The sequence below is a fragment of the Bacillus sp. TH30 genome, assembly GCF_016650875.1.
GTDB classification, from domain to species: Bacteria; Bacillota; Bacilli; order Bacillales; family Bacillaceae_G; genus Bacillus_A; species Bacillus_A mycoides.
This window is the reverse complement of the sequence record NZ_JAEKEY010000006.1, coordinates 1-55,674: the sequence shown is the minus strand read 5'-3', so window position 1 is coordinate 55,674 and position 55,674 is coordinate 1. Positions and strand designations below refer to the sequence as shown.

Below are 55,674 nucleotides of genomic sequence, written 5' to 3'. Positions count from 1 at the left end.
GATCGCAAAGCAAGAGGGGTCAAAATTGTAAAAGATCGATTTGAAACAACAGGGGCACCTGGATATGAATTAAGTGTACTGTTTTGTGTATATGCCGAAGATGACAAAACCTTAAGATCACGCGTCAATACGCTGATTACAGAATATCGAAAAATGAAGATTGAGTTAGTTAATCCATATGGAGAACAGCTTGCATACTTCTACGAGTTCTTACCAGGTTCTAAACGTTATAATACGGATTTCAAATTGTTTGTGGAGCCAGGTGTGCTTGCGCAAGGAATGTTCGGGGCTACAACACAAATTGGTGACAATCAAGGGTTTTACATTGGAAAGACCAAGAAATTGAATCGTCCTGTTTTTGTCCGCCCAGAACTTGCGGCGAAAGCATTAGATAACATTGTGACAGCTTTTGAAAGTTTATCGGTTATGTTTGCGGGGCAAACAGGGAAAGGAAAATCTTTCTTAATGAACTTACTCGCCTTTTGGATTGTTATGAGTGGCGGAAGGGCATTTATAATCGATCCAAAAGGGGACCGCACAAGGTGGCCAGAATTATTGCCAGGGTTCAATGAGGATACCTTGCAAGTATGGACGCTTGGGAAGAATAAAGAGGATGCGGGCTGTTTAGACCCATTCCGAATAAGCGCAACGATAGAAGATGCGAAGAGTTTAGCACTTGAAATTTTAACGTTTTTATCAGATGTAGGCTTAGAGGATATCAGATATGACTATTTATATAAAGCCATTGAACGAGTGGCGAAAAAAGAAGACGCATGTTTAACTTTGGTTCGTGTAGAACTAGAGGATATGAAGAAAGAACCTAACTTATTGCCAACTGAATTAGAACGGTTAAACGCCCTTACAAATCGTTTAGCAACCTTAGAAGGCATCCAGCTAGGAGATTTATTGTTTGGTAGACAAGGTCAAGATTATCGCGTATTAAGCCTAGAACGTCCGTTACAAGTATTACAAATTCAACATTTACGCATTCCAAAATCAGAGGACAAGAATGAGAGTGTTACAGACAAATTATCTCGTAGTATCTTAATTGCTTTAGCGGCATTTGGTAAATCCTTAATGCATTCTGACCGTAGTATTTTCAAAGTATACCTACAGGATGAGGCGTCAAGTATTTTGAAAAACAAAGAGGGTGCGGCTTCCTCTGACAAAATCATTCGCGAAGGACGATTCCATAATATTGGCTTGTATTTAGGAACACAAAACGCATCCGATTATCAATCTGAAAACAAAGAGGTTGCAAATGTGGGTATGAAGTTCTGTTTTGCGCTGAAATACGATAAGGAAGCGGAAGAAATGTTGCGTTACTATAACTTACCGGTCACAGAAGAAAATATCTTAATGTTACGCCAGCTTAGACGCGGAGAAGCCTTGTTCCAGGATATTTTCGGGCGAACCGCTGTTGTAGAAATTGATCCTGTTTTCCAAGAATTAAAGACTGCATTTGATTCCTCTACAAAAACTGACGAAGAACGAGCGCAACAATTAGCGTAATTCGTATTACAATACAGATAAGAGTATTCTAAATTATCTGTATATGGAGGATGGAACGATGAAAAAATTACGTATGTTATCTGGATTATGTGTAGCAGGAATGTTAATGGTAACGGGTGTTGCGGGTTGCTCAAATGAAACAAAAAGTAATGCGAACCAACAAGAGAGTCAGAAAGAACGTGATATGAAAGAAGCGGATAAAGCCGCGATGGAGTATGTAAGAGCTTATATTGAAATGGATTCAAATAAAATTAATGATTTGCTATATAAGAAATACGACTTAGGTAAAGATGAGGTGATGCACCCTGGTGCTAGTAAGGGAATGAAGGAACGATATGACTTATATCGATATGACTTAAAAGAAGGAGAAAACGAGTATTACTATCGTGTGAAATACTTTGATCCTGTAGAAAATGCTCAAATGGGAAGAAAATTAAGAATGGTAAAAGATAAAAAAGATGGAAAGTGGAAAAATTATGAATGGGCATGGGACTCAAATAATAGTTTAGATTCTATTGCGGGAAGTATAGAACCAGTTCATGTTCATAAATGGGGGCAAAAGGAATGAAAAAACTTTTCTCTATTTGTATGATTCTTGTATTCTTCTTACTACCGTTAGGGCCTCATGTGGCCCTAGCGGAAGAAGATAAGCAGGAACAAAAAGGGGCGCGTATCTCTGAAAATCTGTTTAGTGGGTATACAGATGGCATTTACAAAGATAAATATTATGAGATTGATACGTACCAGCCAAAAGAAGATGAACAAAACGTATTTCAAAAAGTTGGCGGTTACTTGTTTGGTGATGACAGTGTAGGAAAAGACTTACAAAGAATGTTGTATACAACTTGTCAATGGTTTGGAAATATGGCTTTTCAACTAAGTGTGATTCTTAGTCAATTAACCATTTTCTTAGTCGATCAAGCGTTGAACCTGGATATTGTAGATGCTGTAGCGGATAAATTAGGTGCGGCTATGCAAAGCATTGCTGGTATCGAAAAAGGTGGCTTTTTATCTTCTGGTTTATTCCCAGCCATTATTGGCATTGCATGTGTGTTATCAGCGTGTTATGCGGGTTATATCTTCTTTATTAAGCGCCAGCCATCAAAAGGTTTGAGTGAGTTAGTGAAAATGGTACTTGTGATTGCTTTTATTGTTACGTACATTGGAAACGCAAGTACGATTTTAAGGAGTGCAAATACGATTAGTTCTGAAATTAGTGTAACGGTTTTAGCGAAAGCAACAGGAACGGTTGCGGGTGATCCAGGACGTTCCAAAGCGGATGCAATCTTTTCGGTGAAAAAACAGATTTGGGATTTGTTAGTTGAAAGGCCATATTTATTTTTACAGTATGGGGAAGATTCAAAAGAGAAATTGGGTGCTCAACGGGTAGATGAATTGTTGGCAAAATCACCAGGGAAAGAACGAAACGAAGTAGTTGAAAAAGAAGTGAAAAAAGGAAATCAAATGATGGTTATTTCCTCTGTAGGGGAGCGGCTGGTATTTACGATTATGTACTATGTCGTGAATACATTCGCAGGTATTCCAGTAATCGCGTTTTGTTTACTGATTGTTGCATTTCAATTATGGTTCCTTGTCATGAGTATTATCTCACCAATTGTTATGGCAGTTGCTCTATTGCCAGGACACCGCGGAGTCATTGAGAGCTGGGCTTCACAATGGATTCGCCCATTAGCATTAAAAATCTTTATGTCTGTTATGCTTGTCATCATCTTTACGATAGCAGAACTACTATACGTATTACCAGAAGCGGGCGTTGCAGGGTATGTGTCTACAATGATTTTTCAAATTCTTGTTTTTGTTCTTTGCTATCTGTTTAGAGGAAATATTATTGCGGCCTTTAGTCGAGTACGTGGCGTGTATGAAACAGTCACAAATATATCCCTTATGACTGAAAACTTTGTAGATAAAGGAAAAGAGTACGCTGGAAATACAATGTCTTATATTGGAGACAAAATGGGAGCACATTTTAACAACGCGGCTGAATTGGCGGCGGCAGGTAGTCAGATAGAAAATGCAGGAACAGACGATGAAAAGAAAAAGGCCAATCCATTAATACAAGCTGATATACCGAAAAATTTACCAGACAATCAAACAGAACAAGAAAAAGAAGAGAATAAAAAGAAAGGAAAGCTTATTTCCCTACAGGATCGTGATAAAGAAGGGAATTTACCACAGCAGGAAGAGGAAGGGAAAGAACAAGCGACACCAGGTGAAGAAGAGGCATCAATGCAACAAGGCCTTATCAGCTTAGATAAGGAAGCGTTAGAGCAAGAAATGGAAGGAAAACAAGAAGGAACAGAGGTAGAAGAATCAGAAATGGAGGTTCAACCAGAGCTTGTATCTTTAGAAGATGAGGAAATCCCAACAGGAGAAGAAACACAAGCTGGTATGGAGGCATATGAAGAAATTCAAACAGAAGTACCAGAACAAGAGGTACCACTAGAAGAAATTCCGACTGATATAGAGGTACATGAAGATGTAAAACAAGAAGTACCAGAACAAGAAATGCCATTAGAAGAGGTTCCAACTGATATGGAAGCATATGAAGAAATCAAAACAGAGGTACCAGAACAAGAAATACCACTAGAAGAAGTTCCAAGCGATATGGGAGCATATGAAGAAATCCAGACAGAAGTACCGACACAAGAAATACCATTAGAGGAAGTATCAGCAGATCATGAAGCATTTGAAAAAATCCCATCCGATATCCCACAACAAGACATTCCAACAGAAGAAATCCCGATGGATATTTCAAGAGAAGAAATACAACCAGAACAGGAAACTTCAACAAATATTCCACAACAAGAAATCTCAACACCAATTGAAACAGATGCAAATGAACCTTTAATACCAGATACAATTCGTGCAGATGTAAATGAAGAAGGTGTCATTGTCCCACGCACACCAGAAACAAGTTCTTCTATATCAAATGCAGATATTCCAGATGCTATTCCTGCCGAAGTGAATAAAGCGGGGCAAATTGTCGCTAAAAAACCTAATATAGATGTCGAGTCAACTGTACAAGTGTCGAACTCTCCTGACTCATTTATCCCAACGGAATCCGTTTCCACTTCTGATTTGGTACAAGTAAATGAGAAAGAAGTAAGCAAAAATGAGCAGATTCAAGAAAAAGCGTTAACGATCGATACGCCAGATATACAATATGGAGCTGTAGCGGCTGGAAGTGAAAATTGGATGCCTTCTACTGATCCACAGAACTTAGATAACTTAGACGATTTGGACCCACCAAAAAAAGATGAGTAGAGTCCTAGTTTATAGGACTTTACTATCTTTTTATAAAAAGGAGCGATGTAGATATGAACCAATGGAAATTAACTTGTATGAAAATGGTCAGTATCAGTATTTTTCTTTGCATCGGGTGTTTGGGATGGATGAACATAGTCATTCTTTTCATACAGAGAGAATGGCCGACAGATTTATTAGGATGGATTGGTTTAGGATTACTTATCTGGTATACGCTCATTCTTCTAACTCTACAAATTATCCATAATGAGTTGCGTTGTCGTATTGATGATCGAGTCAAACTAGCCTTTTTCATTTGGTTTGTCGGAACAGGCCATTTTGGATTATTAGATTTTATACAAAAACAGCAATCTACTGTTTTAACGGTACTATTTCCTGTTTTTGCGATTATCCCCATTCTTTTGGCACTTGTATATAGGCTGATTATTAGAAAACATTTCAATCAATCTTGAATCATTTTATAAAGGGGGAGGGATGAGATGATACCAGAAATAAAGGAAGTCGTAGACAAAACGATACAAGAAGACATTGTGCAAGAACAAAAAAAGAAGAAAAAGAAAAAATCATGGATACTGACATTACTCTTTGGGAGTTCTGCTTTTACTATAGGATTGTTTGTCTGTATTGGGTTTATTTTATTTATCATTTTGGGGCAAGGGATAGGGAAAAAAGAAGAAGGAGGACATAATACAGGTGGTGCCATTGGAACAACAACTGTACCAGCTGATGTTTTAAAATGGGAACCCCTTGTACGAAAATATGCGCAAGAATTTGGTGTAGAGCCTTATGTACCTTTAATGCTTAGCTTAATTATGCAGGAGAGCGGCGGTCAGTTGCTCGATGTTATGCAGTCCGCAGAGGGGGCTTTTAACACCAGGTATCCTAAAATTCAGAATGGTATATCTGATCCAGATTATTCTATCTGGTGTGGGGTACAAGAGTTTAAGCATGCTATTACTATAGCAAATGTACAAAGTCCTTCTGACATAAATAGGATCAAGTTAGCTTTGCAAACATATAATTTTGGTCCTGGGTTTTTAAATTATATAAACAGTCATGGTGGAGAATATACGCTTGACTTGGCCAAACAATTTGCCTTAGAACACAATGGCGGAAGAACACAATGTGGTTTCCGATCTCCTTATTGTTATGGCGATTTTAGCTATGTCGAAAAAGTATTGAAATACTATCAAGTTGGTACTGGTGGTGCTAATCCTGGGGATGGAACAGGAGATGGGCCAGCTAATGCGAAATTCAATGAAATTATGGCCTTAGTAACACCGTACGACGGTTATCCTTACGTATGGGCGGGGCGGGCACCGCCGAACTTTGATTGTTCGGGACTAATTGAATGGAGCTATAACAAAGTTGGAATTAGGATTAGTGGAACCGCTGAATCTATGTATAATGCTACAGTTCCAGTAGATAATCCAGCGCCAGGGGATCTTGTTTTCTTCCAGGGAACATATAAGGCAGGGATTTCGCATATCGGCATCTACATTGGTAATAACAAAATGTTTAACGCGGGTGGAACGCATTTACACTATGCAGATTTAAGTCAAAAATATTGGGCGGATCATTTCGTTGGAATTAGACGTGTAAGATAGGGGAGGAATAGCGATGAATAAAGGGTTTATAGGTATTTTACTATTGTTAGTTGTAGGGGTTGGCATATATGCAACCTCTACAGCCTCTAAAGTAAATGAATATCAAAAAAAATATGAAGATACAAAGAAAGAATTACAAGCGGTACAAATCCAAAATAAAAAACTAGATCAGATATTGAAAGGAAAAGAACAAAATACAGAAACACAGGTCAAAAAAGATACAGAAGGATTTTTAAAAGCCTTTTTCGTCTATGATACAGCGAAAGGAGAACGGGCATGGACGAAAATTGAGCCATTTGTGACAGATAATGCTTTAAAAATGCTTGTTCCAGCAGGAACAGACATCAATCAGCCTATTGAAAAGACGGAACCTAATAAAACAATCGTGTCTGATATTGATAAAGTCTTGTTGTACTATACAGCAGTAGATACAACACATGCCAATGTATTTGCCCGTATATGGCAAAAAATAACGGTGAATGGTGTTTCTAGTGTGACTCAAATGCCATTAGATATTTCTTTACTTTATGATAATCAAAAAAACAAGTGGGTTGTTGATGAAGCGAAGATTCAACAGCCTCTACAAGAAAAAGGCTATATCAACTAGTGGATTGAATCCATATATTGGCTCATCTAATTAGGAAAAATACGCAAAATGTTGGCGATATCTAGCGAATCAATCCAACACTATATTTGCCGAAATAAGCGGAAAGAGAGGGAGGCATAAGGAAGAATAGGGAGAGATAGGGAAGAAAGAATTGCAGGGAAGGGAATGAGGGCGGATTTGATAAATCAAAATGTATTACATCATATCGGATATGAAGTTTTGCAAGAAACGTTTGCATTAATTCGAAATGTATTTTCCTATTCAAACGAAGATGAATACAGTGTGACATATGTACGAGAAATTGCGGATGCCTTGCATAATATCCCGCATTCGATTCATAAACAGCATGATACATTTTTAGACTTTGAGTTCAAACTGTTAGAAGAAACATTAATGCAAATGGATTTTGGAAAGGTTGCCGCACAAAATGTTCCCTATTTTAAAATGTATGCGGCACGTATACAACAATTGTTACAGAAACGTTATGAAGGGGTTTAATCAAGGGGAAATGGGGCGATAAAGAATGATCGTATTTGGAATTGGGCTGTCAGTTTTGCTGATAGCCTTTTTGTTTATCCAGGTGTATCCGTTTCATGAACAAAAATTAGAACAAAGAAAATATGATGAATATGGAATTTGGATCATTATTTGTACAGGGGTATGCCTCTATGTTTCACATCATTTTTCACAAGAAAACATGTGGCAATGGGGATTGAAAATTGCTGGTGCAACTTTTTTTACAGGATTTTCAATTGGATGTGTTGGAAAACAATGCATATATGATTTTCAACACAAAAAGTTTCCATTTCAGAAAAAATGACGTTTCAGATTCGCTTGTAATCGATTTTAAATAATTCGTTAATACATTTGATATTGAATAAGGTTACGTCTTTTATTCGGTCTTTTAGGTAGGTTAAATAAGCTTTTATAGGAAAAGGGGTGTGAGAATGATTTTTTTTAAGTTTATTGCATATATTTTGCTAAGTATAGGAGTTTGTACGCTTGTTTTGGCAGGAATAGCCGCGATTGTAAAGAAACAAATCATAATCGCGAATATAAATTTGTTATTGGCCATGTATTATGTTTGTTCTGGAAGTCTTCTTTATTTGTGTACGTTGTGGGAAACACAAGATATTTTACTACAAGCCTTTTTGATTTTAATTGTAGGAATTACGATCATCCGATTAAGAAAAAGTTGGTATGTACCGCAAATGCGTATCCGTCTTCAAAAACTACAGGAGCAAGCGACAAATAAGAATGATCTGTGAGGAAATCTAGGGAAAAAAGGAGTGGAGAAATCTTGATACATCAATATGAATTGAATTTTTCAGTGATGTATAGTGGCAAGGTAACAGACTCACAATCTACGATTATTCCAGCACGTTCTTTAGAGGAAGCAAATGAAAAATTACAATCAGAAGTAAAGCGGCGATTAGGAAAATGTAGTATAAAAGTTAACGCGGCAAGTTTATGTGTTTCAGAGGATAGTCGGTATGCAATCGAACAAAAATAAAAGGGGAAAAGTCTTGTTTCTACAGCAAGGCTTTTTTATTATTTTATGAGCTGACATTGACGTGAAATTTCTTATTGTAAAAGGGGATTAAGTTGCGGTTTTGAAAGCTGTATAATCTTTTGTTTTTTTGAGAGGAAAAGTTTAAAAAACGTTGAAATGACAAAGATTTTTCATGATCCAGGTATATGTACTTAAGTTATGCACTTTAAAATAGACTTAAGCACACATATCTAGGTATATGTGCTTAAAGGTATGTGCCTATTAGGGGTACGGAAACGATTCAGGGAATGAGGGGCCACTCTGGAAGTTTATTCCTCTAATTGTTTCCGTACCCAGCCGACCTAAAAAGTAAAACTAAGTTCATGTTTTTTTATAATTAGTAAAATAGACAGTTAAATATTCATATAAAAAAACCTTTGTATCAGTACATACACATGATACAAAGGTTTTTTATGGGTTTAACATTTTCTTAGTTTTGTAAAACTCATTTTATCGTCTTCACATATATGACTTTCTAAAAATCCTAAAATAAAAACAAGACTAAAACGAATACCCAAATAATTTATTTCAGCCAATTTTTAAGCATTCGCAAAAGTATACTTTTACAGACGTTTTGTATTTCCATTTTTCATTTGCAAAATGGATTGTAAGATTGGGTCTTTCAATCCATAGATTCCTATTAAATTTCTCAATACATATTAGCAAACCAAAAAATCTAAATACTGTAAAAAATAGTATGATATGTATGAAATTTATTTTTATTAAAAGGGGATGTTAGAGTAATGGAAAATGACGCGAAGAGTATAAATCAAACGGGTAATCGGGCTGAGAACAGAGAAGTTTCAATAAAAGCAGAAGAACTTAACTTAGAACAGATTTTACACAAAATCGGAAATGCACCAATAGGTCAACTTATTAACTATGATTATACTTTATATTCACACTATAACACTACAATTTGGAAAGAAGATCGATTTCATCCTTTCCCAGTTTCGCCTAAATTAGCTCCTACATCAGGGAATTTACCATCTCCCGCAAAATATGCTAAATTAGATGGTTTGCAGTTAAAAGACGTAAAGTTGGTAGCAAACCCAGCCGATTTATTTACGACATTCAAGCCGTTTTACATGGCTGTTGGTAATTTCGAGAACAAAACATCTAATCAACAAACTTATCAAACCATAGAGTTTTCTGAAACGATAACGGATTCGACAACCATTACTAAAACTAAGACGCTAAAAACAGGAACCGAAGTTTCAACGAAAGCTGAGTTGGATGTATTCGGTTTAGGTGGTGTAGAAGTCACAGCCAAAGTAACAGTAGAAGGAACGTGGTCAGATTCGAATGCAGAGACAAAAACAACTACAAGAACTTTAAGAATTCCTCCTATGTCTGTACTCGTGGACCCTGGAAAAGGGGTAAGAGTACAGGCTGAAGTACTAAAAGGTGAATTGAAAAATATAAACTTAAAAGCAAATGCATTGTTGCAAGGTCCCTATATCTGGAATAATTATTACCATGATTATAAAGGCGATATATACGGATTCTTAAAAACAATACAAATAACTTATAATAAGCAATTTAATGAAATTACTGGTGGTGGAATTTTGTTTGATGACGCATCAAAAAGCACAATTGCTCAAGGATTGAGTTTATTAAGTGCCGATGTAACATCAAGCTCGTATCGGGTTGTTTTAGAAGAATACGATTTAAAAACAGGGAACACAACAAAAACCACGCCAATAAAAACGTATCAATTGAAATGATTCTAGGTAATTACTCAGTAACTAAATATTAGATACGAGGAATAAATCACCACAGCTGAATAATTTTTCAATTTTGCAAAGGAAGAATCCAAAATGGACTCGATTTTAATTTTGTACTTTCGTCTTTAAATAACTAATAATTTCTCAATATGGATATTATGGTTATTTTTATCAGTAATGTTCTCAACTGGAATTCATTTATCTATACTTATGGAGTACTACAGGATTGGAAAAATAAATAGAGGACGGTTGTTTTAAACTTATTCAAAGGAGTGATTTAATAGTGACGAATGGAAAAAAGCAGTATTCTGATGCAGTAAGTAATCCCCCATCACCAAAATGGAGCAAAAGCGAATATAACAACTATCGTAACGGCTATGCGTATGATGCGAATATTGGATATGAAAACAAAAATTGGATGAATGAACTTCGAGGTGAAACAAAAATTAGTCAGTTATCTATTCCTGGTACACATGGATCGATTGCTTTGCATGGCGTCACCGGTGCTGATCGTTGGGTGATAAACCAAAGAATGTCCATTACAACACAATTGAATTCTGGTATTCGCTATTTAGATATACGTGCTAGAAGGACTGGAACTGCCTTTGCCATGCATCATGGCGCGGCGTATCAAAAGAAAATGTTTGGTGATATTTTAAACGAAGTCACTGCATTTTTACGTCAACATCCAAGGGAAACAGTTTTGATGCGTTTAAAAGAAGAGCATACACCGGAAGATGGTTCTCGCTCATTTGAAGAAATATTAAAAGGGTATTGGGATAATCCTAGTTATAAAAATTATTTTTGGCAACCAGCTGGCTCGGGAAATGGCTCTGGCGTTAACGCTAATCCAGAATTAACGGACGTAAGAGGAAAAATTGTACTTTTACAACAGTTCGCAGTTTCTAAGGCATACGGTATTAACTATTCAAACCTTGAAAAACAAGACCACGATAACGTTAGATTTAGCATGGATGGTATGTATGCAAAGTGGACTGCGGTAAAGAATCATTTAATCAAGGCTAACAGTGATCAAAACAAAATCTACCTCAACCATCTCAGTGGAAATGGTGGTCCCAGTGGTGGAGCCGCTCCTCAGTTCGTTGCCAGCGCATATGGAGGTGATGGCGAACCACTAATGGGAACGGGCAGTCCTAGTCAGTATCCCGATTTTCCAACAGAAAATTATAGGCTTTATTATGGTGGAATGAATATAATGACTAACCAATACATCCCAAGATCAGGACTTCATCATACTGGTATCGTTGCAGCTGACTTCCCAGGCAAAGGGCTAGTTGAACGTATTATTAGACTGAATGATAAACATATTGCTGATATTAGACATATTTCAATAAGCGTTGAAATACCTGCAAATTCCGCAGCAAAACTTACAGTGTATTCAACTACAGGTGCTACCATAGGACAACAGTTTATGGGGAATCCAAATCCAGTAGAAATAAATGTATCTTTCTCTTTTAGCATTCCAGATGAAGTGATATACGATAAATATACCTTAGAGATATCCCCTTTAAATACTAGAAAAAGAGAATTATTAGCTGAATTATTCTAAAAACTGACTTATCAACATTTATTAGTCACTAAGTTAGGTAAATATTAGAATTTGTCAGCATATATGGTCATCCTTACTAAAAAACATACTGTCGTGTTTAGAGCACCTTGGAACAGGTGCTCCTTTTCAATTGTAACTTTGTTGAAAAAATTATTCGGTTATATGGTGACCCCTATTGGGGCATTCCATAGATTGTTTTGTAAGTACATAACAGATCGGCACCTCATTCCTTGAATCGTTTCCCTATCCTGAAAAATAATAAAATCAATGCTATGAAAGTAAACCTTTGGGTAAAAGTTTACATTCGGGTTTTGAATCATTTATAGCTAATTTTGTAATAAATTTCTCAATATAGATATAGATGTTAAATATGGGTTTCATATCGAAAATTAACAAAAAATATAATATTATAAATATTAAGATGGTTTTTGCCTTTGTTTTTCCCTTATGCTTAAAGATAAGATCGTACTCTCCGATCTTATCTTTTTTATTTGTGGATTATAAAAACAAGGTTACAACCATTCTTGTTCGTAAAACACTATTTGAGGAAAACAGACGTATCAAGGATTCTTATTATCTTTAGATGTACCAAAATAAAAAAATTCGTAAAGTTATAATTTTACAGATATCTTCTTGTTAGTTTGCACTCTAAATTTTTTATTCGAGTTTCATATTTGAAAAGAATTTCTCAATATGGATAGAATGGTTATTCGTATTGTGAATATTCTAAATAAAAAGTTATTAATCTATGATTATTGTGTATCATCAGTATTAGGGAAATGAATAATAATTAAGTAGAGGAAGGTAATATAATATGGAATCAAATGTAAACGATATTGAAATTGCGAATAATGAAAAAGGGTATTCTCATGATTCTAATATTGGTTATTCGAATCCAAATTGGATGAATAAAATTAGTGGGAATGTAAAAATAAGTGAACTGTCTATACCTGGAACCCATAATTCCATGTCACGATATGGTGGTGGAGGACTATATCCCGATGACTATATTAAAACGCAAACAATGGATTTGAACACACAATTAAATTCTGGTATTCGATATTTGGATATTCGTTTACGAAAAGAATCGAATACTCTCTTTAGGGCTTATCATGGATCTGTTAATCAAAATGCAAGTTTTAGTGGCGATATTTTAGATAAAATCACTGCATTTTTAAGAACAAATCCAGGAGAGACAGTATTTATGCGAGTGAAAAATGAGTGTGATGGACCTGGTACAGGAAAATGTACAGACGTAAGCACGACAAAAACGTGGGCTCAAATTTTTGAAGATAGCTATTATAACAACGCTAGCTATAGTAATTATTTTTGGAAAGGTATATCGGATAATCCGACGCTAAATGAAGTGAGAGGAAAAATCATAGTATTTTCAAATTTTCCAACAGACGGAAAAAGATTGGGTATTCCGTATAGTAGTATACAAAGGCAAGACCAGTTTGATGTAGATTATGACGCTGATGCGATGTATGCGAAATGGACTGCAGTAAAACAACATTTACAAAGTGCAAATGCAAATAATGGGCAAGCAAAGTATTTAAATTATTTAAGCGGTAACGGAACTTGGAAATTTTTCACAAAGGGAGCTGCGCCTTATTTTGTAGCAAGTGGATATGAGAGTCCTACTGCTGGAGTGGGTAAAGTAATTACCACACACCCCACTGATAAGTGGCCCGATTATCCAAAGGATTTCTATGGTTACGCAAAACTTTATGGGGGAACCAATATTTTAACAACTGAGTGGATTTCTAAACTCGGGTTGAATCATACGGGAATCATCGCCGCAGATTTCCCTGGTAAAGGGTTAATTGATCGTGTCATTCGGTTGAATGAAAGACACAATACTGGAGATATTCGCTACATAACGCCAAAAGGGTCTACAGGCTTACGTGTTGGATTCGGTGGGGATGCATATTTACGTAATCATTATGTAGTATATCGAAACGGCGAATATATCGGTGAAGTCGTTAACGGAAATCCTTATTATAGTTATTGGGATAAAACGGATGTGGGACACGATCTTAGATTTGAAAATTTAATCCTATTTACGGGTGATAAGATTGATGTTTTTGTAAAGAATGGAAGCAATCTAACGCTACTTAAAAGTCAAACGCTAACTGTAGATGAACAGGAAGGCGAAGAAGTAAGAATACCTGATGGCAAATATAGAATTATTTCCGCTTTAAACAATAGCAGTGAAGTGGCTATGCAGACATCACTTTCAAATAATAGGTACAATGTAGTTCTATGGGGGCATACGAACAGGGAACTGAATGGACAATGGAATTTGGTATATGATTCCAATAAAAAAGCATATCAACTTAAAAGTGCATGGAAAATAGATGAAGCATTAACTTGGACTCGGGATTCAATCAACGTGTATACTTCACCTTCTATGGGGACGTATGATGAAGCTTATTGGATTTTAAAACGAGCTGGGAATGGATACCTGTATTTAGAAAACAAAGCCAGTAAAACGGTATTAGACGTAACTGGTGGAGGAACTGCAAATGGCACGAACATCAATGTATGGGGACAGGTACAAGGGGCACAAAACCAAATATTCAAGTTGATTCAACGAAACGAAAAATTAGAAGGACAAATTGATTCTTTGTACAGACCACAACCTGGTCAAAATAATAGATCCAGTGGTAATTTCTCATTGGGGCATCTTGCTGACGGCACAAGAGTTCAAGTTTCGATAGAAGGGGCTGGTGCAATAGCACTTACATTCAGAGTGATGGAGGATAGACCAGCTGATACAGATCCTACAATTTGGTCAAATGTTAAACATGGTTCTATCGTAACAGTTCCTTCAGGTGCAGCTAAAAGTAGGCTGTATATTGCTAATCCAGGTGGATATTCAGGGAATGGGACTTTTAAAGTGAAATTCCAAACTTTACAAAATTAACAAAACAAGAACTGAGCAAACACTGCTCAGTTCTTGTTTAGGTTCTGGTGAGTGACCGCCAAGCCTTGAACATATTCACTTGTTTCTACAGCAACACTTTGAGGTTTTTTGAATGATACCCCACTTTTAATCCATACATAATCACTGAATGATGCACTACCAAAAGAAGTTGTTTTTAATGCTAAAGGATTAATTGTATTATTTTGAGACCCAATTAGAGGCGTAGACGAAAGCTGTGGATTGAATTGAGCCAGTTCTTCTTTATTATAGACTTTAACTAAATTTTGATCTTTATCATAAATTTCAATTTTAAAATCTTCGCTGACTTGTGTGTGTGATAAATTTGTCTGTTCATAATTTACACCATTAGCAGGAAGTGTTTTGGTTCTTCTGCAAAAGCGGAAGTTGAAGGGATTAAAACACCCAATGCTAAAGCTCCTACACCTAATTTACCTAGTTTCTTTTTCAACATACTATCATTCTCTCATTCATATTTTTTTATAATATAAAAAGTCGAGATATTATGTATTTCATAGCTAGTCTTGTATCCCTTATATTCATCATACATTAGTTGGTATAGTTTAGGGATTATTTTTTGCAAAATATTCAATAATTTGATAAATTTGTCTAATATCCGAAAATATTTGTTGAATTAATTGTATTGTATAATAAATTCAAGTTTTTCTTACAATCAAAAATTGTTCATTCTATGCAACAAACGCTATAAACAAGCTCTTATGTATATTTACGTAAGAGCTTGTTTGCATGCGTATCACTCTTTTATGTACAATGAAAGAAAAACATCTTATGAGATGGGGAGAGGAAAACCCATGTCCAACCAACAATTAGTGAATTTACGCATTGATTTTGCTTTTAAACAATTATTTGGCACAAGTGGAAATGAAGATATTCTAATTGCTTTTTTAAATGCCATGTTACAAGGTTCTTTAGAATCCCCTATTGTTTCCTTGCAATTAGAAGACCCACACTTGCATCGAGAACATGAAGAGGATAAATTATCGATTTTAGATATTTCCGCAACATTAGATATGGGAACAAAGGTAAATGTAGAAATACAGCTAAATAATAATCATGATATGATTAAACGAAGTTTATATTACTGGGGAAGACTATACACATCCCAACTTCAAAAAGGAATGCCATATAGTTCTCTTCATAAAACAATTACGATTAATTTGTTGAATTTCGTTATGTTTCCTGAATACGAGGCATTCCATACAACAGGAATCCTATGGAATCAACAACAGCAAAAGATATTGAGTAGTGATATCGAAGTTCACATTGTGGAGATTCCAAAACTCATGCAACAGTGGCGGAATGAACAAGTAAATCCCTGGGAAGATTCATTTGTTCGTTGGTTGTTATTACTTCCAGCGAATGAGGATGAAAAATTAACCCAAACATTGGAGGATATTGCGATGAACCAAGACCCGATTTTACAAAAAGCAATAAATAAATGGGAACGTATGAGTCAAGATTCTTCTTTCCGACAAGCATATGAAGCAAGGGAAAAAGTTCTGATGGATGAGGCCGCAAAATTTGCTCATGCAGAACAAAAAGGGATTGAAAAAGGGAAAATGCAACTGATACGTGGTATGCACAAAAACGGAATGCCAATAGAAGATATTGCAAAGTTTACGAATTTAAGGATAGAAGAAATACGAAACATTTTACAAGTCTAAATGATTAAAAAATAACACCTACAATGTAGGTGTTATTTTTTAGTGGCCACCGCTACCAGGAGTATAATTAATGTTCGAAGGAATATAAATTCCTGTTCCTGGATCAAGAAATCGACTGTTTTCTTAGTTACTTGTTTTAGAATTCAATTAATATTTCACATTCATTTTATCTCCATTGAATAATTAACGATTACTCCTTTATCAGTATGCCATATATCTTTGACTGTTTTTTTCTTAATATCATAATAAGAAAGCACACTTTCCTTTGGGGACCCCAATGTATTATAATCTTTTTTACTATCATAAAGACTTGATAAAAAAAGAAACCTTCACTTTTTTCACTATACTTTAACGCTCTTATTTTAAAGTGTTTTTCCGTATCGTCAAATAGTGGCTTTATTTTTTTGGAATTCAAATTTATTTCTGCAACATGGGAAGTAGGGTTGGTCAAATTTTCATCATAACTGAATATCACTGAACTTTCATCATCGGCAAATGAAGCCCCGCTAATAAATTTTTCCACTAAGCTAACATGTTTTTCTTTATTTCCATCCACATTATAAATATCTAAACTGTATTTAGCTGGACGCATTGTGATTTGCTTTTCATTTGCTTCTTCAAGCTTCTTTTTATCTTCAGCCTCAGAAAAGGAAACTATAACTAATTTATTATTATTGGGATTGTAATCAAAATCCAAAATACTTTTATCCTTATCGTCTTTTTCCCATATTTCTAACTTATCCTTTTCAATATTATAAGTGGCAATATGAAAATTACGATACTCATCTTTTAATAAAACTCTCATGAAAACCGTTGTTTGTTTGTTATCTATTTGTATAAGATCTACATTACCTAATTCCTTAGTCAATTGCCTTATTTGATTTTTTTGTAAGTCCTTAACAAACAATTGCATTGTACCGTCTTCAGCTTTATCAGCAAAGTACAATTTGTTATGGAGTTTTGAATAAGAAAAAGTAGTATAATCTGGTATCTTTTTCCTTAATAATACTGTGTTTTCTTGTAACGTTGGATCATATTCATAAAATGTATTTGTAAGAAGCTTAGGTTCAAATAGGTTTATGTATAATTTTTGAGAAGGTGTATCATTTTTATTAACAACAACACTCCCAGATGTAAGGAATTTGTAACTAAGTATGACACACAAAGATACAGCTATTAATGAAAAAACTATGGTTTTCTTCATTATATCCCCCCTAAAAAAATCCAGATATAAAGTATTATATCCGGATTTTTTCGAAAATTATTCGGTTATTGCTATTCCACCGGATCTTTCAGTTCGACCATTCTTAATCTGACCATCACTTAGTTTTCCCCCTAATGCCACAAATGTATTAGGAAGTACATCCACTATAACACCAAATTTTTTAAACTCGCCATAATCCCATTTCTCAAGAACTCTAGATTTCCCTTTATCTAAGTTCGTTACTACAATTTTGGTGCCCTTTCTAATATATGCCTCACTCGAGTCAACAGCGCAATCATTATCCGTCATCCACTTTCCGTCAGCCCCTGGTTTGTAAGGCGTATAATTACTTATCTTACCGTAACGGGTTATCGTATCCGCTTTAGCTGTTTGTCCTCCAAATACATTGACTGTTGTTAATAAAAACGTAGCAATAATAAAAATGAAACTGAATTTCTTCTTCATAATATTTTTTCTCCTTTTCATTTTTTTGAACTAGTTCTTTTTAATTTTATAACATAGAAAGAATTATTCAACATTATTGTTAAATAATTCCAATCAATATTCATATATAGATTTATAGAGAAAAAGCCAATAGCCTGAATACAATTAAGTAAGTTTTACTACAATTTATAATTTTTTTCTTGGGTTTAATATAAGAGAAGTAAAAAAATCTAAGTTAATGTACAAATAGGCATACCAATTTAAAAAATATGAGTTTTACAAAAGATACAAAATGTTAAACTCATAAAAACCAGTGATATCATGCGTTTTTCTATGGTATTACTGGTTTTTTCGCTATAAAATGAAAAGAAAAAGATTGTCAGTTTAACAAATTATAGTTATAGTTAAACTAAGTTTTACATATTATAGCTTACAACATAGGTTTAGGAGGTCATGTTTTATGACGAAAGGGGGACGAAAACCTGGGGCAAAAGAACCAATTCGTTCAATAGAAAAAATTGAAGAAATGAAAGATTGGCTTTTGCAAAATTCCTCATATCGAAATTACTTTTTATTTTATTTTGGAATTAATACAGGTTTACGCATTAGTGACATTTTACGATTACGTGTAAAAGATGTTCGAGGGAAGCATGTTATAAAAATTAAAATGGAAAAAACAGATACAACCGTAGAAGTATATTTCAATACGGTTTTACAACAAGAGATTGCCAAGTACACAAGTAATCGAGCTGATTCTGATTGGCTATTTCCAAGTCGTCAAGGAGATAAGCCAATCACAAGACAAATGGCTCATACGTTTTTGCATAAAGCGGCACAGGCTTGTGGGATTGATTCGGATCATTGGGGAACACATAGTATGCGGAAAACGTTTGGCTATCAGTATTATAAAAAAATGAAAGATGTGTATTATTTGATGAAGTTATTTGGTCATGCGACGCAAAGACAAACACTACAATACATCGGTGTAGAAGCTGATGAAATCCGTAAAACAATGGAGGATTTCACTTTATAAGAATCCAAAGGAGGAAACCAGAGTATGAAAGAAGGAAAATTAGAACAGGAAAGTAAATCTCGAAAGTACGAACGTATTTTTATTATCTCAATTCTTACCACGATAGTTCTTATTATTGGAAGTATAGTTGTTGTAGAGCATACAGGTTTTAAATATATAATGTACTTGGTGGTAGCAATTATAGTAAGTATAGGTATTACCAATGATATACAAAAAAGATATAAGAAATATTCTAATTCAAGCAATAACGAATAGGAGGGTTATAGATGAGATGTGTAGAGTTTGAAGTTCTAAAAAGTTATGGATCACCAAATGTCTATTTTTTTGGACATGAGATGAAACATAGTTGTTTGATTGCAATTCCAGCATGGAATTGGATTTTTTTAATGGATTATACGATTAATTTTGAAGATGAAAAGCCTATGTTAATGAAAGCATTGGAGAAGTATGTTTCTTATGATTTGGTGGAAAATGCTGCAGATGCATTGTATGACTTTGCTCTTAGTGAAATTTAGGTAAAGCGTTATTTTAAGTAATTGAAGAGTTTCGAAGGAAAGTGAATGGATTGTAAAATAGGTTTATGTGAAATTTATAAATAAAAAGGGAGTCAATTTATATTTATAATGTTTCCAGCATGTCTGTCTATTTAGACTAACATCATAAATGATTTTGAAAGTTAGGAAGGGAGATAGTTAATTGTTCGAATCAATTATTAATCTATTTAAAGCAGACAATAACAAAAGAAGACAGTTTAGAAAACATGTGTATGTTGAAAGATTAGAGCGGATGAATGACAGCGTATATAAATATCCAATCATTGGTGGGGAATACTGGTTAGAAGGTATAAATGAAGATGGTTATTGGAAAGGGGAAGTTCTTATAAGAACTCACTATGGAGGGGAGTTTTATCGAGGGGAGACATATAACGCTGGTGATTTAACAAAAGGTTCATATATAGGTGATTGGAAGTACGGAGTTCCTCATGGAAATGGAAGGTTAGTTACAGATGGGCTTTCTTCTCCGACTTCTATCTTTAGGGCATTTCATTATGAATCTAAAGGTTATAGTAAAATGGAGTATTGGGATAAGTCTTTCCCAGTCAATTTCACCAGATTTTGGGGTTCTATAAAAGTTTATGAGGGGGAGTTTGAAAATGGCATTCCTAATGGTTATGGTAGAGCTTACGCGAGTCCTTGGCTAAATGGTCAACAAAGCCCAATTGTATATGAAGGACATTTTAATGATGGATATCCTATAAATTTAGATTCTGATTATTTTGATATACCGTTAAGAGAACGTTGTAAGTAAGGAATTATTTAATTCAATGATAATTTGAATTTTTTACAAAAAAGGGGGAGTACAATGAAACTCAAAGGGGTTATAAGTAGTTTTTTAACGGTAGGGTTGTTATTTACAGGATGTTCAGCAATTCAAAATTCCAATCATGCAAAGCAAACAAGTGGATCACAAGATATTGCACAAGTTATAGAGTTTTCGTCAAATAAGTATCCAGAAACCGCAGCACATATTAAAGATGCGATTGCAAGTGGCAAGACAGATATTTGTACAATAGATCGAGATGGAGCCGCAGAAAGAAGAAAACAATCTTTAGCAAATGTTCCAACGAAAAAAGGATATGATCGGGATGAATACCCTATGGCTATGTGTAGGGAAGGCGGTAAAGGTGCTGATATAAGGCATATAAAACCAGCTGATAATCGTGGTGCTGGTTCGTACATTGGGAATAAAGTGGAGAAATTACCGGACGGTGCAAAAGTGAAAATCGTTGTGAAATAAAGGAGATAGAGCTATGACAATTATAAAACTGTCTTGTATTTTCGTTATAGTTATATTCCTGGTATGGCACTTTATAAGACTTTTATACCGTTTTTTAGAAAAGAATGCTCAACAGATCGAGGAAAGACAGGAAAGTAAAAAGGTGCAACTTAGAGAATTACGAAAAGATGCGTTTGAAAATCGATATGATGAAGTTTATTACAATGATTCACCACCATTTAAGAGTAAACAACGCAAGAAATCCGCAAAATTTTCTACTTATACAGATGAAAATTCAGACTATATATCACCTGTTGTAACTACATTTACATTTCACTCAAATAATGATAATTCATCAAGTAATTGTGGCGATTCTTCTTCTAGTGATGCTGGAAGTTCAAGCTGTGATTAACTAATAAAGAGCTATGTATATACATAACTCTTTATTTTTTTGAAAATAAGAAAAATCAAATAGTAAAATAAAGGGGAATTTATCCAGTTAGTAATCTACTATGATTTTAATTAGCCATACTGTCACGATTGTTTAATCGTTCAAGTAGATAGTCAAATATCAATATACACTTCAAAGAGTTAACTTTAGTACCATAGAGACTATCCCCTCCATGTAATATCGCATGACGACTTAGGCTAGAGTTTATCTCTTTTCCATGCTCAAAACCAGCTAATATTTTACTTGTATAAAAGGTTTTAACCTGGTTATCAAATGAATAAGTACTATCATCTGATAGCAAATCAGATAAAAATTCTTTTAATTTACGCCCGTTCATGTTTCCTACGTGTTCAAAACCTTGTGCCACAATACCTTCTGTTTGTGCCAATAATGCAGGCACCGTCAAATTATAGTAACCAGCTAAATGTCCCTCAATAGCTTGCTCTAAGATAGAAATTCGGTTATTTAACCATTCAAATCCATTCCATTTAGATTTCATATTAATCAAAGCTGATTCGTCAAATTTATTTAAAAATAGCTCTTCGACATATGTTTGAACTACATTTAAATCATTTGTACGATATCGTTTTATTATTTCCTTTGCTTCATTTGGAAATAAATCGTCATGTGGTGGGAAATCTAGCTCTAGAAAAATGACTTTAACTTCTAAAGCAATATTTCTTTCACTTTGAGCAATTTCTTGTAATGCATTTAAACGTTTGGTAAAATCCCAATTTTTGAATGCTCCGTTTAAATTTTCTAATATTTTTTCTGTTTGCTGTAAATATATTTGGTCCTTTTTTCTTATTTCATTAAGCGCATTTTGTACGATATTACTATCTAATATGAATTGATTTAATCGATAAATAAGTGAATTTTGTGCGCTTGACGTCAAGATTTCAATAAGAGTTTGCCTATTTTTTGATCCTGATTGAATATTGCCATCAATACTCTTTATAGAGTTTGCTACAGAATTAGCTTTGTCATCAATACTCTTTATGGTGTTTGCTACAGAATTAGCTTTGTCATCAATATTCTTTATGGTGTTTGCTACAGAATTAGCTTTGTCATCAATATTCTTTATGGTGTTTGCTATTGAATTAGCTTTGTCATCAATATTCTTTATGGTGTTTGCTATTGAATTAGCTTTTTCAATTCTTTGGCTGGATTTTGCTATAGATTTAGGCATTGCCTCACTTTTTTGAATAGATTCTAATAATGGATTTCTAGGATGATTCATCACGCCCCAACCTTTCATTAGTTTTGTAATCAACAATTTATAAGATAATTATAAGTCTATACGATGAAATTTACTGTAATAATTCACTAAGTAATTGTGACGATTCTCCTTTAAGTGATGCTGGAAGCTCAAATTGTAATTAAATAAAAGGAGTGTAAACACCCTGTTATTTTTTAAAAAAAAGAAAATCAGATGGTAAAATAAAGAAAAACATAAGTAATACTAAGGGGGAAGAGTAATGGGGTATCATGTTATTGATCCAGAAACAAATGAGAAAATTCATGTGAAAGATTGGGAAGTGAAATACCCTGGTCTAGATGCCACTTGTGATGTATGTAATACAGAAATGTATATAAGAGCAGAAGCTACATCAGATAAAAAACCACATTTCGCACATTATCCTAAACGATCTAATTGTCCCACCATCTTAAAGAATCGTAAAAGATATGAGGATTTTGCACCAAATGAAATAGACAGAGTGAACGCAGAGAATATAAAGAAGACAGTATTAGCTAACTTATGGGGTACTTTTTTAAAATGCCAAGAAATCATGGAAACAAAACTATATGAAAGCGAGTTTAAATCCATGATAAAAAAAGCAAATGAACGAAACATTTGGCTATATAAAGGATTAACGATGAAATATGTCCCATACATATTGTTAGTGAATTATGGTGTGTTCCCAAAAGCGGATAAAAGGTCGAAAAAAGTACATTTTGTATTTGATGCTGTAATAAGTAATTTTGATGACTTGTGGGTTGAATCTAAAGTGAAACAGAAAATATGGCGGGTATACCCAGATTATGAAAATACAATTGAAACAGTCGATATAGAATGGGATGATTGCCAATACGTAAAACCTTATTTTATAAATTACATTACAGGGATTAAAGAAGAGGCAATTCAATGGTAAGTAGCTAGGTATTATATATCTAAAAAGCGGGCTTTTAAGAGTTTTAAGGGAATAGGGTGGGGATAAAATGAATTTAGATGAAAGAATTTATATTAAAAATAAACATCTAGATTACTTAATGTTTGGTAATTGGCCCGAACTAAAGGAGTTGTTCGAAAATATACCTTCATGGGTTAGTGGTAGTAATGATAAACAGGAAGCAAAATTCTTACTAACGGAAATGGTTTGTTCGACTTTTAATGTTTCCTGTAACGTAACATTTGGTTACCGAGAAAAAATTATTAATAAAATTAAACATAAACTAGGTTATGAAATGATTGAACAAGCTATGAAAACAGAAATTGTTCGTTTGTATAATCTAACACAAGAAAGAATTAAAAAAGAATTTAATACAAACAGTATATTATTATATCGAGGACTGAATCGAAATGAACTAGATTATTTCTACAAAGATTCATCCAAGATAAAAACTAATATGTTATCCTCATTTTCCATTGATTCTAACCGTCATCGTAAAGAGATTCAAGTTTCCGTAGAAGTTCCTATGGAAAGTATATTGTTTTATGAGAATTTATGTCCTTTTAAAGAAGTAGTAGAGCAGAATTATACTTCTTCCTTAGGATTACATTTGGAAAGGGAAGTTGTTGTTTTTAATAAAGGAGAGTTTTGGGATATTAAAGAGGTCACTTGTAAAAATGAGAACGTTAAAAAATTAAGAGAAGCTGAAGAATCATTTTAGCCGCATGTAATTTACTATTCATTAAAATCCCTATATTTATAGGGATTTTTTAATTTGTCGAAAAAATTCGAAAGAAAAAATAGGAAAACACTTGAATTTTTAACCTATATAGGTTAAATTTAATTTGAAAGGAGGTTCATATAAAAATATTTATAGATTTAGAAAGGGATTTGTTAATGAAGGAAATTGATAAGTATATGTTTCTTCAAGAAGCGGCTATAAGATGGGGGATACCCTATGAAACAGTAAAAAACAAAGTAAAACCATCTTTAGCAAAAGAAGAACAAATTGATAGTATGATTGAACGCGGTTTGATTAAATATTTTGAACCGCCGCGTGATCCAAACCGCACATATAAACGGGATCAAAAGTCTTGGCTTGTATCGGTTGACGCAATGCATGAATGGTTTGGTGAACCGAAAAATAAAAAGTAAAAAAACAAAAGAGAAAGATGTTTCCGCGCCTGCCAGCCTGGAAAAACACCTTCCTCTTATGGGCCAACATAATTTAAGAAAGGAAGAATGACTATGAAACAAATCCTTATCAAAATTACGTCTGGTGAGCCTATTTTAACACAACCTCACCTTAAATTTAAATTCCTCAAAAAATTTTACTCTTCTGTTTCAGAAAATTACGAAAAATTAAATTGTTATTTTGTATTGAAGAAAATGTTTCCGATCAGATTTGGTTTTATGGTTTCTTTGCAACCTCAATTTTTATGATGCTTTTCACTTACTTATTTTCGGGTATCCTATTTGGATTTTAGAAGGAAGGCATATGGAAGAACGCCTATTTTTAAAATCATCCCTCTAGAAAGGAGAGAAAGCATTGATCCAATCATTAAAAAGTACCATGCAATTTATTGGTTTGATCTTAATTAGTGCGTTGATTGCTGTCAGCCTAGTGAATTAGTCCTTTAAGAGAGAAAGGAGCAATCACATGGAAGATTACAAATGTAGAGCGTGTGGAGAGATTGCCGCGGAAGGATTTGCGTTAGGAATCCTATGTTATTACTGCATTGAAGAAGTTGTAATTCACATAAAAAAACATTTAGAAGACAAAGAGATTTCTTGTACACATGGAGATAATCAAACAATCGAAATAAAGGGAACAGATGAATCTATAACGGTTTGTCATGAGTGTGGAGAAGAATTATAAAAGGGAGGCAAGAAAATGAAAATCGGTGTATCTGTATGGAGAGTTCTTTGCAAAGAAACAAAGTTGAAATTGCTTCAAAATGCTATGCAAGAGAGTAAAAGCCGCTTTACAAAACAGTCCCTTTCCATTGCTATAAAGCAACAGAAAGGGGAAGTGTGATGAGTGATCGTATTGGTGAAGGGCACAAGAAATAAGATGCCTTCAAAAATATTTTAGCATGTTCATGTAAGAAATAAAGGGGGAATTTAATATGATGAAAACAGTCCAATTGTTGAAAAGTGAAGAATTTGAAATCGGTACAACAGATAAAAACGGGCACAAATTAAGACAGTCTGATTTTGTTGTCACGCAAGATGATTTTGAGGGTATTAGTATTTGTCAAATCCTATACAACAGTATTGCAAAAGAGTTTGTGGCCATGAGTGATTCTAATTGGTGGATACCGTATCATGATTTATCTGTTGCAACAGAAAGGCTAGATTATGTCATTGCAAAAGAGTTTTTGGGGCTAGAAAAATGCGGTACATATTGGGGTAAGAATCGTACATCATTTATTAGAATGCCGATTGAATATTTCAATCCTGTTGAGGAATCCACTTTTATTCTTGAAAAATTAGGGCGGCAATATGACGATCTATTGAGCGTAAAAGAAAATGGGTGCTGGTACCTAACATTAAACAAGAAAATATATAGCGAAAAGCGTCTTGGGATAGCCGCTTGTTTAGCCGCTGTTGATACTGTAAGAAACAAGAAGTAGGGATTTGATTTTAAGGGAGAAATACAAATTATAAATAGGGGGAATTAAAATGTTACATGCAGTTATGCAAGAGCAAAATTACTGGAAAGGCCAAAAACAGAAATTCCGAAGAAATAATAAGAAGTTATTAATTTCATTAGAACCATATTTGTATGAAAAATTGGAAGAGTTCGCATTGTATAACGAAAGTTTAGAGCACATTGCATCGGAGCTAGTAACAGAGGGATTAGAATATATTTATATGGAGGATATCCCTGTTAAACAATCTCATGCTTATCAGCATTTTGTAGAAATTGAATTATCACCATTTCAACTAAAGCTACTACAACAATTAGCACTTAAACGAGGATGTTCAACAAGAAAAATGGCATATACAGTATTACATTTCATGTTACAAACAAAGTAAAAGAACCCTTCATAACAAAGGATTCTTTTACCAGGTATTCGTTGGCAAATGATTTCATCAAAGGAATTGAGTCTGGACACTCAATTCCTTTTTTATGTTATAAAAAAGAAGGTCATTTGTCAAAAAGCATTTGCTATAGAATAACAAATGCTTTTTGTTGAACTTGAATTGAACACTTTCAGAAAGTATTTATATTGTTTGCCTTTTTTTCTTGAAAAATTGTGCCCTCAATCACTAATTTTACCATAGAATATAGAAAATGTAGCGTCTTAAAATAGAAAAACCTATTGGTTTTATATAGATTTTTTCTTTATAATAATAAAAGGCAGTTCCCGAATGTAAATAGGCTCTCGTGCTTTTCTTGCATGAGAGCCTATTTACATGAAAAAAAGATTGGATATTTACCAATCTTTTTCGTGTAAGGGGTTAACGATAGCTTGTTATTACAACTCTTTTTTTATTTTAACATAATTAATCAGAAAATTCAATCTAATATTTTTTCTCAATATGGTTTTTCATATTTTTGAATTATAATATGATTAATTCTTTTTATTTCTATATCTGTCTCTTATCTTCCCGTTATGAATCCTTATTGAATTAAGGATTCTTTTTTTATCATCATTTTTTGATCTAATCGATATTTTCCCATTGCTTCATAAATTAAAAGGTCTAATTTTTGACTAAAATCAATTACTTTTTTATGGCTAAATCCATATTTTTTTACAAGATAGCTCAATTCTTTTTTTTGATCTTCAATCATGTCCTGTAGTAATCGCATATCCACCTTTTTCTTTAAACTCCTTTATACATAGAATCTCGAAAAAATTGTATCCAAAAAATTGCAAACAAAAAACAAGGCTGAAACCAGCCTTGCCCTAAAGGAAAAAAACTAACTCTTATATCTAAGAGTACATTATGTATGGGAATTTTTGAAGTTAATATGCCTTAAAAAGGATAAAAAGGTTATAATAGTAAGGTTTTGAAAGTTCGTTATTCTATAAAGAAACAGTCGAAATCGCTTGTTTATAAAGGAACATTTGCTCTCCATTGCTTAAAACTAGTACCGAAAATTTATCAACAGCGATAATTTTCCCAGGTACTCTGACACCGTTTATTAGAAAAATCGTTACTTCTTTTTTCTCTTCTATTAACTTCTCATAAAATTTTTCTTGTGTATGCATCATTTAGATGGTTGCAACTCCTCTCCTTTTTCGGAACGGTTCATAGCTTCTAAGAATACATATTCTTTTACTGTTAGCTCAACCGTTGGGCAATATTCAACCTTTGATAATTCGTGAAATAGAGAAAGGTTTTTGTGTAGTTTTTGAATCATTTCATCTAAAGTGATTTCTCCTACACCATACTCAATTACTGAATTTAAAAATACGTCTACATCTATTAAACTTGGTTCGATTAGGGAAACAATCTCTTGTACCTTTGGTAAAATAATTGTTTCATAACGTTGTTTGAATAGTTCTAAATCCTCTGGTGCGGGTTCATTCTCACAAAGCTTTTTGAAAGATAGTACACGAATGTCATTTCGTAATGAATCAATACGCTCTTCATAAAACGCTTTGTCGAACCCTTCTTTGTCAGCAACATCATAATGAAGTTCTGTTTGTGATCTACGCTTTTTCTTATAAGAATCCATAAGGATTTTCTCTTTTGCATTAAACATCATGATAAAAACAGTACGCTCTAAATTCATGACTTGGTTTGCTACGCTTAATGTTTCATCTAATACTTTTGCGCGTTCTTCTTCACTTAACTTTTTTATAGAGGATGGAACAAGGTTTTTGACATTCTCAAACGACTCTGAATTTGTAATGTGTTGAAGAGAAAATTGAGCGACCTCTGGTAAACAAGGATCAGTTGTTTTGTCTAAGAGTAACAAATCTTTAATCGTTCGCACTGTATTTTTGATCTCTTTTTGAGCTTGTCGAACTTTTTCTATGCTTCTTTCCATGTATTCTGGTTGTTTAAGACGATTGAAAATGTATTCTCTTCTTTCTTCAAAATGTTGCTGTAAAAGTGACATAGTTGTTTCCCCTCTCTAAGTGTCTTACGGTTTTAAAATCCTTCTCATGGATGTAAAAGGAACAGTATAATTATAACATTTTATACTTTAATACGATTTTAAAATTCTTATATTTCGGAAATTTTGCAAGGATGCTTCTTTTTCGTGTTGTACTTGCACAAGTTTCATACTGTCGGCATATAGCTAATAGCGTAAAGCACGCTGATAGCTAATGATTAAAAATGTGGCCTAAAAGGGTCATTTTTTTATGGGAAAAGTGATATTACCGCTCATATCGATTAAATAAACAAGAAGAGAGTTTTTTTGTATAAAAAGGCGAATAACGTACAAACAGCAAGGAATACGTTTTAGTAATACCGATATTATCGGTCACATCGGGGAGGGTGAGCAGAATGGAAAAATCAAAGTTTAGTAAACCTGTAGCATTCAATAAGAAGAATGAAAAGGATCGGATCATGTTACAACATGTGAAGCGTAAAAATTTTTCGGGTTATGTAAAGAGATTGATCTGGAACGATATACCCGATAAACATAAGAAAATGACATGCGAAGAGGATAGAAAACAAGTACCGTCACCAATTAAACAAGACGAACAAAATGTAACAGGAAAGAAGAAATTAAGTGCCGCGGAACGCATTGAACAAATTAAGGCACAAACAAAAAGACAGGAGCCTCCAAAAAGCTCACTGCCTGTATTTTTACCCAACAATAATATTAACAAGTGATCCAATAATCGCGCCTACAGCGACAGCAATAGCAACATGCATATCGTTAGACCTCCTACTTTTCATTTGCAAGTAGTATGTGTAGTTCTTAAAAAATTATACAAGAGGTGTTACAACATGACTAAGACAGAAACGATTTCTTTTCGCTCTTTTATGGACCAAAGTTATAAAAAGAAAGCACATAAAGAAACAAATAATAAGAACGTACTTAAAAAGGTTTTTACCGCTACAGGGAGTTCATTAATATTGATACTTCCGAAGGTAACATTTGCCGCGGGAGTTAACGGGACGTTTGGCAATGTTCATAGTGCAATTATGAACGGATTTGATGCGGGCGTAGTTTTAGTTATTATCTTTTCGGGTGCGGCCTGGGCGTTGGGCCACCGCACAAAGGCAATAGAAATTTTAATTGGTGCATGTTGCGGATATGTTTTAGCTAGGCACAGCGTTGACATAAGAGACTTTTTAAAGGGAATTTAAAAGGAGGGGTCCTTGTGAAATTCATTTTAGAAGGTGGCAAAATGATTGCGGCTAATACAGCTGGGTATATTGGAGAAAAGGCAAAAGAAGGTTCTTTTCTAGATCAATTAAATAACTTTAGTGACGCTATTGTAGGGAAGGAAATGGAGTGGATTTTCAAGCCAGTCGGTGAATTTATGGTAGATATATTAAGTCAATTGGGCCATTGGTTTGTTTTAAATTTGCCCGATATTATGGGATATAGTGCATTAGTGACAGCTGGATTCATTATGATAGGTTCAATGACACACAAAGGCGGAATGATGAAGCCACTTGCCTATTTTGCAGGCGGACTTATCTTGGCAATATGTATATTAGGAGGGGCCTAAAAATGATACAGGGAGAAGGCTTTATTATATACGATAAAGAAAATACAAACCTTCCTGTTTTGGCACAAAATGAATATTTACCAGTGTTATATGAACCTAAGAAAATAAAAAAATCCTGGTTTAAAAGAAAAGAGATATATTCTTTAAAACAATTTTTACAAGTAGAAAAAAACAAAATGATTGTATATCGGATTATTCCTCATGCTGATGTATCTAATAATACAAAACGTTTATGGCGGGCGATCCATAAGATGTATGAAATGTACGAAAGTATGGGAAGTCGTATAGAAAGAAAAGGGATTACATTTCATTATCGTGAAAAGGATTATTTCTGGTTTGATGTCATTTTCAAACAGGAAAATGGCCAGAAGAAAATTGAATTTTATGTAGCAACTAGCGAATATCAAGCATTAAAGCTCAAAAGAAAACTAGAGAACAAAATGAGTGTGACAATTAAGGAAGCGGAAATATCAGATTTGCAAGTTTCTAATGAAAATACAATTGTACAAGAAATGCGATATTTGAAACATGACATCTTTTCCCTAAATACAAATAGTAACGATACAAAAACACCTATTGGTAATATTTTAAGTGTTATTGATGAACTAAGTTATGATGGAGACATTTGCCGATTGAGTATCTGTAATGAAGCGGAAAACCGTCAGAAATGGGTAAAAAATGCTTCCTGGGCCATTGAAAAGTTAAAGAAGGGGAAACCACCCCAACGGGTTAATATGAGCGGCAAACGACTTGTAACAGGGGCTAAAATTGGTGTTGCCGCTGTTATTAATGAAATAAATGATTTATTAACTGATACATTCCAGGCGTTCTCGAACGCTTTTTTTAAATCAGATAAAAAATTTAGCAAAGAGCACATCATTAAAAAGGCACATACAACCGCTGATGAAGTTGGAACAAATCGTGTGAGTTATGATAAAGGAAATCAGCCTGTTTTTAAAACTCGTATACGGGTGGCCTCACATTCACATGATCGGTTAACCAGGGAGACAATGGGAGAAACCTTAGCACTTTCTATGATGGATTTATCAGAAACTAATGAACTACATGGCGTAAAAATAAGAATAAGAAAACGCCAAACAGAAATATTACATGAAATAAATACGCTCGAACTATCAAGCAAGACAAAGTTTGATCCGAATGTAAATTTAATGAGTACCGATGAAATGAGCAAATTAGCTTTGCAAATGCCTGTAAAAGAGTTGCAACGAAAATATGCCGATGCATTGAGTGTAAAAAAGAAAGTTGAAATTGAGATACCAGCGATCATGCGGGATGAGAAAGGAATATTTTTAGGACATTCGGAATTGAAAGATCAAAAAATACCAATCTATATGCCAATAGATAATCCAGATAATTTTTATAGAGGTTATGTCTTTATAGGAGGACAGGGGGCTGGTAAAGATACAGCAATTAAGAACTTTGTTATTGAGGGAAATACCAAACATAAGATTAGCTTTATCATACCAGATGCAATTGTAGAAGAAGGCGGGCGAGGTATGGCAGACGGGATTCGTGATGCATTACCACCAGAAAACATTATTGATCTGGATTTAAACGACAATGATTATATCCCACCTCTAGATTTAACAGAAGTAATTACAAAGCTAGGGCGGAACGGTGCTTCAAGATTTGCGGATGAAATGATTGATTTCATGCAAATTGAAGGATTAAGCCGAAGTGAAAAATATTTAACGGATGCGGCCAAAGCAAGTAAAGGAAGTTTATTTAATATTAAACGTATTATAGAAGATGAGGACTTTCGGGTAAATCGTATTCAAGAATTAGTGAATGAAGGGAATTTGCGTCTTGCGAATGAGCTGATACAGTGGGGAGATAATGAGCAATTAGGGAATAAGTGTGATCCCATCATAACCAGATTAAATCGCTTTTTTGGGAATGAAAGATTATATGATATTTTTGCACAAGACCCATTAAAAGAACTTGATTTTGGTAAATGGATGCAAGAAGGAAAAGTTATTATTTTAAGGGTTCCGAATGCCAGGGGATTAGGAGAACATGCGGTAAAAACCCTGGTTCACTGGATTACACTAAAAACCTTCATGACCAGGTTATTAATGACTAAAAAAGAGCAAGAAAATGGGGCGTTTATCATTTTTAATGAACCCGAACAATTTGAAAGTGAAGGATTAACAAAACTGATGGGTAGAGTGTGTACAGAGGGAAGAAAAGAGAGACTAGGAAGTATCTATGCATTTCATCATTGGAACAAGTTGAAACCGTCATTACAAGAGAATCTACAAGGTGGCGGCGTACAGCAATTTTTATTTATGAACGATCATACTAAGACATTTGAATTATCTAAGCATCGATTTGAGGATACAATTTCATTAGAACAGGCATATAAAATACCAGCTCATCATTCGATTATCAGTGTAAGAGCTGGTGGAGAAATGCAACCCTCATTTATTTGTAAGATGGCACCACCGGTTAAACCTAAATATGATAATAGCTTTCTAACAAAAAGGCATTCTCGTATGTATGGCCGATCCTGGACCGATTTACAAAAGCAGTACGGATAAAGCAAAGGCACAAGGGCAATAGTTCTTGTGCCTATTTACATTTTCCAAAAATCATGTGGTTGTGCGTAGGGGTCTATTTTTCTAATAACTTTCAAGAGTTTTTTCATTATAAGGGGTGTTGGAATATACGTTTTGTCACGACAAGCCTTTGTCATTGTTGGTAAAGAAATACCTGCAGTACGGGCAATTTTTTGTTGTTCTATTCCATGACGATCCAGCCATTTTTTTAATATGGTTTTATTATCTTTGAAAAACATTTTTCATCTCTCCTAAACTTGTATAATTTGGTTACAAGTTTGGACAGATTTTTTAGAATCTATTCTATAGAGTTTAATATTTTTTTAAATATGGGGAGAAAGTAGAATTTTTATGAAACAATCCAACGAACGATTCTGTTAATTTTTAGCTAGTAATCTGGTATACATATAATGCAAAGATTTGACTTACGCATCATACAACAAATCTTTGCAAGGCGGTTTCCAGAAAAAAAATGACATTTGCATGCAAGAAAATATAAAAAAAGAGTTGAATTGCAAAACAGCAAATTAGCATTTAGTTTTGAAGAAAAATAATTTGTGTTGTTGGAACACAAATAAAGACGTATGATGCAGTTTTCATCATACGTCTTTATTTTTTGAAAAGAGCCTAGACCAGAATCCTTGTTTTTGCTCTTGGGTGGATGCTATAAGTTTTTGTGATTCACGCATTTCATCAAAATCTCGTTTTAATTGTTCATATTGCAATAGTAGAGTTTTATTTAACTCATTAGCAGACTGTAATTCTTGGAGAATTTGTTGATTCGTTTTCTCTTGCTCTTGAAGTTGTCTCATGAAAGTTTCTAAAGTTTGAGCGACTTGTGAGCTAGTCAAAGTTAGTTCGTTTTCTTGATGAGCGGGGGGCGCCCAATCGCTCTTTTTTTCTTTAAACTCTTCTACAACAGCTGTTACAGCCACTTCTTTTTTTACTTTTTGTTTTTTGGTCAAATACCTATACTTTTCTAATGCTTGTATATCATGAGCGGTAAATGCGCGACTGTCATTTGCACCTTTTGCGAATTCATACCCGCTCACTTCTAGTTCATTCGCCCAGCGCTTTAAAGTGCTATCAGATATTTGTAGTTTTTCAGATACTTCATGTGTCCAGTAAGCGCGTTCTTGTGATATTGTATCATTCATATGTTTATCCTCCCTCGCTCAAAGGTCGTTCAATTCCAATTTTGAAGTGTAATCTTTGTTTAATCAAGTCTTTGTAAGTATTTTCTTTAATAATCTTCATGGTTTTCAAATCAATACAAAGATAATCCTAATAAAAAAAGAGTTGCTCTTATAAAAGAACAACTCTTTGTATTACTTTAAAAGCTCTGTGAAGGCTGAATGTATTAATGAAGAATCGAAAATTTGTTGATGGGTATATTTATTTTCTGATAGCGCTTTTGAAAAATTCGCAGATTCTATGATAAAGAGATACATAGTTGCATCGATTGTCGTTGGTAATATTTTGTGATCCACGATTTCTTGTGGACTGATAATATAAGATTTTATTGAGTTTTGTTTTGTATTTATTTTCGCTGTCAATCGATGATTTCCGTCAATGAGTAGGTATTCATTCATGCCTAGCGGAAATCTTGTGTATATAATTGGTTTTTGATTATTTACGGATTTTCTCCAATTATCGGTAGGACTCCATTCCAGAGGGAATGACTTATTATGTATGTTTTTTAATGAAATTGTTTGGATTTTCGGATTTGTTTTTTCTATGAAAAGATGAGCGCCTGTGATTACAAAATTAAAATAAAATGAGAATGAAGGGAAAATAACTTTTTTTTGGAAAATCTCAAATCCTTCAAAGGAGAGGTTGTGCTTGTTCTTATTTTGGATTTGGATATCAGTGTCTTGGTCAGCTTTTTTTAATATTTCTAACCAACTATTAAGCCATTCATTTTGATATTGGAAATTTAATAGACTCTTTTCTTTAAGCATGATTTCTAATTCATCAAAGTTAACATTATAATGCTCGTCTGTAACAAAGTTATAAGCCATGAGTATCTCTCCCTTTTGTTTGATACTTTTATTATAGATTTTAAAATTGAATAAAAAAAGAGTTGCTCTTATAAAAGAACAACTCTTTCTAATTGCATTATGCATATGGATCATCTTCTAAATCATTCAGTTTATTCCATGAAGTATTTTCCGCTTTATCATGGGATTCCCCAGGATTCGTTATTTCTTGACTTGTTTCGATATGTTTTTGATCCGAAACAGGTGTATGAACAGTTTTTGAACCTTCATCATGTTTGATTGGTAAAGGTTGTGTTTCGTTATCCAGTGCAAATGTATATTTACGTGGTAAAATTTCTGCTACATCTGTATTACCAATTTGTTTATGAAGTTGTTGGGCCGCATACAAAAAGAACATTGTAAGATCACTTTGTTTGTTAATAAAATCGATCATTTCTGGTGAAATGTCTTTCTTAATATAGACATTTGCTCTATCACCAGGTTTGTATATTTTACGAGCCATTATTTTTCACCGACAGGAGCAAGCGCTTTTTCTTTTAATTCTTCAAATCTTGGAGAGCATGTGTACACAAGTAACCCGCGTGCATTTACGAAAAGTGGGTCTTTTAAGAAAATAACATTTGTTAAACGTCCTTTTTGCTCTAAAATTTGCTGTAGGCTTTCTTTTACGATTGCGGCACCGCCACCATAAATGAATACATACGGATCATCTTTCATATCATCAATTTTATTAATAATATCAGTTGCAATTCGATTTGCTAAACCTAATAATGCGCCACGTGATGCCTCTTTTAAACGAATATGACGAGGATGTTCAGAATCAAGATAAATTGCATTAAATTCAGCAATACTGTCTATTGTCTTTTGTTTATTGTTTAAGTTCCAAACCTTGATAATATCAAGTAAAGTTTCTTTCACTCCATATGGTAAACCACGACTCATTTTATGTTTAAAACTAACACCATGAGAAACAACTTCTTCTGTCGTACCAGCGCCAATATCGAAAGATAATATTGTTTTGTCAACAAAGTCTATTTCTGTAGTTTTGCCTTCTGTAGCTTCTACTTTTCTTTTGATGGTTTTACCTTTTTCATCATAAACGATTCCCCATGAACCCGCCGCACCTTCTGGTAAACACTTGCAAAATTCAATTTGGATATTAACTACTACTTCACGTCCGCTTGGGTGATGGAATTTTACCGTATGATGATTCATATAACGCTCTACAAATTCTTGTGCTGTTTGAGGCGTAATTGTTGCGACAGGTAATGCAACAGAAAGATCATAAGTAACATCAATTTTATCTTTATTTGGTTGTTTTTTCATAGCTGTAATTGCTAAACCAGTTAATGTAACAAGTAGCACAAGATCATCTTTCGATTTATCCGATTTCTTTTCCATTTCAATACCTTTAATGTTTTCATCAATCACTTTTTGACCAATAATATAACGCATATTGTTTGCTTTTAAGGTAGGTGATGAAATTGTAACATCAATGTTGTTTTCTAATTCTTCAACAGAAATATCCTCATCACTCAAAATGTTCGTTGCTTCTCCAATGTGATGTGAATAAATACTTGGTATGAATAAAGGGTCAAGACCTAATACATTTAACTTTAAACCACTGTTTCCCGCGTCTGCACCAGCTTTAAGAATTGCCATATATAAAAACCTCCTAAAGATTATTTTTTATCGATTAACTTAATTCCATTATATGCTAAACCACTTTGAAAAGTCAATACAATTACACACAAATAAATACATTTTAATACAAGTCAATACAAAAATATCGGCAAAAACCCATAAAAATCATAAAAATACAAGTGTATTTCGTATTGATTAGCATTTACTTGTATTCATTTGTATTGACTTTTATTGATTTTCGACGGTAGTGACGCTATCAGCAACTCTCCAACTTGCCATCTTATAAGGCTGTGGAATAGTTTGTAACTCTACTACACGTTATGCAAACGGTCTAGGAGACCTCTAACCTCAAACGTAGGTTTACTATAGGCAGGCTGACAACTGCCCAACACAAGAAGTCATGCTTCTTGTGTCATTTTATGATGGTACTCTATTCCCATTTGTCGTAGGTTTATTGCTCCAATCCTATCGTCATTGGATTGGTATTGACATATTGTGCAACAAAATATATGTGCTTTCTTATTACGATTATTTTTGTTTATATTTCCACACTTTGGACACTTTTGACTTGTATATGCAGGGTTAAATGCAATGACTTTTATATTGTTCATAACTCCTTTATACTCAAGCATTTGTCGTAGTTGGTAAAAAGACCATGATAGTCGATAGTATTTGTTACGTTTCCAGATAGATGTTTTTAGATTTATGCCTGTTAAATCTTCAATCGCAATCAACGAATGTTCTCCTGCAAACTGGATAAGTGCCTTGGACAATACATGATTTGTATTTGTCATGAAACGGTTTTCTTTTCCACTTACTTTTTGGAGTTTTCGTTTTGCAGATTTTGTGCCGCAGGCTTGCAATCCTTTTCGTAAACGGACGTACTTTGCTGTGGTTTCTTTTATTAGTTTCCCACTTTTAAACAAGTGTTTATCGTTACTGTCAATAGCGGTAGCTAAAAAACGCATACCAAAATCAACACCTACGATATTTTTTATCGTGGAATCAGAGTCGAATCTTTTTTTTACTGCAAAATGCAAAAAGAATTTCCCTTTTTTGTATACAAGTTTAGCCGATCCGAATTTCCAAGAGCCATCAAAGTAGTGTTCTAGGCCTTTTGTAATAAATGGAACTTTAACGCGGCCTTGCAATGTACCAACACTCACTAACCCCTTTTTTGAAAATGCATAATCATGTCCATATGAATATTGCTGATTAGGTCGTTTATATTCTATCAATGTACTCTTACCTTGTTTTTCTAAAGCGGCGTAGCTTCCCGCAACAATTCTACATACATTACAAGCCATTTGGGATTTCAAACCAAACTGTTCTCGTAGGTCTGCGTACACTAACTTTTGTAAGGGTTTAAAGTGAGGTGGCAAATCGCTATTATATGCCATTTTTGATGCATGATTTAATGCTCTTCGGTTTGCATGTAAAGTATCTTGTAACAACAATGCTTGTTCATTTGTTGGCAATAATTTGGTTTTTGCTGTAAGAATAAGGATTATTTTAATCACCTCCTTAACAAATAAGAATATAACATTTTTGAAAAATAAGAAAATTTAAATCAGACAGAAATAATATATGTGAAAGATTGTTTCAATTAATTAATAAACAGCGGGAATGGAGCCTCCCACTGTTTAAAGTTTCATTTTATTACTAAATTGAACGTATCTATGTAGGGCCTCAACGCTTTTCAATCCCAAATACGCTTTAATTTCAATGGGTTTCATGCCATTCTGTAGCGCATTTAGTATAAAACGGTTCCGTAGCATAGTAGGCGTTATATGGATTTCAGCGCGTTTTGCTTCTTTCTGTAACATACGTTGTACAGCGATTCGAGTTAAAGCGGCGGGTTGATCTTTTTCATAGTCCCAGCGGAAAGTTTGCGGGCCGAAATCAAACGCCACAAAGAAGGGATCGCCCGTTTGTTGGCGCGGTCTTACAAGGTTAGGAATCTTGTTGTAATAAGATAAGGCAAGTTTTACATGCTCTTTTGAAAGGGTAATAGATCGTTTGTGGGCGTGTAGCCCTCCTGGGGTAATCGTATTCGTCCCAAAGTGTACATCATGCATAGAAAGCGTGAGTATGTCCTGGATGGATAACCCGTAATCTAACATGAAATGAATTAATAAAAGGTTACGTTCTAGAATAAACTTTCTTCCTGACGCCTGGTATTCGGTTAATCCGTTATAACTACGCATGACGCGGAATAGTTTTTTAATTTCCTTGTCCGATGCAAAGTGTTTAGAAGTTAGTCCAGGAGGGGAGACATCACTTTTTAAATCTTGGCCCGCGCCATGAAAGTGTAAAAAATTAATCAGAATGCCCCGTACACGCTTCACATTAGAAATCGACGCGCCACGTTCCTTTTTAAGAGCTGTTAAGTACCTATCTAATATATTTGCATCAAAAGAACGAAAAAACGATTCTGGAGGTGATTTGACGTGTTTCTGAATCCAGGATATAAATAACGTGAGATCGTAGCGGTATTGTCTTACTGTGGAGGATTTACGGCCATGTTTTAACAGATCAGAAAGGAAAACATCAACAGAAAGTTCCCAAGTCATGTTTATATACTCCTTTGCCCTAAAAATTGTGTACCGCAATTATAAGCGAGAAGCATACAAACAAGCAATAGGGGATTCTAGGTCGTGAATGTTTTTTTAGGGGCTTGTGTTGGATGCAGGAGCCAGGACATTGCGGGGCTATGCGGAGACATATGGGCCTGGCTAGACAGGTTGTGGAGTTGTGATATAGAGGGATATATAGATGTATTGGAGTGAGTGGAAGGCGAATGATGGGCCGATGTTGAGGGAGGACGATGTGCGAGGAATGGGAATGGCCGCCGCCTCGCCTACGTAGTTTTATGAAAATCTGCCTGGCAACGGAATCTGATTCATAGCTGAATCAAGATACCCTTACCAGGAGAGCTTCGTTTTTCTTTTTCTTTACGTATGTAGAAAAATGCTAGCGTTCATGTACATCAACCCCAATTTGCATTTATGCCAAAGTAATGTCACTTTTCATCATGTGTACACTACATAGGCATTATATTTACATCACTTTGGTATAACATAAGTATCATTCTTTTTGCTGTATGCTTGGATAGAACTAGGATTGATAATAGGTAAACGATTATCATGATATGTAGGAAAAGAAACGAATAAAGCTACTAATTAGTAATGTGTTTGTTCGGAAATAGGATGAGCAACTGAAATACTGTAGATTTATATATTAAGTGAAGAGAAGATTTTTATTTTCATATTTTGATCAATTTTGGGATGCTATGTAGAAGTTTATAAAAAAGAAACTCCCGATATAGGAAACTCCTTATTATTAAATCTTGTTTTTGAAAATTAAAAGCATTAAATACATTAGGATTTATTTTTGCTCAATGAGCCTTACTCTCACAAGGGATTAGAAAATTCTTCTTATTTAATTACTGATTTAAGAGCAGGTTCAATTCGAGTATAAATTCATAGTGGATTTGTTGTGAAAAACGCCCTTAATTTACGAAAATATAATAGATTGATAATATGTTTAATCTATTAAAATAAAGAATGGCATGACAAAAAGCCTTGTTAGGGGTAAATTTTTTGAACAAGGCTATAAAACAATTATTTTTTGTGGAAAATGAGATTTAGGCGTTTGGATCAGTCATTTTTTTGAATAAATCCATTGATGGTATGAGGCTCTTCATTGGTTTTCCAAATGCCATATTTGTTCTACGTTCTTTTGCTTGTTGCTCTCTACGCTTTCTGTTTGCAGTTAGCTGTTGTGTGTAAATTTTCATGAAATGTGCAGGCGTACTTACTTGCGATTTGTTTACCTCAAACATCTGTACACAATCCTCAAAAGACTTTCTTGCTTGCCAATCTACGTCTGGCGGCATACGCAATGCGATTGTATAAGCATCTTTTTCAGTAATGTTTGTGTCTTTACTTAAGATGTATATATAAAGTCTCTTTTGATCTTCACTCATAAATCCATCCATTTCGTGGAATCGTAGTTCTAACTTTTCACCCAAAGTAGGGGCATTCTCGGGCTCTTTTTCTTTTACTTCTTCATTTATAGGAGCAACAGCATCCAATATATCTATTCCCTGGCATGTAGGCACAGTAGGTTTTTCGGCTTGATCTAGAGATTTCTCCTGTTTTTTACTTAGTTTTTTAGATAGAAACTTAGTAAATGTAGAAAAAATATCAATGGAAAACGCCCATTTTTGCTTAAAATATTCAATGATTTTTAAATAATTAGTATTGAGGCTTAATATGTAAATAGATGGTGCAATCTTACCATGACGTCTTGTTTTGATTTGATGGCATACTTCAAGGTCCTCTAACCAATTCAGAATAAAGTTGATGATCGGCACAGAAATACCCGATTTTTCACTGATTTGATTTTGTCTCATTTGAGAGTACCCTTCTTGTACGAGGTAAGATAAAACAACTTCTAATGCCTTATAGCGGCGTGGTGTTTGTTCGAAGTATTCTTTAGTGGTTTTACCTTCACACTCGAACAGAATAATATCAATAGCTTTAATTACTTTTTTCACAGATTTATTGATAGCACCTGTAGGAACATGAACAAGGTTTGGACTTAATTCTCGTTTTGCTTTACTTAGTAAAAAGTTATTTAGTAGCATAAAAAAACCTCCTATTTTTCCACCACAATTAAACAGGAAAAACAGAGGTTTTATATTCACAATAGATATACGTTATGGTATAATTTTAGTATCAAGTTTGATACTAAAGAAAAACACATATAACTATAGTGTGAATTAAAGCCCCTATCTCTTGGAGTTTTTAATTGGATTCTAGTTTGGCGACCGGGAACCAATTAAAAACGATGCGGTGGGGTTTTATTTTTTTATTTATATCCAGCATACTTTCTGGAAAATTAATGATATGAGTAAGTTATTTTCATTTTACAATTCTATTTAAATAATATCAACACTATAAGTTCATATTTGCCTATAAAATATGAATTAAAGTGTCTTAACATGTCTACGCCTTAAATTTTCTGAATATTCTGAAATAAGTTGAGAAAAACAGAGGTTCTTCTATTATGGTATAATTTTCTTACTTACATGCACGTTTCTGAATATTCTCAAAACAATAAGAGGTGAAAATATATGAAGAAGTTGACTAAGGAAATCGACAATTATTTATCATCCAAAAATAAAACATATACTGATTTAGCAAAAGAAATTGGAGTGGCCAAATCTACAGTTTCGAACTGGATTAATAAAGATAAAGAGTTATCTATATATACTTTTTCTAAAATTGCACATGTGGTTTTTACGAACGATAAAGACAAACAAGAACAGAAAATAATAGATTATTTAAAGACTTTAGATGATAGGTTAAATATTAATGTAAAAGTTGCGTTTGCATTGGCTCATTTAAACGACCATTTAACACTAATGAAAAAGATTTATGAGATGTGTGAAGAAAATAATGATCTGGAAATGAAACGATTAGCAAATGTTTTTAACTTATATATTGAGCGTTTAAATGGGAAAAATGTTAGAGAAGTGTATTTAAATATTGAAAAGGCGCGAGTTACAAACAATAAGAAGAATTATGATATAGAAATTTTTTGTGACATACTTAGTATGTTGATTTTATGTGATTTGGGCGATTTTGGATTAATGGAAGGGTATAAAGTTAGGATTGAAAATAATATTAAATTAGTGACTAATGTTTATTCGAAACAATTATATGCATTTTGGGTAAAAGAACTTTGGAGCTATGCAATATTAAGGAAAGATAAAAGTTTAGATTTTGAAAGAGAAAATGGACAATTAAGAGTATCTAAGGATTTGAACTTTTTCCCTGTTATGGAGGCTTTGTTGAATATTAGAAGCGGGGAAAATGTTATGTTTTCTGATTACAAAAAGGCTTTATATTTCTTCCAAGAAGCATTATGCGTATTAAATGGTGCCAAAAGTAGTCTAAAATACAACATTGCATTAAATGATATTAATTTCATTAGAATAGTTTGGTGGAGGGATTTGGACAAAATTGATTTTGAGAAACTTCATCTTGCCGAATATGCATTATACTTGATTAAATTGGGGAAATTCCAACAAGCTATAAATATATTGGAACAAATAAGGCTGAAAAATGGTGAATTAACACCACTTCAAACATGTTATATGGGTATGGCTAAAAAAGATGTACAGTTGATAAAAAAGTCTATTGATATGTTCAAAGCGAATAATGATTTTTTATATGTAAAATTTGCAGAAGGAATATATAATGAATATACAGAAAGTATAATATAGGATTAATGGGAGGAGAGGACCAAGTGAAAAAGTTATATGTGTTGATGGTAGTTACTTTGCTGTTATTACCTATATTGAATAGTTCACCAAGTAAAGTGGATGCGCAACAATATTACGCTAAAGTTGAAAACACAGAAAATCAAAAACTATTTTATAGAATGATGGTCGATCCAGGTGGTGGAGGCTAATTCTAAATTTAAAATTTAAATTTATATTTTTCAAAAGACATCGTTTATGCGGTGTCTTTTGTGATTTTATAAACAGTTTTACAAATTCCTGGATAGGATTTTATAAAATCATTGTGTGTTTTTTCACAATGTAATGCTAAAAGCGGAGGGGTAATTATGGGGACAAAAGGATTAGGTGTGAATGAGTTGATTGAGATTGTAAAGGAAATAGACTTACAAACTTTTAGTGAAATTATAGAATTATGTGCAAGCTATGAAAATGAGGAATAAGAGAGTCTCGTTATTGAGGCTCTCTTATTCTTTTTGTTCAACTTCCATTTTTAATTTAGTCGCATATTTTAATAATTCTCTCTCGATTTGGGGCTTATATTCATCTGGTACACTCATGTATTTTTCATGGAGAAGTCGTGCCAAACGCTCAACAGGGTCTTCACCTTTTACCGTTTTTAATATTTCCGCATCTGGTATTTCACTCTGTAACAGTGATGCAGTGTTTACCCCTAGATAGCTTGCGATTTCTTCTAATTTGTTGAAGCGAGGCTTTTTTTCACCAGTTATCCAACTAGAAACAGTTCTGTAAGTGGTTCCTAAATCTTTCGCCATTTGTTTTCGATCAACGCCTTTTATGGCTATTAATTTCTTTATATTTTTCCCCAAAACATTTTCTGTAATTTCCATTTTATATCACTCCATTATTAGATGTTTAAAAAAATAAAGAAAAATTATCACTTAAAGTGATAAAAATATGAACTTTAAGTGTTGACTTCCGGCTTAAAGCCGAATACAATGTAATTAAGGGAAGGGAGGGTGAAAAAATGCTAGCGTCAGAACAAAAAACCATTGTACGAGAATATAGGGAATCCAAAGGTTTAAGTATTAAGGAAGTTTCTAAAGGCGCTAAAATTCCAATCGGCACATTATATGATGTTGAAATTGGGAGAAGGAGTCTCAAAGATAACAAAGCTAAAAAAATAGCGGATTTCCTTGAAGTTCCGATTGAAAATCTTTTCAGACCAACATATTATCGTGCAATACCCATCACAGAATGAATAAACCTCATGTTATTGATTACATCTATTTTGTTCATATTCCTACTAAATGTTATTGTAAATGAAATTCGGCTAAAAGACGAAGTAATTCTACCTAAAGTCTAATGTTCCATATTTAGAAAATTAAAATTCTAAATATTCTGACCTTTGAAAACTGAATAATCCTAAAGGAGCTGTAAAAAATGGTTTTGAAACGATCGTATCAAACACTACTACTCTTTACGAGTGTACTTTTATTTGTAATGAGCTTCTTGATTCCACTGAATCAAGCCAGTGCGGAGGTAATCAATCGAGAAAGGTATCAGATGGATTGGGCCTATAGTCCGCAGTATGGGAAAGATGTTCGCACAGAGCTTCTAAAGAACGCTAGTGGTCAAATCGCGTATTGTCTGGTATACGGTTTAAAATCCCCAAATGGAGAGGATTTACCCGAAGCGGGCAAAACAGATGATATATCTTATCGCGTCTTAATGAATGGGTACCCACAGAAAACACCAGAAAATTTAGGGGTTTCCACTTGGCAAGAAGCCCACTATGCAACGCAATTAGCTCTTTGGAATGCACTTGGCCAGATTTCCGTTGATGAATTACAATTCAAAAATGTGGCTGTTGAAAAAGCGGCTAAAAACATTATTCATGCGGCAAATCAAAGCCAGGATACACAAGATGTCTGGATGAATGTCATTCCAACGGACAAACAAGAAGCGCAATTAAACGGTGAATATTTCGAAACAACAACATATACCGTTCAAACAAATGCAAAAAAAGGTACATTCCAAGTACAAATGAACAATGCACCACAAGGAACACGTGTTGTCACAGAACAAGGTGAAGGGAAAGAAACGTTTCAACTAGGAGAAAAGTTCCGTATCCAAGTACCAAAATCCTCTAAGAGTAGTGAACTATCTCTAAAAGTCGTTTCAAATCTAACAAATGTTCATGCAGTTGTATATAAAGGAACAAGTACAATTCAAGATGCTACTGTATTATTAGAGCGCAGTACAGAACAAGTAAGCACAGACTTACAAGTATTTTGGAAAGCGAATGGCGCTTTAAAAGTGATGAAAGTGGATGAAAACAAAAAGCCACTACCAGCCGCAGTATTTGAAATCGCAAACAGCAATCAACAAGTTATGGGAACGATTACAGCTGATAAAAACGGCATCGCTGAAATGGGTAACTTAGAACTTGGCACATATACTGTAAAAGAAGTAAAAGCACCTGCTGGATATGTGCTAGATGCTACACCAAAGCTTTTTGAAGTGAAAACAGGTGAAGTTGCTGTTGTTGAAATGAAAAATGTACAAATCAAAGGCAATATTGAAATTAAAAAGGTAAGTGACACAGGCAAGATTCTCTCAGGCGTTGAATTTACTGTATTTACGCCAGAAGGAAAGGCAGTTACAAAAGTAACAACAAATCAAGAAGGAATTGCGAAAGTAAATTCTCTTCCGTTTGGAAAGTATTACTTCCAGGAAACAAAAGGATTAGAAGGCTACTTATTAAATCAAACAAAGTATCCATTTGAAGTAAAAGAACATAATCAAACACTTACGTTTGAAGTGAAAAACGATCAAGTAAAAGGAAATGTACAGCTCGTAAAAGTAGATGAGGATGGGAAAACGAAATTAGAAGGCGCTGTTTTTATCCTAGCTGATGAAAAAGGCAAGAAAATCAGTGAGCATAAGACAGACAAAAACGGGTTAATCAAAATTGATAATATCCCATTTGGAAAGTACCAATTCATCGAAAAAACATCACCAGCGGGCTATGTGCTGGTAAAAGAGCCGATTCCGTTTAGCATTACTGAAAACGGGAAAACAATTGAGCTAGTTGCAAAGAATACAAAGATTAAAGGATCAATTGAAATTACAAAAGTAGACGTAGCCGATGGAAACAACAAGCTACCAGGTGCAGAGTTTACGATCTATAACGAGCAAGGCCAGGAAGTCGTGAAAGGAAAAACAAACGAACAAGGCATTGCAAAGTTCGATAAACTCCCAGCAGGAAAATACACATACAAAGAAACACTTGCGCCACAAGGCTATGTGTCACATGAAGAAACATTCTCCTTTGAAATTAAAACAGATGGTGAGATTATAAAACACATCGTAAAAAACAAAAAGATTGAGGGTAGCTTAGAAATTACAAAAGTAGACGTAGCCGATGGAAACAACAAGTTACCAGGTGCAGAGTTTACAATCTATAACGAGCAAGGCCAGGAAGTTGTAAAAGGAAAAACAAACGAACAAGGCATTGCAAAGTTTGAGAAATTACCAGCTGGTAAATACACATATAAAGAGACATTCGCGCCAGAGGGATATTTAATCAATGAAGAAACATTCTCCCTTGAAATTAAAACAGATGGTGAGATTATCAAACATGTTGTAGCAAATCAGAAAAAAGAAGTTCCACCAACACCAGAAACGCCACAACCAGAGCAACCGGAACAACCACAGCCAGAACAGCCAAAACCACAACCAGAGAAACCACAAACACCACAGGTCATTGAAAAACCTGTACCAACACCAGAGAAACCACAAAACATTGTAAAACAACCACAACTGATGAAAGAACAACCTAAGAAAGTAGAAAGCCATTTACCAACAACAGGCGGCAAAGCTGAAAATCCATATTGGAAATGGATTGGTATTACATTTGTCGTTCTTGGTAGCATCCTAGCTGTTTACGCAGTTAGAAAACGTAAGAATCAAGAAGTGTAAAACACTCTCAACTGATAAGGGAGGGCGGGATCATGTGCATATTTGATGTACATTATCAGATGGATGGGATCAAATACAAAAAGTCGTATTTGCTAGCATTACCTGAAGATGGGTTTCAGTTGCGAAAAAATATCCAACATGTTCTATTCAAAGAGCACCAACAAGAAATTAAGATTCTTTCTACAGATTTAGAGGAATTAGATTTAGTAGCTTTATAAAAAACTAATAAGAATGGAAAGGTGAGATTTATATGTGTGGAACATTTATTGGAAGAAGTGCACAAATCCCATCATTTATAAAACCAAAATGGTATGACATGAGTAAGTCAAATTCCATTGTCATAGAGAATGAAGGGAACAGAATGAATCCTCAATTTGTATTTGGAGAAGAAAATAGAAATATCCTGGTACGAGGTGGAACAGGAAAAGGAAAAACAGGTTTGATGAAGCAACTTCTTACCCTTGTCATGGCGGATAATCAACAAGCGACTGTCTTAGATGGGGATGGAGAGTATAAAGAATATGAAAAAATGGGTGCTCACATTATCACTTTTACATCAAAAGATTCTTTTCTAAGCCAAACCGAAATAGAAACATGCAAACAATCGGATGTCGTTATCATAGATGAAGGATTAAGGTTGTATTCCAACAATCCAGAGGGATTCATCAATCTTTTAGAAGAACTAGAGGAACTGAATGTAAGAGTTTTTGTGAGTTTTCAAGCGATACCAGAAGAGTTATTGCACAGATTTGATGTGTATTTAGAATTAGACCCACTCATCGCTTAAAATTATACAATATTTCTATTTAACGATATAGAATGATAAAACAATACAGGAGGTTTTCTTATGAAACCAATTAAGCATATGCGAAGTAAACGCGGTTTTTATATTGGTCGAGTTCCACATACAACACATACACCTTCAACAAATAAGCGTACAGAAGAATGGACGGGAAGAACGGGAAAGAGCATGATTTTCTCTTCCCTCTTAGTCACGCTAGACCCCTATAAAAAAGCGCGCAAATCATAATATTCATGGGAGGACATTCTTTCACTGAATATCCTCTCTACTCAAAAGGAGGAAGCAAGATGGGAAAACAAGTGTATCAAAATCGTCAAGAATGCTGGGAAACGTTCTGGAGAGAACAAGTAACGGTAAATGGTGAATTAGATATCGAACAAGTGAAGCAAGAACTCTTCAACTATAAAACACTCTTAGATCAAATTAATCAACCTCAAAACAGGATCATGCAACCTCAAATTTTGATTCAACTAGCCGCAGAAGAACGAACACAAAAGCATCGTGAAAAACTATTAGCCCTTGCATAAGGCCATTTCAAGGATAGAAAGGAAGTGAAGAAGTGGCGCACAGCAAGTTAGATAGAGAAATTGAAAACTTCATAGAAAAGAACTGGAAAATGCTTTTAGGTATAGGAGCTGTCGCATTTGTCTGGTTTTCTAAAGAAAAAATCCTCACAGAATTGATGAAGCTGGTGCCAACTGCAGTCGGTGTGTTTCGTGGGATTGCTTTATTGATCCTGTTAGGCATTGTCATACGAATTGTCTTACATGGCATCTATTTATTCTTGGAAAAGAAACGGTATCGATATGTATTATTCATCCCTCACATAGATGATGAAGTCACACCAGATAAGCTAGGGCAAATGATTCGGCATGTACATGGTTCGGGTCGAAAGCCTTTAGAGCGTCTGTTAAAAGGGCGCGATTGGTACCGTATGATGATGTATCGTCCAGAGGGAGAAAATGAACGTGTCCGCTTTTATGTAGGTGGTCCAGAAGACAAAATCAAACAGGTTGTGCAAGCCATACAAAGCGCCTATACCCACAGTGAAATTTATACCGTCCCAAAGGAAGAAATGCCATTTCCGACGAGAAAAGCGGTAGGAGGACGGATGGTATTAAAGAGAAAGCGGCTAGATGCCACATTATCACTAGCACGCTATACACGTGATGTATTACCGATGTTAGGAAGTGCAATGGAAGAAAAGACATGGATTGATGTTGCTTTTACACCAGATAACGGGTATCAGCTGACAAAAGGAATTCGAAAAGCAGAAAAGGTCATTCGAAAGAAGAAAAAGCATGGGTTAGATGCCTTTGAAAAAGAAGAAATTCGCGCATTAAATAAACGGTTTGCCAAAAATGAAGTGGCGTTTCAAGTATCTGTTTCATTTGCAAGTGACTATTATCCTGGTGTACCTGTCATCAAGAACTTAGGGCATATGGTGGCAAGTATTATGGCCGATGTGAATGAGCTGAGATACAGAAGGCTCAGACGCAGTATGCCAGCTGTACCACATCCCGTATACGGGAAAATGATATGGACGGGATCAGAGCTATTAAACTTGTTCCATCTTCCGAATGTAACGGGTGATAAAAACAGCAAGACAGAGCGAAACATTTTGTATCTAGATAAAGGAGAAAACATGATACCAAATGATTTATTGGCCGAAGGCATTTCAATTGGCCATGTGATGCACCCCTATATCAAGGATCGATTAGTAAAAATCCGAGAAGACTTTTTCAAGAATCATGGATACATTACGGGGAAAGTTGGGTCTGGTAAAAGTACCATTGCCATGAGGTTGATGCAAAGTGTCATTGATAAATGGCTAGAAAATCCGAATGAAGCGGGTGGATTATCTCTATTTGATCCGACAGAAGATTTGGCATATGTAGCAATGAATCGACTATTGAAAGCGGAAAAGGATGGGAAAAAGGTTGATTGGAGTAAGGTTCACTTTATCCGTTTTCGAAACACAGATCATCCGCCAGCTTTGAATTTGTTTCATCGTTTTTCAAATGAAGATATCCAAACAGTGGTTGAATCCATTATGGAAATGATTAAGTTAATGATTCAAGGGCAAGCACAACAAACAGAACGATTACTAAGAGCGACTATTGGGACGTTACTTTGTGATAAGAGTCAAATTCATACCATTTTAAGCATCCCATTATTCATTAGTGATGAACTGTTTCGAGCAAAAGTAATCGCCAATTTACAAGGGCCAGAACAAAAATATTACTCTCACTTTTGGAAATATGAAGTAGGAAGCGCATTAGAAGACAGCACACAGGCGATTTTAAACCGATTAGATATTTTCCGCAATACGCTGTATTTAAAGCGTATGTATGGGCAAACGGGCTTTTCCTTAGAGATTCGCAAATGGATGGATGAAGGACATCTTATCTTTTATGATTTAGCGGGCATGGGAAAAGAAGATACATTACTGACAGTCGGTTACATTTGTAACCAATATCACCGTATCGCCCAACAGCGGCCGCATGGTTCCAAACTACATTTAGGAGTGATAGATGAAGCGCATGACGTTCCAGTACCCGTTCTTCCTAAAATTATTGCGAAGGATCGGAAGCATGGATTCGGACTATGGGTGATTACACAGCAAGTTTCGGGACAGTTAGACAGAGAGCTAACAGACATGTTAACAGAGGCGGGCGGAAATTACTTTGTATGTAGGCAAGGTCATAATTCCGCGAAAACGTTAGAGGGTATTATGCAAAAGCAATTCCGTACAGAGTATTTGCAAAACCTTCCTAACTTAGTTGTAGCGATTCAAACGCAAGATTATATCAGGGGCGAGGCAAAAAATGTGTGGTGTACCATACGTGTTCCGCCATTAGACCGCTATCTACCAAATGGAAAAGCGGCAAATTATAAAAACGAAAAAGAAATTCATGCATCAAATGAATGGACCAGAGCAAAGATTCATTCTTTAGAGCAACAAAATGGGAAAGCAGGATTAGAAATCGACAAGGAAATTGATGAGTTCCTATATGGAAAAGGCAAGTATCAACAAGCCGAAAAAGTCAATTTAACCAAAGAAGAACCTGTTGTGACATCGGGTCTAGATGAATTAGAAGAAAAAATTTCTTCCCAGGAAGAAGTGAAAGAACCTGTTTCAGAAACACAACCAGTCGAACTCACACATCAAGCGCAAATTATCCCATTCCGAAAACAAGCTACGACAACAATAGAAGTAAAGAAAGAAGATAAGCCAGTAAAAGAGCCTGTTATAACAATCGAAAAAGAACAAACAGTATCAATCGAAACAGAAAATGTAGAAATAAAAGAGGATACACCACAAGAAGAAGTGAGCATTTTCGATATGTGGGAAAAGGAGTAAGAGGCATGGGAAACATTTTATTTCAAATTCCAGATGAACAACTACTCATGAGTTTGCATACACACATCTACTTGGATATTGAGTACATTCATCAAAAGGTGTATGTGGATTATACAAAAAAATCTGTAACAAATCGGTTATATAAGCTAGAGCAAGCGGGCTATATCCGTTACGAGTATTTACCTATTACCTCACCACGAAACCAGAAACGAAAGTTTGCGAAACCACAACGAATTTATACGTTAACACCAGAAGGAGTCGAGATGGTTCGTGGGTTTCGAGGGGAAGTGCATTGGAAAAATAGTTGGTCCAAACGTTCAGCATCCTTTGTGTATCACAGTTTAATGTTAGCGAAAATTGAATGTGCCATGACATTAATATCTAAACGAGAAGGAAAGTTGGAACTAAAGGAATGGATCAATGAACCGCGGGCAACGTTTCAATATGCAAAAGGAAAAAATCGCGTTATACGCCCAGATGGGGTTGCGGTAATTGGATTAAAAGAAGCAATCGATAAAAACATCGGTGTATTCATGGAAATGGAACGATCTTATGGATCAAAAGAAGTATTAGAAAAAAAGATTATCCGTTATAACGACTTCATGACGCAAGAAGGAAAAAAGACAGATTATCGGATACATGCTGGTATGGGATATGAAATACCGATATGGCGCCTAGTATTTGTCGCAGGTAGTGAAAGTAGGGAAAAAGAATTGATTCGCTACTTAAAAGGAGTAAGTAGTCCAGAAATTCCAGTGTATATCACACTGTTCCAAGATATATTACAAGACCCATTCGGAAATATTTATCGGAATATTCAAAACCCTACAGAGAAAGTGAGGTTCTAAGAATGTGTTTAGGTTTATTTTATCAATAAGCGCCAGTATTTTTCTGTTAGTTGTCTTTTCAGATTGGTTATTTGAAAGAGTACCAGGATCACGAGAAGCCTGGGAAGCGGTAAAAAGTAAAGTGGTGGAAATTTACTATACGCAAGGATGGGAAGGGGTATTGCTTTTCTTCTTGGTGGTAGTGGGAATATGGAAGATGGTCGATCATAAGGGGGGCTAAAAGATGCCGTATCCTAGTCTAATATCTTCATATGGAAATCCTATTTTGGTAGGTATTGTTATCAGTATCGTCATGTTTGTGTTAATAGGGTATGCAATTTACACAAAAAAATGGGAGATGTTCATTTTCTGTTTCTTAGCATGGATGATTCTTTTCATGAAAGTAGTTTTTCCGCAAGAAATGGCGGATATTGCATCTAAGTTGGCGGATCATCACCTTTGGATAGATAAAGAGTAAGAAAGATGAGGGGGAGACAGACGATGTTTACACATAAAAACATTTATGAAAGAGGAAATGTGGGAGAAGTTGAAGCTCAATTTCTAGTGGAAATCTATGAGGGAATGGGTTGTGAGGAAGTACATGAGATTTGTTTATCTCAAACAGATGTATATATGCAGAAGTTTTATCTGATGGAAAACGGAAAATTTATCGAAATAGAAATTGGATTAGATACAGATGAATTGGAATGGAAGTGTGATGGAGTAGAGCTTACAAAAGAAAAAGCCATGTTAGAAATCGAGCATGAAATCAGCTGTTATGACATGTTCGAGCAAGCAAGGATAGACAAAGGGTGGATGTTTAAAGAAAAAGCACAAAAGTTTCTTACAGCTTTAAGAGAAAGGGAGAGTGCATGATGGACGTATTGGAAGGTTTGGAGTTCGTAAGGGAGTTTCGGGCTACAGATGGAGCGTCCTTTGAAGTGGGGAGGGATGAAGAAAAACGGTATGTGGTTCATGCTAAATTTCCCTATATCACAGGCAGTCAAACGAAACTCAACAATTTTATCAATTATGCAAGAAACGAAATAAAAGATGAATCAACAGCGGTTGGCATGGCGTCATTTGCTTGTGATTGCTACGAACGATCTTTACGCCAGTACCGAAATTGAAAGGGGGATGAATATGTTTCAAAAGGTGAAACAATGGTTTGCAAAAACATTTGAAAGTAAACAAGGGAAGGCGAGAAAAGCCACAAGGATTCCTTCCTATAAAGGCCGCTTAATTGGAAAATGGGCCTTTTGGCTCCTGTTTTGTTGGATGCTGATTGTATCCATCACAACCGTAGTAAAAGGAAAGGGAGATACAACAGCAAAGGCCAGCACCACTCCAAAGGAAATTACGCAAAAACAAAACCTTGCTACACGTCCAGAAGCAATTGAATTTGCGCGCGGATTCGCAAAGGAATACTTTACGTGGCAAAGAGGGGATGAAGGCAAAAAGAAGCGTTCAGAGCGCTTACAGCTCTATATACAGAAAACACTTGATCCACAAGTTGGCTTGGATTTTGCAAGTATGCAATGGGATTCCAATTTTCTATACGCAACTGTATTAAAGGTAGATGAAGTCACAGCAAAGGAAGCTAACGTTATTTTTAAAGTGAAATACAAATTAAGCCGCATGAAAGCAGATAATAGCGGGCCAGAGGATAAGGAGGTGATCCAACAAGTGTCGGTTCCTGTTCAGACAGATGGAAAGGCTTTTGTGATTAGTGGATTCCCTCAAATCGTGAAGGTGAATGAAAAAGCAGAAGTACCAGAAGGGAAAGAAATGAAAGAACGAGAGGAAATCCATGAAATTGCTGTAAAAGAAGACATTCGAGAATTTTTGCCAACCTTTTTTAAATCCTATACAACCGCAACACAAAAAGAACTCGCGTATGTTTTGGCCAATACAGATATTAAAGGGTTAGAAGGAGCCATGAAATTTGAAAATGTACTTTCCACTAAAATTTATCCAGGAAAAACAAAAGGCACATATGAGGTACAAACAGAGGTATCTATGATTGATCCACATTCTGAAACAAAAATGAAAACGGGTTACACGTTGTTTGTCAAACAAGATGGAAAGCAATGGATTGTGACAGACTTACAAACAAAATAGGAGAGGGGCATGTATATGTTCAATATAAATCATTTTGTGTTAGGAATCGGGTTGGAAGGATTTTTCGAAATGATGAAGACACAAGGAACATACGCGTTATATTGTGCGTTTATCATTGTTATTTTGATCGTAGCGGCAAAGCGTGCATGGGGGAAAGCAATAACGTTAATTGTTGGTGGCGGGATTGTTGTATTCTTCATTAACAAACCAGATGCATTAAAAACAATAGGAACGTGGTTAGGCGGATTGTTTGGCGTTTAAGTAACGAATGGAAAGGAAGGAAGTTACATGAAGGAAAAAGGCTCAAATTCTATCATTGTCTATTGTTTCGGAAGCTATATGAACTATATGCGAAGACAGTACGAAATTATGGGGTATCGTCTTCCGCGTGCGGTTACATGGAGGGCACTTGGTTATTTTGCGGCGGTAGAAGCGGGGCTGGTAGCCTTCCGCTTCCTTCCTCCCTTCAAATGGATATTTGGGGATATGATCGATCAAGTTTGGCTCATGTATTACGGTGTAATTCCCCTCTTCCTCGTATGGGGTGCAGATAAATATAAAACAGATGGAAAATCACTTTTCTCTTTTGTTCGGTCCTGGATCACATTTCGTTTACGGAAGCATCAAAGTAGTCGATTGGTAAATTTACCTAAACTTAAAAAACATGTGTTTTATGGTCATGTATGTGTACAACATGACGTCAAAGATTTACCAATTGTACATTCATTCAGTGAAGAAGAAGAGAACGACATACATGCTTATGATGTAACATTTTTACCCCAAAAGGAGGAAGTTGAATATGTTGAAAACGATGAACAGACCACCAATAAAGCACGTTGAAAAGAATTTAGCGTTTAGTACAGATGGAAAAGTATCCGCAGTATATGAAGTAGACGGATTCGAATATGATCATCAAGATGAAAGCACAAAAAAAGTATATTATCGCAATCAACTCGCTCTTTTTACCCATCAAGAATATGATGTCCACTTACTTGTGATTCCTCGTACGACAAACTCAGATGAAATTCTGGATGAACATATTTCCACTTTAAAAGGGCCAATGGCACCAACAGGACGCTTTCTTTTTAAGAAAGTAAAAGAATACTTACGAAATGCGGCCATTGCGAAAGAGAACATGGAATATCGCTTTTTCATTTTAGTACAGCTGAACATGGAACAGAAAGAAAGACAGATTCGGAATCCTGTCGTAGAAACATGGAAGTTTATGAAAAAGGTAAGAGAAGGTTTTGCAGAGACAGCCCAAAACATATCGGGTATGAATGTGACGGATATTTTAGAAGAAGAAATCGAAAATTATTTGGAAATAGAGGATGTACTCTTTGGTCAAGTCAGAGGGGCGTTTCCGAATACGCGTCGTGCGAAACCATCTACGACTCGTTTTGTATTCCATCATAATTTCACACGTGGCATGAAAGAGCTGAATCGGGATCAAAATTGGAAAGTAGGTTCTACGGTTACGTTGCAAAATGAAGAAGGAAAGGCGGTAAAAGTACGTCGCCCAGATTTACAAGAAATGGTGCACTTAACTGATACGGTGATCGATGAAAGCCCAGGGCGTTCTCTTATACTCGAAAGACAAAATGAAGAAGGGGAAATCGAAACCTCTCACATTGCTTTTCTTGCGGTGAAAGATATGCCCGAAATATCGGCTTTTCCTGGTGGAGAGTGGATTTACCGCATTCAATCTCATTCGTTAAAGTTTCCTGTTGAAATGAGTATCCGAGGGTACCACTTAGAAAATCAGATGGTCACACAAAAACTTTCGAACAGTGAACTAGAATTAAACGATCAACGACAACAAGCAATGGTGGGCGGTCGTACAACAGATTTAACAATT

64 protein-coding genes and 1 pseudogene are annotated in these 55,674 nt (G+C 34.8%); 50 read left to right on the top strand and 15 right to left on the bottom strand.

The window, feature by feature from the left end:
• From JFU20_RS29805 to JFU20_RS29740, 14 genes are all read left to right on the top strand, one after another.
• Nucleotides 1-1,512 (top strand): ATP-binding protein (locus JFU20_RS29805; RefSeq protein ID WP_201039316.1); only part of this gene is annotated, 1,512 nt, incomplete at its 5' end.
• Between the two features lie 58 nt (nucleotides 1,513-1,570).
• Entirely contained in the window at nucleotides 1,571-2,080 is a 510-nt protein-coding gene (locus tag JFU20_RS29800; protein WP_201039315.1) for a hypothetical protein, read from the top strand.
• Nucleotides 2,077-4,797 (top strand): CD3337/EF1877 family mobilome membrane protein, encoded by a 2,721-nt coding sequence (locus JFU20_RS29795; protein WP_201039314.1) that lies wholly within the window; start codon nucleotides 2,077-2,079, stop codon nucleotides 4,795-4,797. Before JFU20_RS29800 ends, JFU20_RS29795 begins: the two co-directional genes overlap by 4 nt.
• 53 nt (nucleotides 4,798-4,850) lie before the next feature.
• Entirely contained in the window at nucleotides 4,851-5,249 is a 399-nt protein-coding gene (locus JFU20_RS29790; protein WP_201039313.1) for a hypothetical protein, read from the top strand.
• A gap of 27 nt (nucleotides 5,250-5,276) precedes the next feature.
• Entirely contained in the window at nucleotides 5,277-6,404 is a 1,128-nt protein-coding gene (locus JFU20_RS29785; RefSeq protein ID WP_201039312.1) for a bifunctional lytic transglycosylase/C40 family peptidase, read from the top strand.
• 13 nt (nucleotides 6,405-6,417) lie between these two features.
• The gene (locus tag JFU20_RS29780; RefSeq protein WP_078205415.1) at nucleotides 6,418-7,011 is read left to right on the top strand and encodes a hypothetical protein; all 594 of its coding nucleotides are present in this window, start codon (nucleotides 6,418-6,420) and stop codon (nucleotides 7,009-7,011) included.
• A 177-nt stretch (nucleotides 7,012-7,188) separates the two neighbouring features.
• Entirely contained in the window at nucleotides 7,189-7,509 is a 321-nt protein-coding gene (locus tag JFU20_RS29775; protein WP_201039311.1) for a hypothetical protein, read from the top strand.
• 25 nt (nucleotides 7,510-7,534) lie between these two features.
• A complete protein-coding gene (locus JFU20_RS29770; protein ID WP_201039310.1) occupies nucleotides 7,535-7,831 on the top strand; it encodes a hypothetical protein in 297 nt (98 codons plus the stop codon).
• A gap of 127 nt (nucleotides 7,832-7,958) precedes the next feature.
• Nucleotides 7,959-8,279, top strand: a complete 321-nt coding sequence (locus JFU20_RS29765; RefSeq protein WP_201039309.1) for a hypothetical protein — start codon at nucleotides 7,959-7,961, stop codon at nucleotides 8,277-8,279.
• Between the two features lie 32 nt (nucleotides 8,280-8,311).
• Entirely contained in the window at nucleotides 8,312-8,524 is a 213-nt protein-coding gene (locus JFU20_RS29760; RefSeq protein WP_201039308.1) for a hypothetical protein, read from the top strand.
• A gap of 782 nt (nucleotides 8,525-9,306) precedes the next feature.
• Nucleotides 9,307-10,290: an ETX/MTX2 family pore-forming toxin gene (locus JFU20_RS29755; RefSeq protein ID WP_201039307.1), complete on the top strand. Its 984-nt coding sequence runs from the start codon at nucleotides 9,307-9,309 to the stop codon at nucleotides 10,288-10,290.
• 283 nt (nucleotides 10,291-10,573) lie between these two features.
• Nucleotides 10,574-11,860, top strand: a complete 1,287-nt coding sequence (locus tag JFU20_RS29750) for a phosphatidylinositol-specific phospholipase C (protein ID WP_307838304.1) — start codon at nucleotides 10,574-10,576, stop codon at nucleotides 11,858-11,860.
• Between the two features lie 814 nt (nucleotides 11,861-12,674).
• Nucleotides 12,675-14,789: a phosphatidylinositol-specific phospholipase C domain-containing protein gene (locus JFU20_RS29745; protein WP_201039306.1), complete on the top strand. Its 2,115-nt coding sequence runs from the start codon at nucleotides 12,675-12,677 to the stop codon at nucleotides 14,787-14,789.
• Nucleotides 14,790-15,619: 830 nt separating this feature from the next.
• Nucleotides 15,620-16,492, top strand: coding sequence for an Rpn family recombination-promoting nuclease/putative transposase (locus tag JFU20_RS29740; RefSeq protein ID WP_483862123.1), 873 nt, complete (start codon nucleotides 15,620-15,622; stop codon nucleotides 16,490-16,492).
• A gap of 190 nt (nucleotides 16,493-16,682) precedes the next feature.
• Here JFU20_RS29740 and JFU20_RS29735 read toward each other — a convergent pair whose 3' ends face one another.
• Together JFU20_RS29735 and JFU20_RS29730 are read right to left on the bottom strand one after the other, a co-directional pair.
• On the bottom strand, nucleotides 16,683-17,696 hold the full coding sequence (locus JFU20_RS29735) for a hypothetical protein (RefSeq protein WP_201039304.1): 1,014 nt from the start codon (nucleotides 17,694-17,696) through the stop codon (nucleotides 16,683-16,685).
• Nucleotides 17,697-17,753: 57 nt separating this feature from the next.
• Nucleotides 17,754-18,161, bottom strand: a complete 408-nt coding sequence (locus JFU20_RS29730; RefSeq protein ID WP_201039303.1) for a hypothetical protein — start codon at nucleotides 18,159-18,161, stop codon at nucleotides 17,754-17,756.
• A gap of 439 nt (nucleotides 18,162-18,600) precedes the next feature.
• Here JFU20_RS29730 and JFU20_RS29725 point away from each other — a divergent pair, with 439 nt between their 5' ends.
• The 6 genes from JFU20_RS29725 to JFU20_RS29700 all read left to right on the top strand — a co-directional run bounded on the left by JFU20_RS29725 (nucleotide 18,601) and on the right by JFU20_RS29700 (nucleotide 21,361).
• Nucleotides 18,601-19,173 carry a tyrosine-type recombinase/integrase gene (locus JFU20_RS29725; RefSeq protein ID WP_016099470.1) on the top strand — a complete coding sequence of 191 codons (573 nt, stop codon included), beginning with the start codon at nucleotides 18,601-18,603 and terminating at the stop codon, nucleotides 19,171-19,173.
• A 24-nt stretch (nucleotides 19,174-19,197) separates the two neighbouring features.
• Nucleotides 19,198-19,428, top strand: coding sequence for a hypothetical protein (locus JFU20_RS29720; protein ID WP_201039302.1), 231 nt, complete (start codon nucleotides 19,198-19,200; stop codon nucleotides 19,426-19,428).
• An 11-nt stretch (nucleotides 19,429-19,439) separates the two neighbouring features.
• A complete protein-coding gene (locus JFU20_RS29715) occupies nucleotides 19,440-19,688 on the top strand; it encodes a YueH family protein (RefSeq protein WP_201039301.1) in 249 nt (82 codons plus the stop codon).
• A 181-nt stretch (nucleotides 19,689-19,869) separates the two neighbouring features.
• Complete coding sequence (locus JFU20_RS29710; protein WP_201039300.1) at nucleotides 19,870-20,481, top strand: MORN repeat-containing protein; 612 nt, start codon at nucleotides 19,870-19,872, stop codon at nucleotides 20,479-20,481.
• A gap of 54 nt (nucleotides 20,482-20,535) precedes the next feature.
• Nucleotides 20,536-20,970 (top strand): NucA/NucB deoxyribonuclease domain-containing protein, encoded by a 435-nt coding sequence (locus JFU20_RS29705; RefSeq protein ID WP_201039299.1) that lies wholly within the window; start codon nucleotides 20,536-20,538, stop codon nucleotides 20,968-20,970.
• Between the two features lie 13 nt (nucleotides 20,971-20,983).
• Entirely contained in the window at nucleotides 20,984-21,361 is a 378-nt protein-coding gene (locus JFU20_RS29700; RefSeq protein WP_207199125.1) for a hypothetical protein, read from the top strand.
• Between the two features lie 106 nt (nucleotides 21,362-21,467).
• Here JFU20_RS29700 and JFU20_RS29695 read toward each other — a convergent pair whose 3' ends face one another.
• Nucleotides 21,468-22,640, bottom strand: a complete 1,173-nt coding sequence (locus tag JFU20_RS29695) for a hypothetical protein (protein WP_201039297.1) — start codon at nucleotides 22,638-22,640, stop codon at nucleotides 21,468-21,470.
• Nucleotides 22,641-22,878: 238 nt separating this feature from the next.
• On the opposite strand from JFU20_RS29695, the gene JFU20_RS29690 reads away from it, so the two are divergent.
• From JFU20_RS29690 to JFU20_RS29655, 8 genes are all read left to right on the top strand, one after another.
• Nucleotides 22,879-23,553 (top strand): competence protein CoiA family protein, encoded by a 675-nt coding sequence (locus JFU20_RS29690; RefSeq protein ID WP_201039296.1) that lies wholly within the window; start codon nucleotides 22,879-22,881, stop codon nucleotides 23,551-23,553.
• Nucleotides 23,554-23,620: 67 nt separating this feature from the next.
• Complete coding sequence (locus JFU20_RS29685) at nucleotides 23,621-24,292, top strand: hypothetical protein (protein ID WP_201039295.1); 672 nt, start codon at nucleotides 23,621-23,623, stop codon at nucleotides 24,290-24,292.
• A gap of 176 nt (nucleotides 24,293-24,468) precedes the next feature.
• On the top strand, nucleotides 24,469-24,726 hold the full coding sequence (locus JFU20_RS29680; RefSeq protein ID WP_201039294.1) for a helix-turn-helix domain-containing protein: 258 nt from the start codon (nucleotides 24,469-24,471) through the stop codon (nucleotides 24,724-24,726).
• Nucleotides 24,727-24,938: 212 nt separating this feature from the next.
• The gene (locus tag JFU20_RS30825; RefSeq protein WP_374222330.1) at nucleotides 24,939-25,058 is read left to right on the top strand and encodes a DUF3961 domain-containing protein; all 120 of its coding nucleotides are present in this window, start codon (nucleotides 24,939-24,941) and stop codon (nucleotides 25,056-25,058) included.
• Between the two features lie 173 nt (nucleotides 25,059-25,231).
• Entirely contained in the window at nucleotides 25,232-25,450 is a 219-nt protein-coding gene (locus JFU20_RS29670; protein WP_201039293.1) for a hypothetical protein, read from the top strand.
• Between the two features lie 15 nt (nucleotides 25,451-25,465).
• Complete coding sequence (locus JFU20_RS29665) at nucleotides 25,466-25,609, top strand: hypothetical protein (RefSeq protein WP_000690451.1); 144 nt, start codon at nucleotides 25,466-25,468, stop codon at nucleotides 25,607-25,609.
• A gap of 94 nt (nucleotides 25,610-25,703) precedes the next feature.
• Nucleotides 25,704-26,207, top strand: coding sequence for a hypothetical protein (locus JFU20_RS29660; RefSeq protein ID WP_201039318.1), 504 nt, complete (start codon nucleotides 25,704-25,706; stop codon nucleotides 26,205-26,207).
• A gap of 49 nt (nucleotides 26,208-26,256) precedes the next feature.
• Nucleotides 26,257-26,613, top strand: coding sequence for a hypothetical protein (locus tag JFU20_RS29655; RefSeq protein WP_201039292.1), 357 nt, complete (start codon nucleotides 26,257-26,259; stop codon nucleotides 26,611-26,613).
• Between the two features lie 589 nt (nucleotides 26,614-27,202).
• Here JFU20_RS29655 and JFU20_RS29650 read toward each other — a convergent pair.
• From JFU20_RS29650 to JFU20_RS29640, 3 genes are all read right to left on the bottom strand, one after another.
• Nucleotides 27,203-27,373 (bottom strand): aspartyl-phosphate phosphatase Spo0E family protein, encoded by a 171-nt coding sequence (locus JFU20_RS29650; RefSeq protein ID WP_207199124.1) that lies wholly within the window; start codon nucleotides 27,371-27,373, stop codon nucleotides 27,203-27,205.
• A 235-nt stretch (nucleotides 27,374-27,608) separates the two neighbouring features.
• A complete protein-coding gene (gene hfq, locus JFU20_RS29645; protein ID WP_201039290.1) occupies nucleotides 27,609-27,794 on the bottom strand; it encodes an RNA chaperone Hfq in 186 nt (61 codons plus the stop codon).
• Nucleotides 27,794-28,651: a hypothetical protein gene (locus tag JFU20_RS29640; RefSeq protein ID WP_201039289.1), complete on the bottom strand. Its 858-nt coding sequence runs from the start codon at nucleotides 28,649-28,651 to the stop codon at nucleotides 27,794-27,796. The genes hfq and JFU20_RS29640 overlap by 1 nt, the downstream gene beginning before the upstream one ends.
• Before the next feature lie 392 nt (nucleotides 28,652-29,043).
• Here JFU20_RS29640 and JFU20_RS29635 point away from each other — a divergent pair, with 392 nt between their 5' ends.
• The 4 genes from JFU20_RS29635 (at nucleotide 29,044) to JFU20_RS29620 (ending at nucleotide 32,785) form a co-directional block, all read left to right on the top strand.
• The gene (locus JFU20_RS29635; protein WP_201039288.1) at nucleotides 29,044-29,376 is read left to right on the top strand and encodes a hypothetical protein; all 333 of its coding nucleotides are present in this window, start codon (nucleotides 29,044-29,046) and stop codon (nucleotides 29,374-29,376) included.
• A 117-nt stretch (nucleotides 29,377-29,493) separates the two neighbouring features.
• Nucleotides 29,494-29,856: a hypothetical protein gene (locus JFU20_RS29630; protein WP_000167716.1), complete on the top strand. Its 363-nt coding sequence runs from the start codon at nucleotides 29,494-29,496 to the stop codon at nucleotides 29,854-29,856.
• A gap of 14 nt (nucleotides 29,857-29,870) precedes the next feature.
• Nucleotides 29,871-30,224: a hypothetical protein gene (locus tag JFU20_RS29625; protein ID WP_201039287.1), complete on the top strand. Its 354-nt coding sequence runs from the start codon at nucleotides 29,871-29,873 to the stop codon at nucleotides 30,222-30,224.
• Between the two features lie 2 nt (nucleotides 30,225-30,226).
• Complete coding sequence (locus JFU20_RS29620) at nucleotides 30,227-32,785, top strand: ATP-binding protein (RefSeq protein WP_201039286.1); 2,559 nt, start codon at nucleotides 30,227-30,229, stop codon at nucleotides 32,783-32,785.
• Between the two features lie 35 nt (nucleotides 32,786-32,820).
• On the opposite strand, the gene JFU20_RS29615 is transcribed toward JFU20_RS29620, so the two are convergent.
• From JFU20_RS29615 to JFU20_RS29580, 8 genes are all read right to left on the bottom strand, one after another.
• A complete protein-coding gene (locus JFU20_RS29615; RefSeq protein WP_201039285.1) occupies nucleotides 32,821-33,042 on the bottom strand; it encodes a helix-turn-helix domain-containing protein in 222 nt (73 codons plus the stop codon).
• 360 nt (nucleotides 33,043-33,402) lie between these two features.
• Nucleotides 33,403-33,960, bottom strand: coding sequence for a MerR family transcriptional regulator (locus JFU20_RS29610; protein WP_201039284.1), 558 nt, complete (start codon nucleotides 33,958-33,960; stop codon nucleotides 33,403-33,405).
• Nucleotides 33,961-34,131: 171 nt separating this feature from the next.
• Entirely contained in the window at nucleotides 34,132-34,929 is a 798-nt protein-coding gene (locus JFU20_RS29605) for a hypothetical protein (RefSeq protein WP_242488179.1), read from the bottom strand.
• Nucleotides 34,922-35,305 carry a hypothetical protein gene (locus JFU20_RS29600; protein WP_201039283.1) on the bottom strand — a complete coding sequence of 128 codons (384 nt, stop codon included), beginning with the start codon at nucleotides 35,303-35,305 and terminating at the stop codon, nucleotides 34,922-34,924. Before JFU20_RS29600 ends, JFU20_RS29605 begins: the two co-directional genes overlap by 8 nt.
• The gene (locus JFU20_RS29595) at nucleotides 35,305-36,465 is read right to left on the bottom strand and encodes a ParM/StbA family protein (RefSeq protein ID WP_201039282.1); all 1,161 of its coding nucleotides are present in this window, start codon (nucleotides 36,463-36,465) and stop codon (nucleotides 35,305-35,307) included. Before JFU20_RS29595 ends, JFU20_RS29600 begins: the two co-directional genes overlap by 1 nt.
• Before the next feature lie 380 nt (nucleotides 36,466-36,845).
• Complete coding sequence (locus JFU20_RS29590) at nucleotides 36,846-37,967, bottom strand: RNA-guided endonuclease TnpB family protein (protein ID WP_201039281.1); 1,122 nt, start codon at nucleotides 37,965-37,967, stop codon at nucleotides 36,846-36,848.
• A 123-nt stretch (nucleotides 37,968-38,090) separates the two neighbouring features.
• Nucleotides 38,091-39,020 carry a tyrosine-type recombinase/integrase gene (locus JFU20_RS29585; RefSeq protein WP_201039280.1) on the bottom strand — a complete coding sequence of 310 codons (930 nt, stop codon included), beginning with the start codon at nucleotides 39,018-39,020 and terminating at the stop codon, nucleotides 38,091-38,093.
• A gap of 1,073 nt (nucleotides 39,021-40,093) precedes the next feature.
• Nucleotides 40,094-41,098: a Replicase RepFR55 gene (locus JFU20_RS29580; RefSeq protein ID WP_201039279.1), complete on the bottom strand. Its 1,005-nt coding sequence runs from the start codon at nucleotides 41,096-41,098 to the stop codon at nucleotides 40,094-40,096.
• 489 nt (nucleotides 41,099-41,587) lie between these two features.
• Here JFU20_RS29580 and JFU20_RS29575 point away from each other — a divergent pair, with 489 nt between their 5' ends.
• Both JFU20_RS29575 and JFU20_RS29570 read left to right on the top strand, forming a co-directional pair.
• Nucleotides 41,588-42,742: an AimR family lysis-lysogeny pheromone receptor gene (locus JFU20_RS29575; protein ID WP_201039278.1), complete on the top strand. Its 1,155-nt coding sequence runs from the start codon at nucleotides 41,588-41,590 to the stop codon at nucleotides 42,740-42,742.
• Nucleotides 42,743-42,765: 23 nt separating this feature from the next.
• Nucleotides 42,766-42,930, top strand: a complete 165-nt coding sequence (locus JFU20_RS29570) for a hypothetical protein (RefSeq protein ID WP_185949909.1) — start codon at nucleotides 42,766-42,768, stop codon at nucleotides 42,928-42,930.
• A 294-nt stretch (nucleotides 42,931-43,224) separates the two neighbouring features.
• Here JFU20_RS29570 and JFU20_RS29565 read toward each other — a convergent pair whose 3' ends face one another.
• Nucleotides 43,225-43,608 (bottom strand): helix-turn-helix domain-containing protein, encoded by a 384-nt coding sequence (locus JFU20_RS29565; RefSeq protein ID WP_000406479.1) that lies wholly within the window; start codon nucleotides 43,606-43,608, stop codon nucleotides 43,225-43,227.
• Nucleotides 43,609-43,745: 137 nt separating this feature from the next.
• Between JFU20_RS29565 and JFU20_RS29560 the strand changes: the two genes are divergently transcribed.
• The 16 genes and pseudogenes from JFU20_RS29560 to JFU20_RS29490 all read left to right on the top strand — a co-directional run.
• Nucleotides 43,746-43,979, top strand: a complete 234-nt coding sequence (locus JFU20_RS29560; protein ID WP_097982196.1) for a helix-turn-helix domain-containing protein — start codon at nucleotides 43,746-43,748, stop codon at nucleotides 43,977-43,979.
• Between the two features lie 182 nt (nucleotides 43,980-44,161).
• Nucleotides 44,162-46,702: a SpaA isopeptide-forming pilin-related protein gene (locus tag JFU20_RS29555; RefSeq protein WP_201039277.1), complete on the top strand. Its 2,541-nt coding sequence runs from the start codon at nucleotides 44,162-44,164 to the stop codon at nucleotides 46,700-46,702.
• 32 nt (nucleotides 46,703-46,734) lie between these two features.
• Nucleotides 46,735-46,920, top strand: coding sequence for a hypothetical protein (locus JFU20_RS29550; protein ID WP_086876808.1), 186 nt, complete (start codon nucleotides 46,735-46,737; stop codon nucleotides 46,918-46,920).
• Between the two features lie 32 nt (nucleotides 46,921-46,952).
• A complete protein-coding gene (locus JFU20_RS29545; protein ID WP_201039276.1) occupies nucleotides 46,953-47,489 on the top strand; it encodes a type IV secretion system DNA-binding domain-containing protein in 537 nt (178 codons plus the stop codon).
• Nucleotides 47,490-47,549: 60 nt separating this feature from the next.
• Nucleotides 47,550-47,732, top strand: coding sequence for a hypothetical protein (locus JFU20_RS29540; RefSeq protein ID WP_201039275.1), 183 nt, complete (start codon nucleotides 47,550-47,552; stop codon nucleotides 47,730-47,732).
• Between the two features lie 59 nt (nucleotides 47,733-47,791).
• Nucleotides 47,792-48,031, top strand: a complete 240-nt coding sequence (locus JFU20_RS29535; RefSeq protein WP_201039274.1) for a hypothetical protein — start codon at nucleotides 47,792-47,794, stop codon at nucleotides 48,029-48,031.
• Between the two features lie 32 nt (nucleotides 48,032-48,063).
• Nucleotides 48,064-50,868 (top strand): type IV secretory system conjugative DNA transfer family protein, encoded by a 2,805-nt coding sequence (locus tag JFU20_RS29530; RefSeq protein ID WP_201039273.1) that lies wholly within the window; start codon nucleotides 48,064-48,066, stop codon nucleotides 50,866-50,868.
• A 5-nt stretch (nucleotides 50,869-50,873) separates the two neighbouring features.
• Complete coding sequence (locus JFU20_RS29525; protein WP_201039272.1) at nucleotides 50,874-51,716, top strand: replication-relaxation family protein; 843 nt, start codon at nucleotides 50,874-50,876, stop codon at nucleotides 51,714-51,716.
• A 4-nt stretch (nucleotides 51,717-51,720) separates the two neighbouring features.
• Complete coding sequence (locus tag JFU20_RS30625; RefSeq protein ID WP_000488222.1) at nucleotides 51,721-51,936, top strand: hypothetical protein; 216 nt, start codon at nucleotides 51,721-51,723, stop codon at nucleotides 51,934-51,936.
• Between the two features lie 3 nt (nucleotides 51,937-51,939).
• Entirely contained in the window at nucleotides 51,940-52,173 is a 234-nt protein-coding gene (locus JFU20_RS29520; protein WP_201039320.1) for a hypothetical protein, read from the top strand.
• 23 nt (nucleotides 52,174-52,196) lie between these two features.
• The gene (locus tag JFU20_RS29515; RefSeq protein ID WP_201039271.1) at nucleotides 52,197-52,571 is read left to right on the top strand and encodes a hypothetical protein; all 375 of its coding nucleotides are present in this window, start codon (nucleotides 52,197-52,199) and stop codon (nucleotides 52,569-52,571) included.
• The gene (locus JFU20_RS29510; RefSeq protein WP_201039270.1) at nucleotides 52,568-52,825 is read left to right on the top strand and encodes a hypothetical protein; all 258 of its coding nucleotides are present in this window, start codon (nucleotides 52,568-52,570) and stop codon (nucleotides 52,823-52,825) included. The genes JFU20_RS29515 and JFU20_RS29510 overlap by 4 nt, the downstream gene beginning before the upstream one ends.
• A gap of 13 nt (nucleotides 52,826-52,838) precedes the next feature.
• Nucleotides 52,839-53,816, top strand: a complete 978-nt coding sequence (locus JFU20_RS29505; RefSeq protein ID WP_201039269.1) for a conjugal transfer protein — start codon at nucleotides 52,839-52,841, stop codon at nucleotides 53,814-53,816.
• Between the two features lie 9 nt (nucleotides 53,817-53,825).
• Nucleotides 53,826-54,077 (top strand): TcpD family membrane protein, encoded by a 252-nt coding sequence (locus tag JFU20_RS29500; protein WP_000281809.1) that lies wholly within the window; start codon nucleotides 53,826-53,828, stop codon nucleotides 54,075-54,077.
• A 27-nt stretch (nucleotides 54,078-54,104) separates the two neighbouring features.
• The gene (locus JFU20_RS29495) at nucleotides 54,105-54,656 is read left to right on the top strand and encodes a TcpE family conjugal transfer membrane protein (protein ID WP_201039268.1); all 552 of its coding nucleotides are present in this window, start codon (nucleotides 54,105-54,107) and stop codon (nucleotides 54,654-54,656) included.
• A pseudogene (locus tag JFU20_RS29490) lies at nucleotides 54,616-55,674 on the top strand (ATP-binding protein); the annotation flags it as partial. The gene JFU20_RS29495 and the pseudogene JFU20_RS29490, both read left to right, overlap by 41 nt.

What these genes read in the sequence shown, in the direction of transcription:
- JFU20_RS29685 (WP_201039295.1), top strand. Translation starts at nt 23,621, where the DNA reads ATGAATTTAGATGAAAGAATTTATATTAAAAATAAACATCTAGATTAC.
- JFU20_RS29735 (WP_201039304.1), bottom strand. Translation starts at nt 17,696, where the DNA reads ATGAAGAAAACCATAGTTTTTTCATTAATAGCTGTATCTTTGTGTGTC.
- JFU20_RS29785 (WP_201039312.1), top strand. Translation starts at nt 5,277, where the DNA reads ATGATACCAGAAATAAAGGAAGTCGTAGACAAAACGATACAAGAAGAC.
- JFU20_RS29600 (WP_201039283.1), bottom strand. Translation starts at nt 35,305, where the DNA reads ATGGCTCGTAAAATATACAAACCTGGTGATAGAGCAAATGTCTATATT.
- JFU20_RS29730 (WP_201039303.1), bottom strand. Translation starts at nt 18,161, where the DNA reads ATGAAGAAGAAATTCAGTTTCATTTTTATTATTGCTACGTTTTTATTA.
- JFU20_RS29740 (WP_483862123.1), top strand. Translation starts at nt 15,620, where the DNA reads ATGTCCAACCAACAATTAGTGAATTTACGCATTGATTTTGCTTTTAAA.
- JFU20_RS29630 (WP_000167716.1), top strand. Translation starts at nt 29,494, where the DNA reads ATGACTAAGACAGAAACGATTTCTTTTCGCTCTTTTATGGACCAAAGT.
- JFU20_RS29585 (WP_201039280.1), bottom strand. Translation starts at nt 39,020, where the DNA reads ATGACTTGGGAACTTTCTGTTGATGTTTTCCTTTCTGATCTGTTAAAA.
- JFU20_RS29540 (WP_201039275.1), top strand. Translation starts at nt 47,550, where the DNA reads ATGAAACCAATTAAGCATATGCGAAGTAAACGCGGTTTTTATATTGGT.
- JFU20_RS29745 (WP_201039306.1), top strand. Translation starts at nt 12,675, where the DNA reads ATGGAATCAAATGTAAACGATATTGAAATTGCGAATAATGAAAAAGGG.
- JFU20_RS29790 (WP_201039313.1), top strand. Translation starts at nt 4,851, where the DNA reads ATGAACCAATGGAAATTAACTTGTATGAAAATGGTCAGTATCAGTATT.
- JFU20_RS29715 (WP_201039301.1), top strand. Translation starts at nt 19,440, where the DNA reads ATGAGATGTGTAGAGTTTGAAGTTCTAAAAAGTTATGGATCACCAAAT.
- JFU20_RS29795 (WP_201039314.1), top strand. Translation starts at nt 2,077, where the DNA reads ATGAAAAAACTTTTCTCTATTTGTATGATTCTTGTATTCTTCTTACTA.
- JFU20_RS29515 (WP_201039271.1), top strand. Translation starts at nt 52,197, where the DNA reads ATGTTTACACATAAAAACATTTATGAAAGAGGAAATGTGGGAGAAGTT.
- JFU20_RS29510 (WP_201039270.1), top strand. Translation starts at nt 52,568, where the DNA reads ATGATGGACGTATTGGAAGGTTTGGAGTTCGTAAGGGAGTTTCGGGCT.
- JFU20_RS29770 (WP_201039310.1), top strand. Translation starts at nt 7,535, where the DNA reads ATGATCGTATTTGGAATTGGGCTGTCAGTTTTGCTGATAGCCTTTTTG.
- JFU20_RS29595 (WP_201039282.1), bottom strand. Translation starts at nt 36,465, where the DNA reads ATGGCAATTCTTAAAGCTGGTGCAGACGCGGGAAACAGTGGTTTAAAG.
- JFU20_RS29620 (WP_201039286.1), top strand. Translation starts at nt 30,227, where the DNA reads ATGATACAGGGAGAAGGCTTTATTATATACGATAAAGAAAATACAAAC.
- JFU20_RS29605 (WP_242488179.1), bottom strand. Translation starts at nt 34,929, where the DNA reads ATGCATAATGCAATTAGAAAGAGTTGTTCTTTTATAAGAGCAACTCTT.
- JFU20_RS29575 (WP_201039278.1), top strand. Translation starts at nt 41,588, where the DNA reads ATGAAGAAGTTGACTAAGGAAATCGACAATTATTTATCATCCAAAAAT.
- JFU20_RS29665 (WP_000690451.1), top strand. Translation starts at nt 25,466, where the DNA reads ATGAAAATCGGTGTATCTGTATGGAGAGTTCTTTGCAAAGAAACAAAG.
- JFU20_RS29495 (WP_201039268.1), top strand. Translation starts at nt 54,105, where the DNA reads ATGAAGGAAAAAGGCTCAAATTCTATCATTGTCTATTGTTTCGGAAGC.
- JFU20_RS29695 (WP_201039297.1), bottom strand. Translation starts at nt 22,640, where the DNA reads ATGAATCATCCTAGAAATCCATTATTAGAATCTATTCAAAAAAGTGAG.
- JFU20_RS29780 (WP_078205415.1), top strand. Translation starts at nt 6,418, where the DNA reads ATGAATAAAGGGTTTATAGGTATTTTACTATTGTTAGTTGTAGGGGTT.
- JFU20_RS29680 (WP_201039294.1), top strand. Translation starts at nt 24,469, where the DNA reads ATGAAGGAAATTGATAAGTATATGTTTCTTCAAGAAGCGGCTATAAGA.
- JFU20_RS29505 (WP_201039269.1), top strand. Translation starts at nt 52,839, where the DNA reads ATGTTTCAAAAGGTGAAACAATGGTTTGCAAAAACATTTGAAAGTAAA.
- JFU20_RS29500 (WP_000281809.1), top strand. Translation starts at nt 53,826, where the DNA reads ATGTATATGTTCAATATAAATCATTTTGTGTTAGGAATCGGGTTGGAA.
- JFU20_RS29550 (WP_086876808.1), top strand. Translation starts at nt 46,735, where the DNA reads ATGTGCATATTTGATGTACATTATCAGATGGATGGGATCAAATACAAA.
- JFU20_RS29520 (WP_201039320.1), top strand. Translation starts at nt 51,940, where the DNA reads ATGCCGTATCCTAGTCTAATATCTTCATATGGAAATCCTATTTTGGTA.
- JFU20_RS29755 (WP_201039307.1), top strand. Translation starts at nt 9,307, where the DNA reads ATGGAAAATGACGCGAAGAGTATAAATCAAACGGGTAATCGGGCTGAG.
- JFU20_RS29800 (WP_201039315.1), top strand. Translation starts at nt 1,571, where the DNA reads ATGAAAAAATTACGTATGTTATCTGGATTATGTGTAGCAGGAATGTTA.
- JFU20_RS29545 (WP_201039276.1), top strand. Translation starts at nt 46,953, where the DNA reads ATGTGTGGAACATTTATTGGAAGAAGTGCACAAATCCCATCATTTATA.
- JFU20_RS29560 (WP_097982196.1), top strand. Translation starts at nt 43,746, where the DNA reads ATGCTAGCGTCAGAACAAAAAACCATTGTACGAGAATATAGGGAATCC.
- JFU20_RS29660 (WP_201039318.1), top strand. Translation starts at nt 25,704, where the DNA reads ATGAAAACAGTCCAATTGTTGAAAAGTGAAGAATTTGAAATCGGTACA.
- hfq (WP_201039290.1), bottom strand. Translation starts at nt 27,794, where the DNA reads ATGCATACACAAGAAAAATTTTATGAGAAGTTAATAGAAGAGAAAAAA.
- JFU20_RS29700 (WP_207199125.1), top strand. Translation starts at nt 20,984, where the DNA reads ATGACAATTATAAAACTGTCTTGTATTTTCGTTATAGTTATATTCCTG.
- JFU20_RS29720 (WP_201039302.1), top strand. Translation starts at nt 19,198, where the DNA reads ATGAAAGAAGGAAAATTAGAACAGGAAAGTAAATCTCGAAAGTACGAA.
- JFU20_RS29615 (WP_201039285.1), bottom strand. Translation starts at nt 33,042, where the DNA reads ATGTTTTTCAAAGATAATAAAACCATATTAAAAAAATGGCTGGATCGT.
- JFU20_RS29555 (WP_201039277.1), top strand. Translation starts at nt 44,162, where the DNA reads ATGGTTTTGAAACGATCGTATCAAACACTACTACTCTTTACGAGTGTA.
- JFU20_RS29635 (WP_201039288.1), top strand. Translation starts at nt 29,044, where the DNA reads ATGGAAAAATCAAAGTTTAGTAAACCTGTAGCATTCAATAAGAAGAAT.
- JFU20_RS29650 (WP_207199124.1), bottom strand. Translation starts at nt 27,373, where the DNA reads ATGATTGAAGATCAAAAAAAAGAATTGAGCTATCTTGTAAAAAAATAT.
- JFU20_RS29580 (WP_201039279.1), bottom strand. Translation starts at nt 41,098, where the DNA reads ATGCTACTAAATAACTTTTTACTAAGTAAAGCAAAACGAGAATTAAGT.
- JFU20_RS29535 (WP_201039274.1), top strand. Translation starts at nt 47,792, where the DNA reads ATGGGAAAACAAGTGTATCAAAATCGTCAAGAATGCTGGGAAACGTTC.
- JFU20_RS29725 (WP_016099470.1), top strand. Translation starts at nt 18,601, where the DNA reads ATGACGAAAGGGGGACGAAAACCTGGGGCAAAAGAACCAATTCGTTCA.
- JFU20_RS29655 (WP_201039292.1), top strand. Translation starts at nt 26,257, where the DNA reads ATGTTACATGCAGTTATGCAAGAGCAAAATTACTGGAAAGGCCAAAAA.
- JFU20_RS29670 (WP_201039293.1), top strand. Translation starts at nt 25,232, where the DNA reads ATGGAAGATTACAAATGTAGAGCGTGTGGAGAGATTGCCGCGGAAGGA.
- JFU20_RS29525 (WP_201039272.1), top strand. Translation starts at nt 50,874, where the DNA reads ATGGGAAACATTTTATTTCAAATTCCAGATGAACAACTACTCATGAGT.
- JFU20_RS29610 (WP_201039284.1), bottom strand. Translation starts at nt 33,960, where the DNA reads ATGAATGATACAATATCACAAGAACGCGCTTACTGGACACATGAAGTA.
- JFU20_RS29565 (WP_000406479.1), bottom strand. Translation starts at nt 43,608, where the DNA reads ATGGAAATTACAGAAAATGTTTTGGGGAAAAATATAAAGAAATTAATA.
- JFU20_RS29765 (WP_201039309.1), top strand. Translation starts at nt 7,959, where the DNA reads ATGATTTTTTTTAAGTTTATTGCATATATTTTGCTAAGTATAGGAGTT.
- JFU20_RS29690 (WP_201039296.1), top strand. Translation starts at nt 22,879, where the DNA reads ATGGGGTATCATGTTATTGATCCAGAAACAAATGAGAAAATTCATGTG.
- JFU20_RS29705 (WP_201039299.1), top strand. Translation starts at nt 20,536, where the DNA reads ATGAAACTCAAAGGGGTTATAAGTAGTTTTTTAACGGTAGGGTTGTTA.
- JFU20_RS29640 (WP_201039289.1), bottom strand. Translation starts at nt 28,651, where the DNA reads ATGTCACTTTTACAGCAACATTTTGAAGAAAGAAGAGAATACATTTTC.